We start from the raw sequence: 56,811 nt of genomic DNA, 5'->3' as shown, positions 1-56,811 counted from the left end.
CGGTGGACCGGGACGCGCTGTTGACCACGCCGTACCACGCGGCGGCCAATCGGGCCCGGGAGTCGGCGCGCGGGGCGGGGCGGCACGGGTCGTGCGGGATGGGGGTGGGCGAGACCGCGGCCTTCGCGCTCGCCCATCCGGACCTGGCGCCGCGGGTGGGGGACTGCGGCGCGCCCCGAGTGCTGCGTCGGCGACTGAGCGCGGTGCGGGAGGTGTCGAGCGCCGAATTCGGGACACCACTGGGACCCGACGTCGAGGCGTGCGTGGCGGCGTTCACCGCCTTCGGGCGGGCGGTGCGCGCGGTGGACGAGGGGTATACGGGCGAGCTGCTGCGGGCCGGGCCGGTGGTGTTCGAGGGGGCGCAGGGCGTACTCCTCGACGAGTGGCACGGGTTCCACCCGTACACGACGTGGTCGACCACGACGTTCGCGGGCGCGGAGGCGTTGGCCGCCGAGGCGGGGGAGGGGGTGTACCGGCTCGGCGTGCTGCGCACCTACACCACCCGGCACGGGCCCGGGCCGTTGCCGAGCGAGGACGCGGGGCTGACGGCCGCGCTGCCGGATCCGCACAACGGGACCGGGCGGTGGCAGGGGACGTTCCGGGTGGGCCACTTCGACGCGGTCGCGCACCGGTACGCGCTCGCGGTGTGCGGGGGTGTGGACGGGCTCGCGCTCACCCACGCGGACGTGCCCGGGCGGGTGCCGGGCCTGGGCGTGGTGCGCGCCTACGCGGGGCCCGAGCCGTGGGCGAGCCCCGTCCCGGACCTGGCCCACGCGGAGCGGCTGACCGCCTTGATGTCGGCCGCGCGGCCGGTGGTGGAGCCGGCCCCGTCGGCCGCCGAGTGGCCGGATTTCGCCGCCGCCGAGCTGGGTGCCCCGGTGACCTTGCTCTCGTTCGGTCCGCGCACCGGTGACAAGCGCGAGCGGGCGGTACTAGGCTCCTATTACTCTCCGGTAACATAGCGGTTTCGGGTCGATGGTCGGAGTCTTTTCCAAGACCGCGTACTCTCGGAACCAGAAGTTGACGGACCGTCAGAACTGAATGTGCCCTGTGTCACGCGTGTGCCTGCGCGCGGGCGTGGCATCGTGGCGCGAGATCGATGGATCTTGGGGCCGGAACCGTGGGCCCGTCGTGGACCCCGACGGCGGGCATGACACCCTCGGACCGGCACCTGGGTGACCGGACGACCACAGGAGAACTGTTGTGAAAATCGTTGTCTGCGTGAAGTACGTACCCGACGCGACCGGGGACCGGGGCTTCAACGACGATGGCACCACCGATCGCGAGTCGGTCGACTCCCTGCTGTCGGAGCTGGACGAATACGCGATCGAGCAGGCTCTCAAGATCGTGGAGTCCGGCGTCGAGGCCGAGATCACGTACCTGACGGTCGGTCCGGACGATGCCAAGGACGCGCTGCGCAAGGCGCTGGCGATGGGCGGCGACAACGCCATCCACGTCAACGACGACGACATCGCGGGCACCGACGCGCTGGGCACCTCGCTGATCCTGGCCAAGGCCATCGAGGACGCGGGCTTCGACTTGGTCGTGTGCGGCATGGCCTCCACCGACGCGTCGATGGGCGTCGTGCCGGCCATGCTCGCCGAGCGCCTGGGTGTTCCGCAGGTCACCTACCTGGACGAGATCACCGTCGAGGGTGCGGGCAAGGGCGGCGGTGTGGTCAAGGGCCGCCGCGAGGGCGACGTCGCCACCGAGCTGATCGAGGCCCCGCTGCCCGCCGTCGTGTCGGTCACCGACCGCACCGGCGAGGCGCGTTACCCCTCGTTCAAGGGCATCATGGCGGCCAAGAAGAAGACCGTCGTCTCGAAGGACCTGGACGACCTGGGCATCGAGTCGGACGAGGTCGGCCTGTCCGCAGCCTGGTCGATCGTGGACACCGCGACCAAGCGCCCGCCGCGCGCCAAGGGCGAGGTCGTCGAGGACGAGGGCGAGGGCGGCGTGCAGTTGGCCGCGTTCCTCGCCGCCAAGAAGTTCATCTGAGTCGGTCGGCAGAACCGGACTGTTTCGACACCTTTGACCGGCCGCCCCCCGGGGCGACCGAGCATCGCAACCCGGCCGGAGAGATCCGGGCTGTACCGGAGTAGGAGAGAACAACCATGGCCGAGATCCTCGTTCTCGTCGACCACGCCGACGGCGCGGTCCGCAAGCCGACCCTGGAGCTGCTGACCCTGGCCCGCCGCCTCGGCGAGCCGTCCGCGGTTTTCCTGGGCAAGGGCGCCGAGGGCGCCACCGAGACGCTGGGCAGGTACGGCGCGCAGAAGGTGTACGTCGTGGACGCCCCCGAGGTGGACGACTACCTCGTCGCGCCGGCCGTCGACGCGCTCGCGCAGATCGCCGGGGGCGGTGAGCCGGGCGCGATCCTGGTCGCGTCCTCGAACGACGGCCGCGAGATCGCGGCGCGCGTCGCGGTGCGGCTGGAGTCGGGCCTGATCACCGACGCCGTCGACGTCGAGGCGGGCCCCGACGGCCCGGTCACCGAGCAGTCGGTGTTCGCCGCGACCTACCAGGTCAAGGCGCACGTCACCAAGGGCACCCCGATCATCACGGTCAAGCCGAACGCGGCCACCCCCGAGGAGGCCCCGGCCACCCCGACGGTGGAGGCCGTGACGGTGGACTTCACCACCGCGGCAACCGGCACCAAGGTCGTCTCGCGCGCCCCGCGCGAGAAGTCCGACCGCCCCGAGCTGACCGAGGCCGACATCGTCGTCTCGGGTGGTCGCGGCGTGAACGGCGCGGACAACTTCCACGTGATCGAGTCGGTCGCGGACGCGCTCGGCGCGGCCGTGGGCGCCTCCCGCGCGGCGGTCGACGCCGGCTGGTACCCGCACAGCCACCAGGTCGGCCAGACCGGCACCCAGGTCTCCCCGCAGCTCTACATCGCGGTCGGCATCTCCGGCGCGATCCAGCACCGCGCGGGCATGCAGACCTCCAAGACGATCGTTGCGATCAACAAGGACGAGGACGCCCCGATCTTCGACCTGGTCGACTACGGCGTGGTCGGCGACCTGTTCAAGGTGATGCCGCAACTCGAAGCGGAAATCAACAAGCGCAAGTAGCCGCCGCCGGCGCCCCGCCGCACGCGCAACGACCCCGCACCGGAAACCCGGTCGCGGGGTCGTTCGGCGTTTCACCGGGCAACCGAATGACCGAATATCCGCACTGAAGGGGCTACTTGCCGGTCGGTGGGCCGTACCACTGGAGTGCCTGCCCGGTAACGGCCGCGATGCACTCGAAGTCCCGATCGCGATGCAGCAGCGTCAAGCCTTGGAGCTCCGCCGTGGCGGCGACAACCAGGTCCACCGGTCCGGCGCTGCGATGCTGCCCCCGATCGGTGAGCTCGTCCTGAACCTGCCAGGCGCGGTCGTAGGCACGATCGTCCACTGGGACCCAACTGAACAACAGCCGCACATCCCCGATGCTTCGGGCGCGGTCCGCGGCCGAGCGGGCACTGTAGAAGAATTCGAGCTCGGTGATGGGACAGGTTGCGATGAGCCCGGCCGCGGCGGCCTGATCCCAACCGTATTGTTCGCCTTCTCCGCGCATGAAGCGGCCGAGTGCGCTTGTGTCGATCAGGAACTGCGCTGCACTCACCGGCGGTAGTTCCGCTTGTCCTCGAAGATCTCCAAATCGAAGGCGCCGTCCTCGGCTGCCGCCCGCAGTCGGGTGAGTGCCAATGCCCGCCGCCGGTTGTCCAGGACTTCGCGGAGTGCGGTGTTGACCGTTTCCTTCTTGGTGCCGGTTCCCAATGCCTGGGCCACGGCGGCGACCAGGTCGTCGTCGAGGTCGATCACGGTCCGGGCCATCGAATGCACCTCCATTGATATCAGCCTGCGTTTCGAGTATATCCAGCATGGTATCAATGGCCTCGGCTTCTCGGCCCACGTTTTACGGGGGTTCTCGCCCTTCCGGGAGCGGCGGCGGCTTCGAGGCCGGGTGGGTCAGGGCCGGGTGGCCGGGATCGCGGCGGGGTGGACGGTGACCGCGGGGGTCGGGGGCGGTGTTCCGGTTTTGCTGGGCAGGCTTGCCAGGGCGATGCCGGTCAGGACGATCGCGGCGCCCACGGCCTCGATCCAGGTCGGGCGTTCGCCGAGGACGGCCCAGGCGGCGAGGATGCCGACGATCGGCACGAGCAGGCCGTACGGGGCGACCGCCGAGGCCGAGCGGCGGCCGAGCAGGGCGAACCACAGGCCGTAGCCGAGCCAGGACGACAGCACGACGGTGAAGGCCAGCCCGCCGACACCGGTCCAGGAGGCCGAGGTCAGCGCGTCGACGTCCCGGCTCGGGCCCTCGACGGTCAGGGACAGCGCGAGCAGCGGCAGCGGGGCGGCCAGCGCCGACCACACGACCAGGCCGAGCCCGCCGGGGATGCCGGCCTTGCGGGTCAATACGTTGCCGAAGCCCCACGACGCGGCGGCACCGACCACCAGCAGGAACGGCCACAACGACGCGCCCTGGCCACGACCGAACGCGATCACGCCCATCCCGACCGCGGCCACGCCCAGCGCGAGCACCCGGGTACGCCCGGGGATCTCGCGCAACATCACCACCGCGCACAACACGGTGAACATCGCCTGGCACTGGATCACCACCGAGGACAACCCGGCCGGCATGCCCGCGTGCATCGCGCTGAACAGGAACGCGAACTGCCCCATGTTGACCGTGAGTCCGACCCCGATGATCAGCTTCCAACTCGTCCGCGGCCGCTTGACGAACAGCACCGCGGGAAACGCGACGAGCGCGAAGCGCAGCGCGGCCAGCAGGAACGGGGGGAAGTCGTCGAGGCTCGCGTCGATCGCGACGAAGTTCACCCCCCAGATCACCGTGACGAGCACGGCCCACAGGGAATCGGTACGGGTCATGCCGAGAAGTGTGTGCTCGGGCCATCCATGGAGTCCAGCTACATTTTTCGGATCTCGATCGGTAGTTTTGCTACATGGAGATCAAGCGGCTGAACATCCTGCGCGCGCTCGACCAGCACGGCACCGTGGTCGCCGCCGCCCAGTCGCTGCACCTGACCCCGTCCGCGGTGTCGCAACAACTGGCGGTGCTCGCAAGGGAGGCCGACGCCGTACTCCTGGAGAAGCACGGGCGCGGCGTCCGGCTCACCCCGGCCGCGCATGTGCTGCTCGGCCATGCCGACGCCATCGCGACCCGGCTGGAACAGGCCCGCGCCGACCTCGCGGCGCAGCGCGACGGCCGCATCGGGCGGGCCCGGATCTCCGGCTTCCCGTCCGGCATCGCGGGCCTGATCGCGCCCGCGCTGGCCCGGCTCAAGCGGACCCACCCGGGATGGCGGTTCGAGGTCGTCCAGTACGAGACCGAGCTGGCGCTGCCGCTGCTGCCGGCGCGCGAGCTGGATCTCGCGGTGGTGATGACGCATCCGGACCTGCCCGCGCCGGACCACCCGCGGATCGAGCTGCACCCGCTGCTCGACGAGCCGTTCGAGATCGCGTTGCCGGCCGATCACCCGCTGGCGGGGCGCGCCGAGGTGGCCCTGGCCGCCGATCTCGTGGACGCCGACTGGATCATCACCGCGCCCGGGACGGCCTGCCACGACGTGCTCCTGACCGCCTGCCACCAGGCGGGCTTCCAACCGCGCCTGGTCCACACCTCGACCGACTTCGGCGCGCAGCTCGCCCTGGTGGCCGCCGGCCTGGGCGTGACGATCATTCCGCGCCTGGCCCAGCCCGAACTCCCCCGGGGCGTGGTGCTTCGCCCCATCACCGCCCCGGCCCCCCGCCGGCACCTGATGGCCGCCGTGCGCCGGGGTCAGGGCCCGACCCCCCTCCTCGACACCCTGCGCACGGTGGGCGCGGAACTCGCGGAGCGGGGCGCCCCCGGCTGACCCGCGCGAGCGCTTCGCAGCGCCCCCGCGGCTGCGGTCAGGTGCGTGATGGGGTGCTTTCGGGGCTCTTGTCCGGTGTGGCGGAAGGTTCCTGCGCGTCGTGCTTGCCGAAGTAGGCGACGGCTACCGCGCCGGACACGGCGAGGATGAAGCCCAGGACCGCCAGCCAGGCGAGGCCCGCGCGGGAGGTGTCGCCGAGCCACAACACGCCGACCGCGCCGGGGACCACCGTCTCGCCGACCACCAGGGCCGCCGTGGCGCCGTTCACCGAGCCGATCTGCAGCGCGATCGTGTGCAGGTACATGCCGCCGATGCCGCCGATCAGGACCGCGTACAGGGCCGGGTCGGCGGCCAGCTTGCCGAGGTCGAACGGGTCGACGCCGTCCAGGATGCGTACCCCGATGCCCAGGCCGCCGAAGCCGAGACCGGAGAGCAGACCCGCGACGATCGCGCCGTTGGCGCCGAGGAAGCGCACCAGTACGGTCCCGCCGACGATCACCACGAACGTGACGATCAGTACCCACCAGTGCGTGGCGCGCGGACTGTGCCCGTCGCCCTCGGGCCCGGCCGCGATGCCGAGCAGGACCAGCGCGCCGCAGACCACCCCGATCGAGGTCCAGTCGGCGCGATGCAGCTTGATGCCGAGCAGCTTGATGCCCAGTACGGCGGTGATCACCAGGTTGGCGCTGATGATCGTCTGGGACAGGAACAGCGGCAGCAGCCGCGCCGCCAGCGCGCCGAGCGCGAAGCCGACGAAGTCGAGCAGGGTGCCGACGATGAACTCCCACGTGACCGCGGCCTTGGCGGTCGAGGACAGGCTCGGGCCCCCGTACCCGGTCACCTGTGCGGTACCGCCGCCCCGCGCGGCCTGCTTGGCCGCCTCCTCGCGCGCGGATCGCCGCGACCCGACCGCTTGCAGTACCGACCCCACTCCGTAACAGGCGGAGGCCGCGACAGCGGTGCCCAGTCCGACGATCACAGAAGACTCCCTCTCACTCTCACCAGGATTCGTGCCTCGTCCGAGGACGACCGACGGCGCACGGCCGTGAATACCTCGCCGGTTCACGCGTGCCCGCCCGGGCCCGACCGTACCGGCACGGCTTCCCGCCCCGCCTCGCCCCGGCAACGATCACGTCGCGCGGGCGGTTTCCGATTCGGCGATGCCCTTCGTATCCCATACCTGCGACGTATGCGGGCCGTACGCATCTCGGTTGACGGTCGCGGGTGCGAATCCCCGGGAGAGGCATTCGGGGGAACCTTCCGCGCGCCTTATCCGCATTTGTCGTTTTATATCCCATGTTTCAGAAATGCACAGGAAACCGAACGCCCGGATCCGCGCGACGGGCCTCGCGCTATCCGGAGTCGTCACCCTCGGCGGCGTGATCCTCGTCTGCGTATTCGCCGTGATGGGCTTCGCCAAGCCGCTGCCCGGCGGTCTCGGCCCCTGCATCCCGGGCAGTTGTCCGGCTGTGGACCTGGAGCCCAACAATGGTCCGATCCAGGGCCGGGACAACGGCATCAACATGTTCGTCGGCGGCAACTGGACCGTGAGCGGGTCCGCCGCCGAAGCCGAGGGCAAGCTGGTCACCCTCGGCAACTTCGACATGAACAAGACCTCCGGCTCCAGCATCTACAACGTGGGCATCGTCGGGGTCGGCTCCCGTGTGCCCCCCGACAACGGCACCGACTTCCTCACCGTCGGCGGCAACCTGACCGTGGCGGAGGGGCAGACCCTGATCGCCGAGGAGGGTGCGGTCAGCGGCGTCGTCCGCTACGCCGGCACGCTCAGCGGCACGGTGACGCCGGATCCGGTCAAGGACGGATCCGCCGCGGCGCCGTACACGGCGCTGCGCCCGCAGCTGACCGACTCGTCGAGTTGTTACGCGTTCCCGGACGGCCGGCTCCGGCAGGCCACCGGTACGGCGGTCAACGTCGGTTTCGAGACGTTGTTCACCGGGGACGGCACGTCCGCGCTCCAGGTGTTCAACGTCGACTTCGACATGGTGAGCGTGAACGGCGGGGACCAGGGCCTGAGCTTCCTCGGCATCCCGAACGGCGCCACGGTCCTGGTCAACCTGACCGGGACGGACCGGACGATCGCCAGCTTCATCGGCAACACCGCGATCCCGACCGGGCTGCGCGAGCGGCTGCTGTGGAACTTCCCGGAAGCCACGACGGTGACCATCAGGGGCAGCGCCCAGTTTCAGGGGAGCATGCTGATCGGCAACCCGGCGAGCACCACGACGGTGTCCGTGCCGGGGATGAACGGCCGGTTCTTCACGGCCGGGTCGCTGATCCACCAGTCGTCGTCCGGGTCGGAGTTCCACCGGTACCCGTTCAACGGTGACCTGCCGGACTGCGGCGGTACGTCGCCGTCGCCGTCGACCTCGCCGTCCGCGTCGCCGTCGGCTTCGCCCTCGACGTCCCCTTCGGCCTCGCCTTCGACGTCCCCGTCCGCGTCGCCTTCGGTTTCGCCGTCCATGTCGCCGTCCGCGTCGCCCTCGGTCTCGCCGTCCATGTCCCCGTCGGCGTCGCCCTCGGTCTCGCCGTCCGCGTCGCCGTCGATGTCGCCTTCGGCCTCCCCGTCGACTTCCCCGTCGGCGTCGCCCTCGGTGTCGCCATCGAGGAGCCACTCGGCCTCGCCGTCCGCGTCGCCTTCGAGGAGCCACTCGGCGTCGCCGTCCGCGTCGCCTTCGAGGAGCCACTCGGCGTCGCCGTCCGCGTCGCCTTCGGTGTCCCCGTCGGCCTCGCCCTCGGCGTCGCCGTCCCGTTCCTCCTCGGCCTCGCCGTCCGCGAGCCACTCGGCCGTGCCCTCCGGTGCGCACACCAAACCGCACGGCGGTGGGCACGGCGGCCACGGCGACGGCGGTAACGGCGGCAACGGCGGAGGTCACGGCGGTGGGATCGGTGGATCCAACGGATCCGACCAACTCGCCCACAGCGGTATGCCGGGCAGCGTGGCCTTCCTCCTCGCCGGCAGCGCGTGCGCCATCGGCTTCGGACTGGTCCTGATGTTCCTCTACCGCGCGCGCGGACGTAACCGCGCGTAGTCCCCATCCGACCCGAATGGCCCACGAACTCCCCGGAGTTCGTGGGCCATTCCTACGTCCGCAGCCCCCCGTCAGCAACACCGACTGTGTCGTTCTCCGACTTGTCAAAAAACTCCAAGCGTGTTGCCGACACCGTCGAACAGGTTCGGCGCCTCCACGTCACGCGCCGGGATGGTGAGGACCTGTATCTCACCACCGAGCGGCACGACCGTGAGCGCGAGGAGACCGCCGACGTCACCGCGCGACTGTTCGCTGCCCTGATGGGCAGCGATGAAGGCGCGCGAGCCATTTTTCTGGCGTTGCCCTCGGTGTTCCCGTGGACGCGGCACCTCTCGGCCCGGGAGGTGCGAGAGTTCGCGGTCGACCTCGTGGACGCGACCCGCGATGTCGTGGAGTTGGACATACACGCCAACCGTCACCGCGTGATCGTCGAGTGGCGGGCCACCGCCCGGATCCTCGCCGACCCGACCCTGGCCGAAGCCCTCACGCGGCCCCTGCCGGGCGAGAACCACGGTGAGGTCCGGGCTCTGGGTGGCGACGAGTTTCCGCAATGGGAGTACGAGGTGACCGCAGGCGGGCGGGTGCGCTACCTCGTCGACGAGCCCCGGCGGATCGTGCATCTCGTATATGCGAGTACCCGGCATCCGAAGGACACCGATACCTGGGTGACCGAGGCCCTGCCGCCGGCCGCGCCCGGGGGAGTGGGGGCGGCCGGCGGGGGTGGGTCTACTTGGTGATGCCGAAGCGGGTGAGGCCGAAGGCCTTGATGGCGTTGGTGCGGAAGAGTTTGTCGCATTCGGCCTGGGTGAGGCCCGCCTTGGTGGCGATGTCGAGGGCGACCTTGTGGGTGTTGGGGAAGGTCGAGTCGGCGTGCGGGTAGTCGACCTCGAAGCAGATCTGGTCGATGCCGATCACGTCGCGGTTACGCAGGCCGATCTCGTCGTCGAAGATGCAGCCGTAGATCCGGTCCTTGATGTACGAGCTGGGCTTTTGGGTGAGCGAGGAGCCGAACGCGTTGTCGTCGCGCTCCTCCCACAGCTTGTCCGCGCGCTCCATGACGTAGGGCATCCAGCCGACCTGGCCCTCGGCGTAGGCGATCCTCAGCTTGGGGAAGCGGTCGAAGACGCCGGAGAAGATGTAGTCGACCATCGAGCCCATGGCGTTTTGGAACGTGAGCACCGAGGAGACGATGAACGGCGCGTCGGGGGAGGTCGAGGGCATCTTCGAGGACGAGCCGATGTGCATGCACACGATCGTGTCCGTCTCCTCGCAGGCCCTGAAGAACGGGTCCCAGAACCGGTCCTTCGAGTGCACCGACGGCAGGCCGAGCGGGACCGGGTTCTCCGAGAAGGCGACCGCGAAGGAGCCCTTGGCGGCGCAGCGGCGCACCTCGGCGGCGGCCAGGTTCGCGTCCCACAGCGGGATGATCGTCATCGGCAGCAGGCGGCCCTTGCCGTCGCCCGCGCACCACTCGTCGATCATCCAGTCGTTGTACGCCTGCACGCACAGCAGCGCGAGTTCCTTGTCCTCACGCTCGTAGAACGCCTGGCCGCAAAAGCGCGGCAGGATGTTCGGGAAGCACAGCGAGGCGTCGACGTGGTTGGCGTCCATGTCCTTGAGGCGCTCGGACTGGATCCACGCGCCCGGCCGGATGTCGTCGAAGGTGACCGGCGTCACGTCGAGGGTGTCGAAGCCGACCGCGGCGGAGAGCTTGGGGAACGGGTAGACCAGGTCGTCGTACAGCCACCAGTCGCACCACTCGCCGTCCTCGACACCGCGCTCGTACGAGAAGACGCCGCCGATGAAGTTGAACTTCGCCTTGTCGCGCACCACGCGCGGACCGCGATCCTTGTACTTGGCGGGCAGCCGCGAGGTCCACAGGTCCGGCGGCTCCACCACGTGGTCGTCCACGGAGATGATGCGCGGGATCTCGAGCGTCATGACCTGCTCCTTAGTGCGGCTTCGGTGCGGCTTCGGTGCGATTGCGGTGCTCCCAAGGAAACCTGCTGACGGGGCGTCAGCCAAGCCCCTGTTGTTGCTAACGTTATGCCGACACGGCATAGGTGGGTTTCCATGGAACTGCGCGACCTGAGATGTTTCCTGGCGGTCGCCGAGGAGCGGCACTTCGGCCGGGCCGCCGCCCGGCTGTATCTGTCCCAACCGATGGTGAGCAAGGCCGTCCGCCGGCTGGAGCAGCAGCTCGGCACCCGGCTCGTGGACCGCTCGTCGCTGCCGGTGGCGCTCACCCCGCTCGGCGAGGTGTTCCGCAGTCGGCTCGACGAGTCGTTGCGGGTGCTCGACGACGCGTGCGCGGAGGTACGACGGCGGGCCACCTGGGACGCCGGGCAGGTGCGTGTGGGGTATACCTCCGGCCTGGGCCCCTCGCTCGTGTCGGCTGCGATCTCCGCGCTGCACATCCGCCACCCGGCGCTGCGCGTGCAGTGGACCAGCGAGCCGACCGCGCGCCAGGTGGCCGACGTGCGCGAGGGTGTACTCGACGCGGGCCTGGGCTGGCTGCCGGACCTGGGCTCCGGCTTCGAGTCGGCCCGGGTCGGCACGTTCGCCTTCGTCGCGCTGTTCCCGCAGGAGCACCCCTTCGCCGAACGGCGCTCGGTGGACCTGACCGAGCTGGTCGGCCGCGGCGAGCCGATCGTGGTGTGGCCGCGCCAACCGCATCCCCGGCTGTACACGCGCGTCACCGAGGCGCTGCGGCGCTCGGGCGCGACCGACATCGTCGAGGCGTACGGCAGCGTGGACGACGTGATCGCGCGCGTCGTGGACCGCCAGGGGGTCGGCCTGTCGCCGCGCGGCTGGGCCCGACAGCGGCCGGTGCGCGGGGTGGTCCAAGTCCCGCTGACGGGGGCGCCGGACGTCGCGGTGACCGCCTTCTGGCGCGCCGACACCGACCACGAGGGCGTCGACGTCCTGGTGGAACTCCTGCGCGAGGTCGCGGCCGACAGCGACCTGGCCGACCAGCTGTAGGCCGGGGCACGAGCCGGCCGACCGGCCGAGGCATTGGCGAGGCCCTCCACCGTCCCCAGTGAAGGGCCTCGCCAGGTCAACGGCCCGAGCCCGCCGTCGGTTCCCGCTACTGCAACAACCGACCCAACCGCCCCGGCAGATTCGGCAGCCCCGGGATGTTCTGTGCCCCCGGCGGCTGGTTCTGCTGCGCGGTCTGCGCCGGGATCAGATTCGGGTCGATGGAGATCTCCGAGGACTGCATCAGCACCGTCCCGGTCCCGACGAAGTCGTACTGGTGCTCCTCGCCCGACGCGCCGCCGATCCCGGTCAGCCGCCGGGCCATGCCGAGCGCGCCGCGCATGTACTTGGTGTCGAAGTGGTGGCACGGCGTCGGACAGTCGGCCCAACCCAGCAGCGCCTCCGGGTCCACCCGGATCGGCGGTTCGACGAAGTGCACCGCGCCGTTGGACGCGGCGACGAACTTGCCGGTCCCGATCAGCGTGACGAACCCGGGCACGATCGACTGCTTGAGGTCCAGACCCGGCTGGAACGCGAGCAGGTTGGCCGCCCGGATGGTCAGGTTGCCCACCTCCAAGTCGTACGAGTTGACGTCGAACCCGCGGTCGGCGAGCAGCAGTTGGCCCTTGCCCTGGGCGACGATCCAGTCCTGGATGTACAGCGGCGAGTTGAAGTTGGCGGTGACCAGCCGGTCCAGCGCGCCCACGCCCAGCGCCTCGAACTTGATCCGCCCGTAGTAGGCGATCATCTTGCCCTTCTGCACGAACCACTCGCCGTCGAGCGCCACGCAGAAGGAGTAGGGATTGACGTTGTCGTCCTGCGGCAGCGAGCGTGCGTCGTACACGGTCGTGCCGGAACCCGGGCCGCTCACAGCTTCTCCTCGCTCGCCTGGACGTAGACCGTGCCGGTGCCGGACAGTTCCAACTGGAACGCCTCGCCCGAACCGCGCCCGATCACGTCGCGCCAGCCGACGTTGGCGCCGATCCGGTTGTCGAGTTGCCCCCGGTGCGCGATGTACGCCTGCGGGTCGACGTGGATCGACCGGCCCGGCTGGACCGGCAGTTCGATCACCCCGCCGTGCGCGAGCACCGCGCACCAGCCGCGCCCGGTCAGCGTGGTGGTGAACAGGCCCTGGCCGGTCACCTGGCCGCGGATCATCCCGCGTACGCCGCCCTGCGAGCCCATGAACATCGTGCCCTGCTGGAGGCTGTCCTCGAACACCATCAGCCGGTCGGCCTCGATGTGCAGGGTGTCGCCGGTGATCTCGATCAGGTGCACGTGCCGGCCCGCGTAGCCGAACATCACCCGGCCGTCACCCTCGGCCTTCATCAACGGCACCGATTCGCCGGCCAGACGCCGACCGATCATCCCGCCGACGCCCTGCGCCCCGGTGCTGGTCGGGGTGAAGGAGACCTCGCCCCGGTAGGCCAACATCGCGCCGCGCAGGCAGTACAGCGTCTGCCCGGGCCGCACGGTGGCCTCGATCATCTTGGAGTTGAGCTGGTCGAACGTCACGTCTGCCCCCCGATGGTCTGCCGCTCGGTGGGCTGTACGTACACCAACCCGTCACCCTCGAAGCGCAACTGCACGCTCTCGCCGGATCCCTCGCCGATGAACGTGCGCCAGTTCACGTCCTTGACGAACTCCTTGCGGAGCTGCCCGGTGTGCGCGACGTACGCCCCCGGGTCGACGGACAGCGGTTCGCCCTGCGACACCCGCAGTACGATCGCCGGCCCGTCGGAGGTCACCGCGACCGTGCCCTGACCCGAGACGGTCGTGGTGAACAGGCCCTGCCCGCTGGTCGCGCCGTGCAGCCCGGTGAACTCGGTACCGGTACGCAGGCTCTGCTCGACCGCGAGCAGGTTGCTCGACTCCACGTGCAACGTCTCGCCGCTCAGGTGCACGAGATTGATCTCGGTGGCCCGGTCCGCGAACCAGCACGTGCCCTCGCCGCTCACCTCCATGAGGGTCATGCCCTCGCCGGTGAGCCGCCGGGTCACCATCCCGCGCAGCCCCTCACCCCCACCGGACAATCGTTTGAAGGTCATTCGTCCGTCATAGGCGATCATCGTCCCGTTCCGGGCCTTGACCGCCTCTCCGCCCAAGCCCACCGCGAGAACTCGCGTGCCCTGCATCACAAAGGTCGCCACGGTGGGGAAGTTAGCAGCGGGTCAGCCGTGGTCGGAGGGTGGAAACCCCTCATCTTGCCGGGGCTTTACCGGCGGCGCGGCGGGCGGCACGATCGGCGGCGCGGCGGGCACCGGCGGAACCCGGGGCGCGGGCGGCATCGGCGGTACGGCCGGCACCACCGCCGTCACCGGTCGACCCTCATCCGCCGGCGCCGAGGCCGAGGCCGCGACCGCCGCGGCGCGCTCGTCCGCGGACCCTTCCCCGCCCCTGCTCTCGTCCCGCTCCTCGCCCCCGTCCGCGACCCGCGCCGCGGCCTGCGCGACCGCCTTCACCGCGGCCCGCGCCACCGCCGGATCGCGCGGCTCCGGCCCGCCCCCGCCGTTCGGGAAGTTCTCGAAGAAGCGCAACATCTCCACCGGGAAGGGCATCACCAGCGTCGAGTTCTTCTCCGCGGCCACCTCGACCACCGTCTGCAGCAGCCGCAGTTGCAGCGCGGCCGGCGACTGGGACATCTCGTCGGCCGCCGCCGCGAGTTTCTTGGACGCCTGGAACTCGCCGTCGGCGGTGATGATCCGCGAGCGCCGCTCGCGCTCCGCCTCGGCCTGGCGCGACATCGAGCGCTTCATCGACTCGGGCAGCTGTACATCCTTGAGCTCGACCCGGTCGATCTCCACACCCCAGCCCACCGCCGGGCTGTCGATCATCAGGGCGAGGCCCCGGTGCAGTTCCTCGCGGTTGGAGAGCAGGTCGTCCAGGTCGCTCTTGCCGATGATCGAGCGCAGCGAGGTCTGCGCCACCTGCTCGATCGCGAACACGTGGTTCTGCACCTCGACGATGGCCCGCGCGGGGTCGTGCACCCGGAAGTAGACGACCGCGTCCACCCGCACCGTCACGTTGTCCCGGGTGATGCCCTCCTGCGCCGGGATGGGCATCGTGATGATCTGGATGTTGACCTTCCGCATCCGGTCGAAGAACGGCACGATCACGTGGAATCCGGGCTGGCGGACCCGCTGCCTGACCCGGCCGAGCCGGAACACCACCCCGCGTTCGTACTGCTGTACCACTCGTGCGCCCTTGGCCACCACGATGAGCATGGCGACCACGATCCCGATGACGAAACCCACCGCGATGTCCATGCTTCGATGCTAGGAACCCGAGGTCGGAAAGGGACCGGGGAACTCCCTACGCACGGTGTGATCGGCGTCAAGAATCGGTCATGTGACGCCACGTCAGTCACGTCGGAGGGCGTGGCGGAGCCCACCGGGCCCCGCTCGTATCCCGCCGACCGGCCCCTCTTGTAACTTGAGGGGGCGGCCGGCGCCGGACCCGGCACACCGGCCGGCCGCGATCGCCCGCGAGGAGTGCACCACGATGACGATGTTCGCCTCGCCCGAGGACGCCCGTACCCGGCTCGGCGCGGTCGACTACCTGACCGACCCCGGCATCGCCACCGCCGTTTTCCTGGCCGACGCGCTGGGCAAACCGCTGCTGATCGAGGGACCGGCGGGGGTGGGCAAGACCGAGTTGGCCAAGGCGGTCGCGGCGGCCACCTCCTCGGCGCTGATCCGACTCCAGTGCTACGAGGGCCTGGACGAGTCCCGGGCGCTGTACGAGTGGGACTACCGCAAACAACTCCTGCGCATCCAGGCCGGAGTGGACGGCTGGGACGAGGCGCGCGCCGGCATCTTCGCCGAGGAGTTCCTGCTCGCCCGCCCGCTGCTCACCGCGATCCGCCGGGACGAGCCCACCGTGCTGCTGATCGACGAGACCGACAAAGCCGACGTCGAGGTCGAGGGGCTGCTCCTGGAGGTGCTGTCCGACTTCCAGGTCACCATCCCCGAACTGGGCACCATCACCGCCTCGCAGCGCCCGTTCGTGGTGCTCACCTCCAACGCCACCCGCGAGCTGAGCGAGGCGCTCAAGCGCCGCTGCCTCTACCTCTACATCGACTACCCGACGCCGGAGCGCGAGCGCGACATCGTGCTCACCCGGGTGCCCGGGATCCGCGCGCACCTGGCCGAACAGGTGGTCCGCACCGTCGCCTCGCTGCGTGCCCTCGAACTCAAGAAGGCGCCGTCCATCGCGGAGAGCCTGGACTGGGCCCACACGCTGCTCGCCCTCGAAGCCGACGACCTGGACGAGGAGACCATCGCGCGCACCCTCGGCGTCGTGCTCAAGCACGTCGCCGACCACACGCGGGCCGCGAAGGAACTCGGCCTGCCCGGCCTCGGCGGCTGACCGCCGATGTCGCTGCTGGATCGACACACCGGGTTCGTCCGGGCGCTGCGGTACGGCGGGTTGCCGGTGTCGCTCGCCGAAGGGCTCGACGCCGCACGCGCGTTGACCGTGCTCGACCTCGCCGACCGCGAGACGCTGCGCGCCGCCTACGCCGCGTCGCTGGTCAAACGCCACACCCATCGGCCGGTCTTCGACACCCTCTTCGAGCTGTGGTTCCCGCTCGGGGAGAGCCCGAAGAGCCCGGAGCAGATGCCGCAACCACCGGCGGCGGCGCCGGCCGACAGCGCCCCCGCCCCGGATGCCCCCGCCCCGGACACCGACGCCGCCGATGCCGAGGCATTCCGCGACCGGCTGCGCGAACTCCTGCTCACCGACGACGAGATCGCGCTGCGCGCGCTGGCCCGCGAGGCGGTCGGCCGGTTCGCCGGCTTCCAGGGCGCATCGGGATCCTCGTGGTCCGCACAGCTGGTCGGCCGGGCGCTCGACCCCAAGACGCTGATGGCCGGCCTGCTGCGCGCGGTACTGGGCGGGCAACTCCCCGGCGGGGTCGCCGAACGCAACGCCCGGCGGATGATCCAGGCCCGGGTGGATCGGCTGAACGCGCACATCCTGGCCGACGTACGCCGTCGCCTCGCCGAGGAACGCGGCATCGAACGGGTCGCCGAGACGGCGGTGCGGCCGGCCGTGGAGAACCTTGACATCCTGCGCGCGAGCCGGGCCGACCTGGTGGCGCTGCGCCGCGAGGTGCAACCCCTCGCGCAGCGCCTGGCCACCCGACTGACCGTCCGACAACGTGCGGGCCGCAGCGGCCGATTGGACTTCCGCCGGACGGTGCGCGCGTCGTTGTCCACCGGTGGCGTGCCGCTGACCACCCGACACCGGCCGCGCCGACCGCACAAGCCCGAGTTGGTGGTGCTGTGCGACGCCAGCGAATCGGTCGCCTCGTTCGCCCACTTCACCCTGCTGCTCGCCTACGCACTGCGTGAGCAGTTCGCCCGAGTGCGGGTGTTCGCGTTCATCGACACGCTGGACGAGGTGACCCGCTTCTTCGAACGGCCCGGCGGCGACGTGGGCGAGGCGATGCGCCGGCTGACCGCCGAGGCGAACCTGGTGCGGCTGAGCGGACACAGCGACTACGGACACGCCTTCAAGGTCTTCGTCGAGCACTACGGCGACGTGATCGGCCCCAAGACCTCCCTCCTGATCCTGGGCGACGCCCGCAACAACTACCAGGACCCGGCCCTGTCCGCCCTGGAGGCGATGGTCGCCCCGGCGCGGCACGCCTGGTGGCTCAACCCGGAGCCCGAGCGCGACTGGGACACCGGAGACTCGATCGCCGGCGTGTACGCCCGCCACATCGCCCTGATCGAGTGTCGCAACCTGACCCAACTGGGCAGATTCGTAGGGGAGTTGGCCTGACCACATGGACGCGCACCGGATCGCCGTGGAGTTTTGGGACGACGCCTACGCGGACGGGATGTACGCCGACGCCGAGCCCGACGCGTTCACGGCGCGGATCCTGGAGGTGGCGGTGCCGGGGGTCTCGGGGGTGGAGATCGGGTGCGGCAACGGGCGGAACCTGATTCCGCTGCGGCGCGGTGGGCTGGATCTGGTCGGGGTCGATCCGTCCCGGATCGCGCTGGAGCAACTGGCGCTGCGGGAGCCGGGGGTGCCGTTGGTGCACGGCACCCAGGACGATCTGCCGCCGGGGCGGCGATACGACCTCGTGGTCGGCATTCAGGTGCACCAGCACGGCACCCGCGCCGCCGCCCGGGACATGGTGCGCGGTTCGCTGGAACGGGTGGCCCCCGGCGGGCTGTTCGCGCTGCGCACCGCCTCCGCCGAGACCGAGGCGGTCGACGCGCACGAGGTCTTGGACGAACACCCCGACGGGGGGCGGACCTTCCGCTACCTGGAGGGCTTCAAGGCGGGACTCGTCGTGCACTACTACGGCCGGGCCGAACTGGAGGCGCTGTTGGCCGACTTCGAGCCGGTCCTGCCCCTGCGCGCCGAATACAGCCCGCGACTGGACCCGCCGGCAGGCCGCTGGGCCCACTGGGAGACGATCGTGCGCCGGCCGCGCTGATCACGCCTCGACGTCCGCCGCCTGCCCACCCGTCATCCGCAGCAACTCCGCGTACGTCGTCGGATACATGTGGTTGTGGTCGCCCGCACCGGCCCAGACCACCTCGTGCTTGTCCAACCACGTGTCGATCAGCGTGCGGATCGGCTGCGGATGACCCACCGGGGCCACCCCGCCGACCTCCTGGCCGGTCGCGGCGAGGACGAACTCCGGGTCGGCGCGCCGTACCTTGCGCACGCCCAGCAGCCGGGCCACCACGCGGGTGTCGACCCGGTGCGCCCCGCTGGTGACCACCAGGAGCGGTCGCCCGTCGGCGGAAAAGATCAGGCTGTTGGCGATCGCGCCCACCTCGCAGCCCAGTACCTCCGCGGCCGCCGCCGCGGTCGGCACCGTCTCGGCGAAGGCGCGGATCCCACCCGTGGCACCGAGCGCGCGCAGCGCCTCGGCGACGTTCTCGACCGGCGTGTTCATGGGGTGAGGTTAATACCGGCGCACCGCGGCCACGGCACCGATGCCGCCGACCTGCGGCGTCGGGCGAGCAAAGTCCGCGCGGTGCTACCTTGACCGGCCATGACAGCGAATCGTCGGGTGCTCGTGATCAGTGGGTCGCTTCGTGCGGAGTCCACCAACTCCGCGGTGGTGCGGACTGCTTCCGTGGTCGCGCCGGAAGGGGTCGACGCCGTCGTCTTTCCCGGCCTCGCCGAGCTGCCGCACTTCAACCCCGACGACGACCACGAGCCGTTGCCGCCGGCCGTCCTCGCGCTGCGCGCCGCGATCGAGGGCGCCGACGCGGTGTTGTTCTCCACGCCCGAGTACGCCGGCGCGCTGCCCGGCTCGTTCAAGAACCTGCTCGACTGGACCGTCGGCGGCGTCGAGACCAGCGACAAGCCGGTCGGCTGGATCAACGCCTCGACCAACCCCGGCGGCGCGGCCAAGGCGCACGAGTCGCTGCGCACAGTGCTCGGGTACACCGGGGCCGACGTGGTCGACGCGGCCTGCGTACGCCTGGGCGTGGCCCGCGACGGGATCGACCCCGACGGCCTGATCGCCGACCCCGAGGTGCGCGAGGGCATCGCCGCCGTGCTGACCGTACTCGCCGAGGCGGCCCGACTCACCCGGGCCTGAACGCGCCGTCGACGGATCGTCGAGAGTCCCCTCCCGGGCGCAATTCGCCGCTCTATGCTGACCCCGCCATCGAGACGGGGGTTGCGCGTGCCGATGATCGTGATCGCTCTGGGAATCGTCTTTACGGTCGACATCCTGCGGGTGTGGCTACCGTCGCTGATCACCGTGTACGGGGACGCCGGGTCGACCTCCGCGGCCCAATTGGGCCTGTTCGCCATCGCCTGGTTCGTGGCCGCCTTCGCGGTGGTGCCGCTGTGTCGCCGGGTCGGCGGTCGGCCGGTCGCGGTCGTGGCCGGCGTCGCCATGGTGATGGTGCGGCTGTGGACGCAGTTCACCGACGGCGGCGACCGGCAGCTCTACCTGGCCTGCCTGGCCCTGGTCGCCGCGCTGTGCTGGCTGGTCGCGGTCGCGCACACCGGGTGGGACGCCGGCGTCGCGGTGCCGGCCGGCCTCGCTGCGGCGGTGGCGCTGCACGCCGGGCTGGGCACGCTCGACCCGATGTGGCTGGAGGTCTGGCGCGGCTGGGCCGTACTGGGCGTCCTGGCCGTGTTGTTCGTGGCCGGCCAGGTGTGGATCCAGGCGCCCACCACCCCCGCGCCCGCGCCGGTGTTGTGGGCCGTGTTCGGTCCCGTGTTGTTCCTGACCGGCGTGTTGTTCGGCAACGTCGGCGTCGGGCACGCGGCGGCCGGCGAACCCCGGTGGGGCGTACCGGTCCTGGTCGCCGCCTGGGCGCTCGCGGTGCCCGTGTCGCGGCTGCGCGGCGTCCGGGTGCTGCCCGTCGGCCTGGCGCTGGTCGTCGCGGGCGTGATCGGCGCGGGCTACCTGGAGACGAGCGCGCACGACGGGATCGTCGGCCTGGCCCCGACCGGCGCGGCGGCGTGGCAGGCGGTGGGCGTGCTGGGCCTGGGCCTGGTCCTGGGCGACGCCGCCGGGCGAATACGCGCCGAGGTGCGGTGGGCGCCGGCCTGGAGCATGGTCGGCTTCTTCGCGCTGACCTTCCTGCACTACGCCCGCTACGACATCGAGATCGGCGTCCTGGCCCGCGGCCGGGTGCTGCTCCTGGGCGTGGTGGCGATCGTGGTCGTCGCGGGCACGGCGGCGATCCGCGACCTGCGCGCGCCCACGCGGGCCGAGCCGGATACCCCGGCCGCCCCGGCCCGTGCCCAAGCCCAAGCCCAAAGCCAAACACAAACCCAACCCCACACCCGAGCCCGTGGGCGCACCGTCGCACACGCCGCCGGCTCCAACGGCCCCCGATCCGACGTCCCGCTCGGCGCCCGCACCCGCGCCGGCCGCTCGCCGCAACGCCCCGGCCGCAAACCCGGCACCCGCCCCGGCGCCAAGCCCACCCCCAAGCCCTCCGCCGGCCGCCCGGGGGCGCCCACCCCACCCGGCACGCCCACCCGCAAGACGGACCGCGTCGCGCCCCCGCCCTCCCTGTCCGAGCGGGCCGAACGCCTGCACCTCCCGCTCGCCTTCGCCACCGTGTTCCCGGTCCTGCTCGCGTTGGCCGCCTTCGGCCTGCGCCCGGGCCCCGGCTCGGCGCCGGTGCCGGACGCGGCGGCCGGGACGCTGCGGGTCGTCACGTACAACATCCGGATGGGCTACGGCCTCGACGGACGGTTCGACCCGGATCGCACGGCCGACACGATCCGGGCGCTGCACCCCGACGTGCTGCTGCTCAACGAGGTGGACCGGGCCTGGTTCCTCAACGGCGGCCACGACGTCCTGACCCTGCTCGCCCGGCGGCTCGACCTGCCCTACCGGTTCGCGCCCGCCGCCGACCCGCAGTGGGGCGACGCGGTACTCACCCGCAAGCCGATCCGGCACCTGGAGTCGATCGCGCTCCCGGCCGGCGGCGCGCCCACCGGCGCGCAGGCGCTGGGCGTGGTGGTCGAGGCGGCACCCGGCAAACGGCTCGGGTTCGTGGCCACCCACCTCCAGGACGCGGACGACGAGGTGCCGCAGCGGCAGGCGGACCGCGCCGCCGCGTTCGCGACCGGCCTGGCCGAGCGCGAGGCGGTGCCGGTGACCGTGCTCGGCGACCTGAACGCGGCCGTGGACAGCCCGCAGGTGCGGGCGTTCACCGCGCGCGGGCTGGTGGACGGCCTGGCCCGGGTACGGCCGGTGCGCACCTATCCCGCGGATCGGCCCCGGCGCGAGATCGACCAGGTGCTCGTCGACCCGAGGTTGCGGGTGCTCGCCGTGGAGGCACCGCCGTCGAAGGCCTCCGATCACCTGCCCGTCGCGGTGACGCTGGGCTACTGACCCGCGCCCTGGCGATGGGGTCACCCGGGCGGGCGCCTTGGCCCCGGGGGATGTGGGCATCGTCCCTCGGATGGTCGCCGACGGGGTGGCCGTGCGGGAGCGGCCGAGAAGGGGCGTGGGAGCGTGACGCACGATGCGCCCGACCCGCATCGGTGGCAGGCGCTCGGGGTCTGTCTGATCGCGGGGTTCATCACCCTCCTCGACGTGTCGATCGTCAACGTCGCGCTGCCGTCGATCCGGGCGGGCCTGGGCGCGTCGGAGAGCGACGTGCAGTGGGTGCTGTCCGGCTACGCGCTGACCTTCGGCCTGGTCCTGGTGCCGGCCGGCCGGATCGGCGACGCGCGCGGGCGCCGGATGATGTTCATGACCGGCCTGGCCCTGTTCACCGCCGCGAGCGCGCTGTGCGGCGCCGCGCAGACGTCGTTGTGGCTGGTGCTGGCCCGACTGCTCCAGGGCATCGCGGGCGGCATCCTCACCCCGCAGGTGTCCGCGCTCATCCAGAAGATGTTCGCCGGCCACGAACGTGGCCGTGCGTTCGGCATGTTCGGCACCGTGATCGGCATCTCCACCGCGGTCGGCCCGCTCCTGGGCGGCCTGATCATCAAGGCGGCCGGCGCCGAGGAGGGCTGGCGCTGGGTGTTCTACGTCAACCTCCCGATCGGCGTGCTGGCCCTCGTCCTGGCCCGGCGGCTGCTGCCGGGACCGGACCACGAGAACCGTGCCTGTCTGCGCGACCTCGATCCGGTCGGGGTGCTCCTGCTCGGCTGCGGCGTGCTGCTGTTGCTGCTGCCGCTGGTCGAGGAACGCCAGTGGCAGGGCTCGACCAAGTGGCTCCTGATCCCGATCGCGGCGGTGTTCCTGGCGGTCTTCGTGCGCTGGGAGATCCACCAGACCCGGGTCGGCCGCAATCCGGTGGTCGACCTGGCCCTGTTCCGGGTCCGGTCGTACACGCTCGGGTTGTTGGTGATGTTGTTCTACTTCGCCGGATTCACCTCGATCTTCTTTGTTTTCACCCTCTATCTCCAGTCCGGCCTCGGCTACAGCGCGCTGCTCGCCGGACTTGCGATCACCCCGTTCGCGGTCGGCTCCGCGGTCGGCGCATCGATCGGCGGACACCTGGTGAACCGGTACGGGCTCGCGCTGGTGACCGGCGGGCTGCTGATGGTTGCGGTCGGCCTCGGCGGGGCGATCGTGGGGGTGTACGAGGTACCCGGGCGCGATATCGGTTGGGTCCTGGTGGCGCCGTTGGCGTTCGCGGGGGTGGGCAGCGGGCTGGTGATCTCGCCCAACCAGACGCTGACCCTGGCCCGGGTGCCGCCGGCGCAGGGCGGCAGCGCGGGCGGGGTGTTGCAGACCGGGCAGCGGATCGGCTCGGCGATGGGCATCGCGGCGGTCGGCTCGATCTTCTTCTCCCGACTGGCCGCCGACCAGGGCCGGGACTGGGCCGGGCCGCTGCGGCACGGCCTGGTGGTGTCGGTGGCGTTCGTGCTCGCCGCGTTCGTCGTCGCGGTGGTGGATCTGCACCGGGGACGGGTGCCCGGGACGCGGTAGCGTCCGGCCATGACCTTCGACATCCACGCGGCACTGCCCGCCGCGCTCGCCGATCGGGCCGGCGCCTGGGAGTTCGTTCGCGCCTTCGCCGCCGACCGGGGCCGGGCGATCGGGCCCGCCGACGGGTACACCCCGGCGGAACTGGACGCGAGCGCGGCGCGACTGGGCGTCCCGCTGCCGGCCGCGCTCCGCGAGCTGTACGAACTCCTGGGTCGGCGGGCGGACCTGACGAGCAATCACGACGTGCTGCTGCCGCCCGACAAGCTCTACGTGGAGGACGGCCTGCTGGTCTTTCGCGAGGAGAACCAGGGCGTGGCGTGGTGGGGCGTGCGGCCGGACGGCGACGACCCCGAGGTGTTGGTGAGTTTCAGCATGGCCGAGCCGGTCGAGGAGCCGTGGAGCCCCTGGCTGCACCGGTTCTCGCTCGCGGCCGTGGAGATCGTGCTGTCCGAGACGCTGCTGTTCGACGACGACCTGGTCGAGGCGGTCGAGCTCGACGCGGACGACCTCGACCTGCTCCCCGAGACGATGCGGGAGTTGGCCTTCCCGGGCTACCCCGAGGGGGAGCCGGCCGGCAACCGGGTCCGCTGGTTCGCCGGTCCCGACCTGCTCGGCCGGCACGACGGCACGATGATCGTCTTCCGCGCCCGCACCGAGGACGACCAGGAGGCGTTCTTCGACGCGGTCTGCGGCCCGGACCAGGACGACGAGGACGAGCCCGACGCCCGCACCGGGTGAGCCGGGCCGGCCGCTCGGCGTCCCGAGCGGACGCCGAGCGGCCGAACCCGTCGCTCAGGAAACGCTGTTGCGGAACGGCTCCTTCGGCCGGCCCAGGTTCGGCTTGCCCAGCACGTCCTTCGCGGACAGCGCGTAGATGCCGTGATTGGTCAGCACCCACACCACGTTGCGGTCCCACTCGACGTAGACGCCGTGCGTCTGATTGCCCATCGCCCACTCCGGGAACGTGCCGTCCTCGGTCGGCCAGTCCCGGGTCTTGGTGCCGAACGCCTTGGGCACGAAGTACGCCTCGATCTCCGGCCGGGCCGGGTTCTTCACGTCGAAGACCTGGGCGCCCGCGTTGTAGAAGCCGTAGACGAGCGTGCCGTCGTCGTGCCGGCCCGGGTTGGTGTAGTAGCCGGTGCGCTTGGGCCCGAAGCTGCCCCGGCGCTGGCAATAGTCGGTGATCCCGGCCGACTTCGGCGGGGTCGGACGCGGCAGTTGCCCGACGATCCGGGGGCTGGCCGGGTCGCGCGCGTCGATCTGGTAGATCGGCTTGTAGGGCTCGTAGCAGTCCTCGGTCAGCGGATAGCCGGAGACGTAGATCATCCCGGTGCGCCGGAACTGCGACACGTCGATGTTGTCGCCCTCGGTACCCGCCACCGACGGCGGCAGGTCCACGTGCCCCACCTGGCGCATCCGGGCCGGGTCGGAGATGTCCAGGACGGTCATGCCCAGGCCGCCCTGCACGGCGAAGCCGTACCGACCGCCGTGCTCCACCGGCGTGGGCACGAACAGCGACATCCGCGCGCCCAGCCAGCTGGTCCGGTTCCCGCAGCGCGGATTGCGCGCGTACGCCTCGTCCTCGCCGGTGACCTGTCCGGGCAGGTGCCAGGTGTCCAAAAGCTTCGGCGTGCTCGGGTCGGACATGTCGTAGGACTGGTAGCCGGCCGAGTGCAGGTTGGTCGGGTATTCGGTGTTGGCGTACGTGTCGTTCGGCGCGACCGCGATGAACATGTACCTGCCGCCGTCCCAGTACGGCACGTCCAGCGAACCGGAGCCCTGCTGCGGCCGGTTCGGGTCGCTGTGCAGCGCATCCGGCTGGGTCGAGTCGGTGCTGACGGTCGAGATCAGCTGCCAATCGGCCTTGCGGGGACCGTTCAGGCGATACACCTTGAAACCCTTGAGTCCGGGCTTGGCGCGCAACTTTGCCACGCCCTCGGGGTTGCCGTACTTGTCCTTGCCCGGCTCGTCGCCGAGTTCGGTGATCTGGCGCTTGTCCTCGAAGGACTGCACCATCACGTAGGAGCGCAGCCGCTCGTTCCACTGGATCGTGGACGCGCCCCAGTAATCCCCGGCCGCCCAGGTCCCGTTGGCCTTCGACTCGTCGCCGCCGACGTCCTCCCGGGACATCTTCTCCACCACCGTGACGTGCTTGACGTCGGTGATGTCGTAGACGCGGCCCTCGGAGCGGTCGTACTGGAACATGTAGCGGCGGCCGTCGAAGTCGACGATGTTCTGCCAGGTGTGGAAGAAGTCCGGGGTGAAGTCGTAGCCCTCGTAGGCGGCTTCGACGGTCATGTTCTTCACGTACTGCCGGCCGTCGTAGTCGGCGCGCCGGCCCGGGAAGGGGTGCGGGTTCTCCTCGTCGAGCGGGGTGGACGCCGGGGCCAGGAACGAGCCGTCGAGCTGCATGCCGTACGCGTTCGGATCCGCCGCCCGCGGGCGACGCTCCTGGCAGACCGACGGGATGTTCGGATCGGTGCCGGCGGCGCCCGCGGCGGTCGCGGTGCGGTGCGGGGAGCCGGCGGCGGGGGAGCCGGCGCGTGGGGCGCCCGCGTAGGTACCGGCGGTGAGCGCCACCAGGGCGGCCACCGCCAGTGCGCTCGATCTGCCGTATCTGCCGGTGCCGTTGCGGAGGAGGGGAGTGCGGCGCATCTGACGAACCTTCCGACCGGGACGATGACGGGGAAGTACACGACCGGCGGCGACGGCGCCGGGCGGGGACGCGGCACGCGCCTTCGCGGGGCACGACACGAACGGAATCCCCGATCGCGCCGTCGACCCGTGACCGCCTCGCCGGCGACTCGTACATCCGGCGAGGGGCACATTCGGCGAGTGGCCCGACCCGGCGGCTCCGGAAGCTCCGATGCCACCGCGCGTCGATCCGCCCGGGGCCGCTCGCGCGCTCGTGCGGCCACGGCGGCGGCTCGTCAAGAAGCCGTCGCCACGTGCATGATGGCTGCGCCGGTGCATGTCCATCCAATGCCGATCCGGCGCCATGGCATCACCAAACAGGTATGCGTCCTGTCGGGGGGACGCAGCACCGAATCGGTACGGGAGCCCGCGTGGACCTGCTCGACGGACGGCTGAAGTTTCGCCACCTGACCCTGATCACGGCGATCGCCGAGCACGGGGGAGTCAGCCGCGCGGCCGAGGCGTTGCACCTGACCCAGCCCGCCGCCACCCGCACGCTGCGCGAGCTGGAGACGATGGTCGGCGTGCCGCTGTTCGAGCGCGGCCCGCACGGGATGAGCGCGACCCTGTACGGCACCGCCCTGGTCGCACACGCACGGGCGATCCTGGCCGAGGTGCGGCGCGCCGGCGACCACCTCGCGAGCCTGCGCGAGGGCCAGACCGGCACGGTCGTCGTCGGCACCCTGCTCGCCGGGACCAGCGTGCTGCTGCCGCGTGCGGTGTCCGCGCTCAAGCGGGAGCGGCCCGGGATCACCGTGATCGTCCGCGAGGCCACCCACGACGTGCTGCACCCGCAGCTGCTTGCCGGCGAGATCGATGTCGTGGTGGGCCGGTTGGGACCGGCCGCGGACGGCGGGCGGGTCCGGCGGACCGCGCTGTACCGCGAGCCGATCCGGCTGGTCGTGCGCCGCGGCCACCCGCTCCTGGACAGCGCGCGCGAGCTGGCCGACACGATCGCGCATCCGTGGATCCTGCCGCTCGAACAGACGGCGCTGCGCAGCGAGTTGGCCCAGCTGTTCCTGCGCAACGGGCTGGCCCTGCCGGCCGACCGGGTGGAGTGCACCTCGATCCTGACGGTACGTGCGCTGCTGCTCGGCACCGACATGATCGCGGCGCTGCCCGAACTCGTGGTCACCGGTGACGACCGCCTCGCGGTATTGCCGGTGCCGCTGGAGTCGGTGCGCCGCACGGTGGGCACCACGCTCCTCGCGGACCGGCCGCCGACCCCCGCCATGGGCGCCTTCCTCGCCTGCATCGGCGAGGAGGCGGCGGCGTTGCGGGCCGCGCTGGGCGAGGAGGCGGCGCTCGATCCGGACTGACGCGCCCGCGGGGGTGTACCGGGCCGGCGTCCGCAACACCCCGCTCCGAGTCGAGCCGCACCCCGGACGGCCGACGCCGCAAGGCATAACCCGCGCAGCCCCACCACCGGAGACAGCCCCCACCCCCACGCCCGGCAGCGACCCGCCCGCCATACCCGATCACACCCCGGTTGTCCATGGGGTGTGACCCCCGGATGGGGGAGGTGGAGATGCCCCTGCATCCGGGGGCCGACCGGCTCGTTCCCCGCGCGGGTGATCAATAGCGTCGAGTTACGCCCGGTCGGCGTGCTCGACCGATCATCCGCAACCTGAATTCGGGGACGCCCCATGACCATGACCGCACCGATCCTGGATACCCCGGAGGCCGCCGCCCCGCGCCGGGGCAGCGACTTCGCGCCGCTGCTCGCCGACCTCAAGGCCGCCGGCCTGCTGGAGCGGCGCACCGCCTGGTACGCCCGCTCGATCGGCCTGAACCTGCTGCTCCTGCTCGGCTCCTGGGCCGCGGTCGTCCGGGTCGGCGACTCGTGGTGGCAGCTCGCCCTCGCGATACCCGTCGCGCTGTTCACCACCCGCGCGTCCTTCGTCGGCCACGACGCGGGCCACCAGCAGATCGCCCGCAGCGCCCGCACCCACCGCGTGCTCTCCCTGCTGCACGGCAACCTGCTGATGGGGATGAGCTGCGGCTGGTGGAACGCGAAGCACAACAAGCACCACGCCAACCCGAACCACCGGGAAAAGGACCCGGACGTCGCGGTCGGCGTGCTGGTCTGGGACGCCGACCAGACGGGCGGCCGGACCGGCCTGATGGGGTGGCTGACCCGCAACCAGGCGCGGCTGTTCTTCCCGCTGCTGCTGCTCGAAGGGCTCAACCTCAAGGTCAACGGCCTGATGGCGCTCAAGGAGCGCACCCCGCGCGAGCGCCGGGTCGAGGGTTCGGTGCTGGCCCTGCACTACGCCCTGTACATATCGGTCCTGGCGATCTCGATGTCGCCGGTCAAGGCCCTGGTCTTCGTGCTGCTCACCCACGCGCTGCTCGGCCTGCACCTGGGCATGGCGTTCGCGCCCAACCACAAGGGCATGCCGATGCCCGAGCCGGGCGTCAAGTGGGACCACCTGCGCCGCCAGGTGCTGACCTCGCGCAACGTCACCGGCGGTCCGGTCACCGACTGGCTGCTCGGCGGGCTGAACTACCAGATCGAACACCACCTGGTGCCGAACATGCCGCGCGTGAACCTGCGCCGCGCACAGCCGATCGTGCGCGCGCACTGCGCCCGGCTCGGGGTGCCCTACCTGGAGACGAGCGCGATCACCTCGTATCGGCAGGCGCTCGGCCACATGCACCGGGTGGGCGCGCCGCTGCGCAAGGAGCGGGCAAAGGTGTCCGCAAACGATTGATGTGTCGTACATCTATCCCTAGGGTGGGGCCGACCTTCCGCCCTCTCCCACCCGGAGCGTTCGTGACCGGCCCCGCCTCGACCCCGCACGACGCGCGACGGCGCTTCCTCGTACCGGTCCTCGGCTCCTGCGGCATCGTCGCCGCGCTGATGCAGACCGTCGTCGTCCCGCTCCTGCCGGACCTGCCCGCGCTGACCGGCAGTTCGGCCTCGACGGTGAGCTGGACCCTGACCGCCACGCTGCTCAGCGGCGCGGTCTGCACCCCGCTGCTCGGCCGGGCGGGCGACATGTTCGGCAAGAAGCGCATGCTGGTCCTGGCCATGGTCGTGCTGTCGATCGGCTCGCTGATGTGCGCGCTCACCTCGGACATCGGCGTGCTGATCGTCGGCCGCACCCTCCAGGGCATGGCCACCGCGGTGGTCCCGCTGGGGATCAGCATCCTGCGCGACGAACTGCCGCCGGCCAAGGTCGGCGGCGGCATCGCGATGATGAGCTCGACGCTCGGCATCGGCGCCGCCGTCGGCCTCCCGCTGGCCGGCCTCGTGGTCGACCACGCCGACTGGCACGTGATGTTCTGGGCCGCCACGGCGCTGGCCCTGGTGGTGCTGACCCTGGTCGTGCTCGTGGTCCGCGAGTCGCCGGTCCGCACCCCCGGCCGCTTCGACGTGATCGGCTCGCTCGGCCTGGCCGCGTTTCTGGTCTGCCTGCTGCTCGCGGTCTCCAAGGGCGCCGCGTGGGGCTGGGGCAGCGCCCGGACGGCCGGCCTGATCGGCGCCGCCGCGGTGATCCTGCTCGGCTGGTGCCGGCACCAGTGGCGGGCCCGCACCCCGCTCGTGGACCTGCGGGTGACCACCCGCCCGGCGGTGCTGCTGCCCAACATCGCCGCGCTGTTCATCGGCTTCTCGTTCTACGCGAACAGCCTGTCCACGGCCCAGCTGGTCCAGACACCCGAGGCGAGCGGCTACGGCCTCGGCCTCTCGGTCGCCGCCGGCGGCCTGTGCCTGCTCCCCGGCGGGGTGATGATGGTCGTGCTCTCCCCCCTCTCCACCCGGCTGACCGCCACCCGGGGACCACGCTTCTGCCTCGGCCTCGGCGCCGTCCTGCTCGGCCTGGGCTACGTCGTGCGCATCTTCACCAGCCACGACCTGTGGACCGTCATCGCCGGCGCCACGGTCGTCGCCTCCGGCACCGCCATGTGCTACTCGGCGCTGCCGATGCTGGTCATCCGGGCCGTGCCCGCCGCGCAGACCGCCGCCGCCAACGGGATCAACGCGCTGATGCGCACCATCGGCCAGGCGGTGTGCAGCGCGGTGGTGGCGGCCGTGCTCACGTCGTACACGATCTCCGCCGCCGGTCGCGAACTGCCCGCGCTGCACGCCTACATGGTGATATTCGTGATCGCCGGCGCGGTGGCCGGCTGCGCGCTGATCGCCTGCCTGTGCATCCCCGAACCCGGCGGCCCCACGGCCGTGCCGATCCCCGCCCCGGCCGCCCCCGTCGCCGAGTCGCGCCCGCTCGCGATCAGGCCAGACCCAACCGGTCGAACATGATCAACCCGTCCTCGAACACGGTCAGGTCGACCACCTTGGCGTTCTTCGCCCGGATCGCCGCGGTGAACGCCTGCTCGTAGGCGAACATCGGCACATCCTCCGCCAGCGCCCGCTGCACCTCGGCATAGGCGGCCCGCCGGACCTCCGGATCGGTGGTGGCCCGGGCCCGCTCCAGCGCCCCGTCCACCGCCGGGTTCTTCCACTGCATGTGGTTGTCCTGCCCCTTGGAGTGCAGGAAGTTGTACAACACCGGTTCCGGGTCGTCGAAGGACAACACGAACTCGCCCGCGTCGAACTGCCGCTGGATCTGCACCTTCTGGAGGTACTGGGTGCCCTCCAGGAACTCGGTTTTCATGCTGATGTTCTTCATCGTGGCGAGCTGGGCCAGCCAGTATTCGGCGGTCACGTGCGAGCCCGGGCTGTTGTACGTGCTGTAGGTGAAGCTCAGCGGCTTGCCCTCGGCGGCGAGCGCGTCGAGCAGGCGCTGCGCCTCGACCCGGTTGTTCGCGGGCAGCGGCGCGTCGGAGGCGACGAAGTCCGAACCCGGGCGCAGGAACGTGCTCAGCGGCTTGCCGGCGTCGTCGGTGACCACCTTCGTCCGCGCGGCCGGATCCATGATCAACGCGAACGCGCGCCGCGCCCGGGGATCGTCGAAGGGCGGTCGGGCCGTGTTGAACAGCGTCATGAAACCGCCGCTCTTGCCCTCGGTGACCACCGGCAGCCCGGCCTTGCGCGCGTCGCCCATCAACTTGGCCTGCGCCGTGGTCAACACCTGGGCCTGATCGGCACCCAGCATCGCCAGCCGCTGCGACTGGTCGACCACCGGCTTGAGGATCAGTTCCTTGAGCGGCGGCCGGGAGCCCACCTGCCAGTACTTCGGGTTGCGCTTGAACACCATCTGCTGGTCGCGCACCCAGCTCTCCAGCCGATACGGCCCGGCCCCCACCGGCTTGGCGCCGAACCCCTTCGGATCGGCCTTGATCGCCGTCGGCGAGCCGATGAACGCCAGGTTGTGCGCGATCACCTTGTCGAAGTGCGCGTTCGGGGCCGGCAGCGTGACCCGGACGGTCCGGCTGTCGGCCACGGATATGCCGATCCCGGCGACCACCCGCGCCTGGAGCGACTTGTTCGCCGGATCCGCGTGCCGCTCCCAGTTGAACTTCACCGCCTCCGCGTCCAGCGGGGTGCCGTCGGAGAACCTCAGGTCCGGCCGCAACCGCAACGTCCAGACCCGACCGCCCTCCGCCGCCGTCGCGCTCTCCGCCAACTGCGGCTGGGCCCGGCCGGTCTTGGGATCGATCCACAACAGCACGTCGAAGACCGCCGCGGCCTGCGTACCGCCGGTGATCTGGGACAGGCTCGCCACGATCGGGTCGAGACTGCGCGCCTCCTGCGTGACCAGCACGGTCATCGCGTCGCGGGACGAACCGCCGGCGGCGGAGTCGTCGCCGCACGCGGCGGTGGTCAGGGTCGACCCGAGCAGCGCGGCCACGAGGGCTGGCCGCCGGGAGAGCACGGATCGCACGTGGTCGCTCCTCGCACGGGCCCACCCCGGTCCGGGCGGACCACGGTCTCCGGGCAGGCCGGATCCCCATGGACGGTGAGGGCTCAACCTAAAGTCACTCCTGACTCACGGTCAACAAGCGTTTCCGGATCGGTGACCATCCGGGGCTGCGAGCCGGTCGGGTGATTCGCGCGATTTTCCTGCCGAAGCGGGCATAGGACGGTGTGTTTGCCGATGCCGTGAGGCCTGAACGCACGCCAGGAGACCGCATGACCACCGCCGCCCTGACGCCGGACCTGCTCGCCGAGCTGCGCCGTCCCCGCGCGTACCCGCTGGTGTCCCTGACGCTGCCCACGCACCGGCACCGCCCGGAGAACCAGCAGGACCACATCCGGCTGCGGAACGTGCTCACCGAGGCGGAGAAGCGGCTGGCGGCAGACCCGGAGGTGACCCGGGAGGTGCGGATCAAGACGGCGGAACGGCTCCGGGCCGCGGCGGCCGAACTGGATCCGGAGAGCTTCCTCGACGGTCTGGTGCTCTACGCGTCGGCGGACGAGCACTACGCCTTCAGGATCGAGGCGCCGGTGAGCGAGCGGATCGTCTTCGCGACCACCTACCTCACCCGCAACCTGGTCTCCGCGGCGGAACGGCTCACCCCGTACTGGGCGCTGGTGCTCAGCGAGCAGGAGGCACGGTTGTGGCGCGGCCGGGGCGAGCACGTGTACGAGGCGCGCGTCGACGGGTTCCCGGTCACCACACCCGCGCCCGAGCCCGACGGCCAACTCCGGCGCGAGGGCGGCGGCATGGGGGTGAGCGAGGAATTTCGCCGACTGCTGAACGAGGCCGACGAACACCTGGCCCACGCGCTCGTCGGGCCCAACCGCGACGGCAAGGTCGTCCTGGTCGGCCTGCGCCCGCAGGTCAAGGCGTTCCGCGAGGGCAGCCGCAACGCCGGGCACCTGGCCGAGCGCGATCTGGAGGTCGGCGGCCTGGTCGACGCCACGGCCGCGCAGCTCGCCGAGATCCTGGCCCCGGCGCGGGCCGCGCTGGCCGAGGAGGCGACCGCCGCCGCACTGCGGGCGCTCGACGACGCGCGCAGCGCCAAGCGGTACGCGGGCGGCATCCAGGAGGTGTGGACGCCGGTCCGGGCCGGGCGCGGCGCGCTGCTCGTGGTCGAGGAGGGCCTGCGGGTCACCGGCCGCCTGGTCATCGTCGAGGCGACCGGGGAGATCGCGCTCCAGGTGCTCACCGGCCCGCACGCGGAGGACGCGGTACTGGCCGGTCGAGCCGAGGACGACATCGTCGACACGGTGGTCGAGGCGGCCCTCGAAGGCGACGGCAAGGTGGTCTTCGTCCCCGACGGCACGCTCGCGGACGCGGGCGGCATCGCCCTGGCGCTGCGCTACTGAGCCGGCATCACGCACATCCGGGTGCGGGGGCGGCCTCCGGAAAGGCCGCCCCCGCACCCGGACGACCCGTGCGTCGGTCGGTGCCTCGATCAGTGCAGATCGCGTTCCAGGGCTTCCAGGTCGTCCTCGTACGCGGTGCTCGTCTCGAACCGGTAGATGATGCTGCGCGGATCCGCGTCCTCGAAGGGGGCGTCGAGCCATTCGCCCGGTTCGGTCGGCTCGATCGCGGACACCCACAGGGTCGAGTCGCCCGGTTCCAGGCCCAGTTCGTCGGCGCGCTGGGCGATCTCGTCCGGATCGTAGACGTCGAAGAGCACCGCGACCGCGCTGGACGCGCTGTCGGCGCCGGTATCGCGCGGCGAAACGGCCGGTTCGTTCTCGCCGGCCTCCGCGTCGGCCCGGCGGGCGTGGTCGACGAGCGTGATCAGATCCTTGATCACGTAGTCGCGACGGATCAGCACGGTCACCGCCTCGGGGTTGGTCGGCCCCTCGTATTCGGCTTCCTCGCCGCTGCTCGGCACCTCGAACGGAGTGACCTCGTCATAGGCGTCGTACAACAACTCGTCGTAGGCCTCCGCGGCGGCCGCGAGCGCGTCGTACGCGGCGAAGACGGCCGGGTCGCTCTCGCCCTGGCGGGCTTCGACGGCGGCCAGATGGTCGTCGATCGCCGATTTGAGAACATCCGCGGCGGCACGGACCTGCTCTGGCGTGGGCTGCGCAACACCGGTCATGGGGTGACGTTATCCGCAAGAGCCCCACGCGCGCACAATGGTTCACTGATGGCGGAGTCGTTGGCCTACCAAAAGGCCGGTCACCGCGCCGGCGGCGCGGGCGCCGGGGAATGGAAACATGGCGGACTACGAGTTTCGGCAACTGGATATTCCGCGCGGCACGTCCCGAGGGGACGCGTGTCGGATCCTGACCGAGCAGGCGGAATACGGATATTGGGAGCTGGACCGGTTGCTCCTGCGCGGCGACGGCAGCCGCCGGGTGGTGCTCCGGCGCCGGATCATCCGACAGGTGCGCACCATGTGAGCGATGCGCACCATGTGAGCGAGGCGAAACGCGGACTGCCCGCCCCTGTCCTCCCAGGGGCGAGCGGTCCATCCGGGCGTGCGTCGGGGTGCGTCGTGCGCCCGGTCGATGTGGGTCGGTCCCGTGGGTCGGGATCAGTCCCGGGCGGGCCGCGCGCGACGGTACAGGACGAAGCCGCCGAGCAGCAGTGCGGCGCCGATCGGGGCCACGGTCAGCGCGTCGGAACCGGTCTGGGCGAGGGCTCCGCCGCCGTGCGAGGAACCGCCGGTCGAGCCGCCGGTGCTGCCCGCCGAGCTACCGCCGGTCGTACCGCCCGTGGTGCCGCCGGTGGTCCCACCCGTGGTTCCGCCGGTCGTACCGCCGGTGTTGCCGCCCGTCGACCCGCCGGTGTTGTGGCCGGTCGAGCCGCCGCTGGTGCCGCCGGTGGTGGGCGGGGACGTGGTCGGCGGCTTGGTGGTCGGGGGCTTGGTGCTCGGCGGGCACGTGGTCGGCGGCTTGCTGGTCGGCGGGTGCGTCGTCGGGGGCTTCGTGTGCGGCGGCTGGTTGGTCGACACGTTGGCGCAGTGGTTGCCGAAGGCCGGGTTCAGCGCACCGATGACGTTCACGGTGTTGCCGCAGATGTTCACCGGGACGTGGATCGGCACCTGGATGTTGTTGCCCGACGCCACGCCGGGCGAGCCGACGGCCGCTCCGTCGGCCCCACTGCCGGCGTTGGCTACGCCGACGGCCGCGGACGCGAGTGCGCCCGCGGTGGCGACGACGACCAACAGCCCCTTCTTGGCGAGCTGGTGCATGTAGGTACCCCTGTGTCTCTCTTGCGAGGGGCGGGGGACGTTGACCCCGCACGGTCGTCCAACGAGAGTCGACACCGGAGGTCACCGGGGTGACGGCGATTCGCTCGTATGGCTGAGTTTCGGCCTTCCTTGCAACCGTGTTCCGATTGTTTTCGCCCGCGCTTCGGCCCGGACGGGCGCTCGGCTGAACGAAGACGACCGTCGATGCGCCGACGCCGCCGGGCCCGGGTGGGAGTGGGCGGCACAGCGGGACGGCCCCGAGACCGTGGCGGTCCCGGGGCCGTCCACACGCCATCGAGGGCGTGGGCCTGGATCAGGCGTTGATGCAGGTGTTGCCGAACGTGGGGTTCAGGATCCCGACGATGTCGATGCTGTTGCCGCACAGGTTGATCGGCACGTGGATCGGCACCTGGATGTTGTTGCCCGACAGCACACCGGGGGAGCCGACGGCGGCACCGTCCGCCTCGGCGTCGGCCATGGCACCGCTGGCACCGGCGAGCACGAGACCACTGCCGGCCGCGACGATGAACGCGGCCTTGCCCATCTTCTTCATGATTCTTCCGTCCTCCTTGTAGACACCACGACGCGCATGCGCGCCGCACAAGAAGAAACGACCGGATCAGTCGCAGGCTACGTGCTCCACGAGGTATTCACTCGTTCGGGCCCGATGGCCGGGAAACCCCGGGCCGGCGGTGCCGACGGGCGCGCGACGCGACCTCGGGATCCCCTCCCGGGCCCGGCCGCGCGCCCCCGCTCGGCGATGTCTCACGCGTTGTCGAGCAGGTGATCCAGCACCCGGACACCGAACTTCAGCCCGTCCACCGGGACCCGCTCGTCCACGCCGTGGAACATGCCCGCGAAGTCGAGGTCGGCCGGCAGCTTGAGCGGCGCGAACCCGAAGCAGCGGATGCCCAGATCGGCGAAGGACTTCGCGTCGGTGCCACCCGACAGGCAATACGGCACGGCGCGCGCGGCCGGGTCGTGCGCGCGCAGTGCGGCCGACATGGCCTCGACCAGGGCGCCGTCGAAGCCGGTCTCCAGGGCCTGGTCGGTGTGGATCGTCTCGCGGCGTACGCGCGGGCCCAGGACCGCGTCCAACTCGGCGTGGAACTCGTCCTCGAAGCCCGGCAGGAACCGGCCGTCCAGGTGGGCGGTGGCCTGCCCGGGGATCACGTTGACCTTGTACCCGGCGTTCAGCATGGTCGGCTGCGCGGTGTTGCGGATGGTCGCGCCGATGATGCTCGCGATCGGGCCGAGCCGCTCGATGGTGGACTCTATGTCGTCCGGGTCGAGTTCGATGCCCAGCGCGTCGGAGACCTCGTCCAGGAACGCGCGCACGGTCTTGGTGACCCGGACCGGGAACTTGTGCCGCCCCACCCGGGCGACCGCCTCGGCCAGTTCGGTGATCGCGTTGTCCTTGGCGATCATCGAGCCGTGGCCGGCGGTGCCGTCCACGATCAGCCGCATCCAGTCCATGCCCTTCTGGGCGGTCTCGACCAGGTAGAGCCGCAGGTCCTCGTTGACCGTGAAGGAGAAGCCGCCGACCTCGCCGATCGCCTCGGTGACGCCCTCGAACAGGTCGGCGTGGTTGTTCACCAGGTGCCGGGCGCCGAACAGCCCGCCGGCCTCCTCGTCGGCGACGAAGGCGAGTACGACGTCGCGCGCGGGCGGCCGGCCGGACCGTACCCGGTCGCGCAGCACCGCGAGCACCATCGCGTCCATGTCCTTCATGTCGACCGCGCCCCGACCCCACACGCAGCCGTCGGCGATCTCACCCGAGAACGGGTCGTGGGTCCAGTCGGCGGCGTTCGCCGGGACCACGTCGGTGTGGCCGTGGATCAGCAGGCCCGGCCGGGACCGGTCGGTGCCCTCGATCCGGACCACCGTGCTGGCCCGGCCGCGCTCGGATTCGTAGATCTTCGGCTCCAGGCCGACCTCGGCCAGCTTTTCGGCGACGTATTCCGCGGCGGCCCGTTCACCCGGCCCCGATCCGTCGCCGTAGTTGCTCGTGTCGATGCGAATCAGGTCGCGACACAGGTCGACGACCTCGTCTTCCGCGCGGGTGGTGGGCTGGGGACGGACAGCCTCCGTCATGACGGCTCCTCGGGGAAGGCGGAACGGCACGTGTGTACGGGTGTACCACCATCCTGCACCCGCGAGCGGATCCGACCGAGCCCGGGCACCGTTCTGACGATCAGTCAGTCGAGTGGGGTCGGTCGCGGGGTCGGTACGGGGCCGCCGGGCGAGCGCGCGGCGACCGCTCGGCGACGGTCCCCGGAACGTAGGGAGATGCCTCTGACCGGGGGGATCGGGCCACTGCTACCTTCCGGATCAGGGTGAACAAGCCGCACACACCCGCGAGTCGGACCATCGGGAGGAGACGTCACATGAACGGCACGGCGTGGGGTCTGACGGGTCCCGAGTTTCTCCGCCTCTACGGCGGGATCGCCCTCGGACTCGTGGTCCTGGCGATCGTGTTGCGGATCGTGCTCGCCTGGGCGGTCCGCGGCCAGGCGCGCAGCGGGCCGCTGGGCGCGTACGACGCGGCCTACCTGGCGGGCGGCCCGATGCGGGTCGCCGACACCGCCCTGGCGTCCCTGATCACCGAGGGCTACGTACACGTCCAGCGGGTCGGTCGGGTCACCGCCGCGACCGGATCGCGTCCGCCGGAGCCGGTGGCCGCGGCGATGCTGGACGTCGTCCGCACCACGCGCGGCACCCGACTCGCCCTGCTGCGAGGCTGGTCGCGCACTCCCATGCGGGAGGAGATCGAGCGCAGTCTGGTCGAACGCGGACTGCTGCACTCGCCGCTCGCGCGTCGGATCGCCAAGACGCCCTCCCGGCTGCTGTTCGTGCTCGGACTGGTGGGCATCGCCCGCTTCGTCAACGGCCTGGCGCACAGCCGGCCGATCGGCTTCCTGGTCCCGATGATCGTGCTCACCTTCGTCTTCGCGGGGCTGACCGCGGCGGGCTTTCGGACCACCGCGGCGGGCCGCCGGCAGCTGCGCGAGCTGACCACACAGTTGCGGGCCGACCGCCGCTCCGGTGCCCTGGTCGGCGCGGGCGCGCTGTCCGGCCTGTTCGTGGTGGCCTGCCTGGGCCTGGCCGCACACCCCGACCCGGACGCCCGGCTCGCGCTGGTCGCGTACGGCGGCTCCGGCGGCAGCGGCGGGGGCGGGGGCGACGGCGGCAGCAGCTGCGGTGGCGGGAGCAGTTGCGGCGGAGGCGGGGGCTGTGGCGGTGGCGGCTGCGGGGGCTGAGCCCCGAGTCCGGTGATCCGCCCGCTCGACGATCGAAGAAGACCGGCTCCGCATCCTCGACTCCGGGATGCGGAGCCGACGCACGTCGGGCCGCCGCCGCGCGCCGCGCACGACGCTCCGCCGCGGCCGTCGGCACGGGTTCTCCCGGCCCACGGCTGTCGCCGCCCGTTCCGGGAAGAGTGGGACTCGAATGGGAGTTCTACGAGTCGCCGTTCCTCCCGAGGCGGGCAGCCGTCGATCGGGTCGGCCCAACCGGAGGGAGGCGCGGCGCGGACGGTCACGTCGCACCAACCGGGTGCGCGGCCGCGCGGCGTACCCGTGGTGCGGGCACGGGACTGGAGGGAGTCTGCGTTGAGTGTGATCGAGGTTGCCCCGACCCGGGTCGATCCGGTGCGCTGGCCCGATGTGGCGGAGGTGCCGCGTCGACCGCTGCGCGCCGCCGCGGCCCGCTTCCTGTTCGAACGAGCGGTGGCCCGGCTGCCGTTGCGGGTGTGGATCGACGGCGCGCTGCGCGGCGACGGGGACGCGAAGGCGCCGGTGATGCGGATCGTGCGGCCGGACGCGTTCTTTCGTCGGGTGGGCACGGGTGGGCTGATCGGCTTCGGCGAGGCGTATCAGGCGGGCGACTGGGAGGCGGACGACCTGACCGCGGTGCTCACCGTGTTCGCCTCCCGGGTGAGCACGCTGATTCCCCCGGCACTTCAGCGACTTCGCCCCCTGGTGATACCGCGCCTGCCGCGTGCCCAGCGCAATACCGTGGCCGGCGCCAAGCGCAACATCCACCGGCACTACGACCTGTCGAACGAGCTGTTCGCCACCTTCCTGGACGAGACGATGTCCTACTCGTCGGCGGTCTTCGAACAGGGCCCCGACGGCGGACCGCGCGCCGACGAGGACGGGTTGCCCGAGGCCCAGCGGCGCAAGATCGACCGGCTGCTCGACCTGGCGGACGTCGGCCCCGGTACCCGGCTGCTGGAAATCGGCACCGGATGGGGCGAGTTGGCGCTGCGCGCGGCCGAACGCGGGGCGGACGTACACACCATCACCATCTCGGCCGAACAGCGCGACCTGGCGGTGGCGCGGATCGCGAACGCCGGCCTGGCCGATCGGGTCCGGGTCGAGTTGCGCGACTACCGCCACGTGAGCGGCAGTTACGATGCGATCGTCAGCGTGGAGATGATCGAGGCGGTGGGGGAGGAGTACTGGCCCACCTACTTCGCAGTGCTGGACCGACTGCTCGCGCCCGGCGGCCGGGTCGCGTTGCAGTCGATCACGATGCCGCACGACCGGATGCTGGCCGGTCGGGACACGTACACGTGGATCCACAAGTACATCTTCCCGGGCGGTCTGATCCCCTCCGACGACGCGGTGCGCAAGGCCGCCGCCGCGACCCGGCTGCGGGTCGCGGACAGCAGGTCGTACGGCCTGCACTACGCCGAGACGTTGCGGCTGTGGCGGGAGCGGTTCGACCGGCGGGCCGACGACGTCGAGGCGTTGGGCTTCGACCACGTGTTCCGGCGCATGTGGGACCTGTACCTGTCCTGGTCGGAGGCGGGCTTCCGGTCCGGCTACCTGGACGTGCGGCAGTACCTGCTGATGGAGGCGTGAGCGCGAGAGCGGCGGGATCCGAGGGAGATCCGCCTCGCGGAGCCCGGTTCGGGGGCAATGTCGGGGAATCGGGTCGGCGACTCCCTCGAAGTTTCCGCCGAAGATGAGGGCTTCCCCTGAAGTGCCGAGGGATTCCCGCGTGATCTGCTTATGACGCGGGCGAGGGGTCCGCCCCGATCGGCCGTCGCGGGGGTGTGGCCGGGCGGAGCGGGCACCGACCCCGGGCCGGTGCCGGGCAGGTGCCGGTGATCCACGAAGGCCCCGAACGGCGAGTGCCGTTCGGGGCCTTCGTGGTGGTCCGGGCCGATGCGGCCGTCGCGGCCGGTCGCCGTCGTCGGGTCGCGGTTACAGGGCCACGCCGAGGATCGCGTCCAGCGCCCGCGAGGCCACGCCCGGGGCGGACATGTCCTCGCCGCCGTCGGCGAGTTGCCGCGCCGCCCAGGCGTCCATGGCGGCCAGTGCGCCCGGGGCGTCCAGGTCGTCGGCCATCCGTTCGCGGATCGCGGCGAGCAGTTCGGTGGTGTCCGGCCCGTCGGGACGACCGACCGCCGCGCGCCACGTGGCCAGCCGTGCCTCGGCCTCGGCGAGGACCGTGTCGGTCCACTCCCAGTCGCTGCGGTAGTGATGGGCCAGCAGGGCCAGGCGGATTGCCATCGGGTCCACGCCCTCGCGGCGCAGCTTGGAGACGAACACCAGGTTGCCGCGCGACTTGGACATTTTCTCGCCGTCCAGCGCGACCATGCCCGCGTGCACGTACGCCTTCGCGTACGGCACCTCGCCGGTGACCACGTGCGCGTGCGAGGCGCCCATCTCGTGATGCGGGAAGACCAGGTCGCTGCCGCCGCCCTGGACGTCGAAGCCCATGCCGAGGTACTTCAGCGCGATCGCCACACACTCGATGTGCCAACCGGGGCGCCCCGCGCCGAACGACGCGTCCCAGGACGGCTCGCCCGGCCGCGCCGCACGCCAGAGCAGCGGGTCGAGCGGGTCCTTCTTGCCGCTCCGCTCGGGGTCGCCGCCGCGCTCGCCGAAGATCTCCAGCATCCGGGCGGCGGTGTATCCGGACACGCCGCCGAAGCGCTCGTCCGACACGATCGAGAAGTAGATGTCGCCGTCGACCGAGTAGGCCGCCTCCTTGGCGAGCAGGTCCTCGATCAGCGGCACGATCAGCGGGATCGCCTCGACCACGCCGATGTAGTTCGCCGGCGGGAGCACCCGCAGCGACGCCATGTCCTCGCGGAACAGCGCGGTCTCGCGCTCCGCCAACTCGACCCAGTCGACGCCGTCGCGCACGGCCCGCTCCAGGAGGGGGTCGTCCACGTCGGTGACGTTCTGCACGTAGTCCACGGTGTGGCCGGCATCCCGCCAGACCCGCTGGAGCAGGTCGAAGGCGACATACGTGGCCGCGTGGCCCATGTGGGTCGCGTCGTACGGCGTGATGCCGCACACGTACAACCGCGCGACCGGTCCCGGGGTGACCGTCACCAGCTCGTGCACGGAACTGTCGTGCACGCGCAGGGACGCACCCTGACCAGGGAGAACGGGGAGCTCGGGTGCAGGCCAGGCATACATACGTATGAGCCTAACGTCCGCGGGGGGTGAAGATCTTCCAGGGTTGGCAGACGAATTTCCGCGTCTTTACCCGCACCCGGGGTGCGCCGGCCGGCGCCGTCGGCCGGGAACGCCCGGTCGACTCGTGAATTTCGTCTCGAGTCAGATCGGCGGCCACGGAATCACGTGCCGGCGGCCGTCCGGCTTCGGCAGCCGGCCCTCGGCGAGCAGAACTCTCACCCGTTCGCGGGTGGCCTCGACCTCGTCCGGCGTAATCAGCTCGCCCAGACGCACACCCAGCGCGCCGTGCAACTCCCCGGCCAGCGAGGTCAGCGCGGCGCGCGCGGAGGCCGGCAGCGGCTCGCCCGCCCAACCCCACAGGAGGGTGCGGAGTTTGTCCTCGACGTGGAAGCAGATGCCGTGATCGATCCCGTACACGTGGCCGGCCGGGCCGGGCAGGAGGTGGCCGCCCTTGCGGTCGGCGTTGTTGATCACCGCGTCGAACACGGCGATGCGCTGCAGTACGTCACCGGCGGCGTGCACGAGCAGGGCGGGCTGCTCCTTGCCCTGTTCGTCGGGGACGACCACGTGTGCGATCGGCTTCCAGGCCGGTCCGGGGTCGACCGCCGGCAGGATCGCGACCGGCTCGGGCTCGTCGTCCGCCCGCTTGTGGTCGATCCACAACTGGCACATGCCCGCGCCGTACGGGCCCTCCCGGAACACCGTGGTCGGCACGATGTCCCAGCCCAGCGCCTCGGACACCTCGTACGCCGCCACCTCGCGCCCCGCGAGCGTGCCGTCGGGGAAGTCCCACAGCGGACGCTCGCCCGCGACCGGCTTCCACACGCACGGCAGCGACACGCCGTCGAGCGTCGCGACGCAGTACAGCGTGGCGTTGGAGGCGTCCTCCAGGCGCGCCTGCACCGTCAGCTCACCCCGGCGCAACAGCTCCGGGACGGCGGCGGCGTCGAGGACCGTGTCGGTCAACGCCGGTACCCGTTGGCGCGCGGGCAGATGTGGCCCTCGGCGTCCATCGGCAGCCCGCAGAAGGGACACGCCGGCCGCCCGGCCGCGACCACGAGCAGCGCGCGCTTCGCGAACGCCCGGGCCTGACCGCCGGTGAGCCGCACGCGGAGCAGCGGCGGGCCGTCCTCGTCGTCGTCATCGCCGAGCAGGGTGTCCTCGGGGGAGTCGTCGTCGGGGACCTGGGCCTGCGCCTCGACCACGAGGCGTTCGTCGTCGGCGTCCCACGCGAGGGCCATCGTGCCGACCCGGAACTCCTCCAGGATCGGCGGCAACAGCGGTCCGGAGTCCTCAAGTTCGGCGGGCGTCACGGCCGGTACGGCGGTCTCGCCCCCGGTGCGGCGCACCAACTCGTCGAGGAGTTCGTCGACACGTTCGGCCAGGACGGACACCTGGGTCTTCTCCAGCGCGACGCTCGTCACGCGGCCGGCGGCGGAGGCCTGGAGGAAGAAGGTTCGCTGGCCGGGTTCACCCACGGTGCCGGCGACGAAACGGTCCGGGGGGTCGTACAGGAAGACCTGGCGGGGCACGATCTGCTCCGTGTTTCTGTCGAGAGCTGGACGGGTGGTCGATCGGGTCGGTCGGCCGGGGCGCGCGGGGGGAGCACGCCCTCCGAAGAACCCTACGGCGCGCCGGCTCCGCCGCCCACCACCGCGTCGCCGGACGCCGGCCCGTGCCGTCCGTCGGGCGGCGGCAGCAGGCCGGCCACCGAGCCGCCGGTGTCGTTGAGGCGGCCGACGGTCGGCCGGTGAGTACCGTACGTGATCACCGTGAGCGAGCACGGATCCACCTGGATCCGCTGGAACAGGTCCAGGTGCATCCCGAGCGCGTCCGCGACCAGCGCCTTGATCACGTCGCCGTGCGAGCAGACCAGGTACATCGCGTCGGGTCCGTGCTCGGCGGCGATGCGCTCGTTCCAGTCGCGGACCGCGTCCACCGCGCGGGCCTGGGTGGTCCGCAGCGCCTCGCCGCCCGGGCCGGGGAAGGTGACCGCGCTCGGGTGCGTTTGCACGGTCTGCCACAGCGGGTCCTCGGCAAGCTTCTTCAGCTCCTGCCCGGTCCAGTCGCCGTAGCGGCACTCGCCGACCCGCTCGTCGACCTGCGCGCCCGCGTCGAGCGCGAACTTGGTCCCGAGCCGGGCCGTCAGCACCGCCTCCGAGGTCTGCCGGCAGCGCTCCAGCGGGCTGGTCACCACCGCCGCGAGCGGCACCTCCGCGATCCGCGCCGCCAGCGCGGCGGCCTGTTCCTCGCCCCGATCGTCCAGGAACACCTCCGGCGTCCAACCGGCGAGGACTCCGGAGGAGTTGGCCGTGGTCCGTCCGTGCCGAACAAAGAGCACCGTCGTCATGGGGTCAAGCCTATGTCGGGGTGGTGCGGGCGCCGTGCGCGAGGCGTGCGTGAGGGGTGGGTGGAGCGTGGGAGGGGTGTGAGTGGGGGCGGCCGGGGTGTGGGTGGGGGTGGGGCAGTGGTGGGTCGAGCCGAGTCGGTCGGGCGCGTGAGCCGGCAAACTGGCCGGGTGATCGTCGACTGCGCCATCTATACGAACGGCCGCCGGACCGAAGGACCCGCCGACTTCTCCGACGCGCTGGACGAGGCTCGGCGGGTCGGTGACTCGTTCCTGTGGATCGGGCTGCACGAGCCGACACCGAGCGAGTTCGACCTGGTCACGAGCGAGTTCGGGCTGCACCCGCTGGCGGTCGAGGACGCGTTGCACGCGCACCAGCGGCCCAAGCTGGAGACCTACGACGACTCGATCTTCCTGGTCCTGAAGACGCTGCACTACTACGACGAGACGTCGTCCGTGGAGACCGGCGAACTGATGATGTTCGTCGGCGACTCGTTCGTGGTGACCGTCCGGCACGGTCCGGGCGCGGAGCTGAAGTCCGTGCGCCGCCGGGTGGAGAAGCAGCCCAAGCTGCTCAAACACGGTCCCGGCGCGGTGATGTACGCGGTCGCCGACGCGGTCGTGGACGCCTATCTCGCCATCGCCGGGGAGCTGGAGACCGACCTGGAGGAGCTGGAGGCGCGGGTCTTCTCGCCGAGCCGGGAGAACGACGCCGAGCGGATCTACCTACTCAAGCGCGAGGTCCTGGAGTGCCGGCGCGCCGCGCTGCCGCTGATCGAGCCGATACGGCGGCTGGCCACGTCCGAGGTCGCCTTCGTCCCGGCCGACACCCGGCCGTTCTTTCGGGATGTTGCCGACCACGTGACCAGGGTCACCGAACAGATCGAATCGTTCGACCGGTTGTTGTCCGACGTCCTGGGCGCGCACCTCGCGCAGGTGGGTGTGCGGCAGAACGAGGACATGCGCAAGATCTCCGCGTGGGCGGCGATCTTCGCGGTGCCGACGATGATCGCGGGCGTGTACGGGATGAACTTCGAGCACATGCCGGAGCTGAAGTCGGTGTGGGGGTACCCGGGGGCGGTGGCGCTGATGGTGCTGTCGTGTGTGGGGTTGCATCGCATGTTCCGGCGGAGCGGGTGGTTGTAGGGGGCGGGGTGGGCTCCGTGTTCGGTCACCGCCGTACCGGTTTCGGTGGCCGGCGCGTCCGGGGCTCCGGTTCCCCCGGCGTGTCCTTTGTCGGGTGTGGTCGTTGAACTCGGTACCGGCCGTGGCGGGGATGCACTGGACTCCCCCGCCGCGGCCTGATTTCGTTCCGTGAGCGATCAAGCGGTGGACGCCGGCACCGCCCACGCCGGACTCTCGTAGGCTTCTGCTTGTACAGACGCGGCGGAAGCAGGTGGGGATGTTCGGCAAGTCGGGCAGGCAGCGCACATCGGGGACGCGCCCGGCCCAGGTTCCGGGGGCCGGAGCCGCCGGGGCCGACTGGTCCGCGCACACCCAGCTGGAGGACGCGGTGCGGTCCTACCTGCTGCACCCGGACGTGGCGATGGAGGCCCTGGGCTCGGTGCTGGGCCGCCGTCCCGTGCGCGGCTTCACGCTCGAACGGGTCGTGGACATCAACGCGAACGGCACCTCGGTCTGGCAGGAGGCGGCGGTCTGCGACGACCGGCGCCTGGTGCTGTGGCACAGCGAGGACATGACCGACCCGTCCGCGCCCGGCGGCACGGTGCTGGATTCCTCCGTGCAGGTGATTCCGCTCGGCTCGGTGTCGCACGTCGGGATACGCACCCTGGTGGGCACCGACAACGACGGGCGGCGGCAACTGCGCGGCGCGTTCGTGTTCCTGGCCACGCCGACGCTGCAGGAGGTGGCGACGGTGCGCGGGGAGGACGGCGCGTCGACGGGGCGCTTCCGGCAGGAGGCGTACCGGTTCAGCAAGTCGTTGGAGGACGGCGGGCCGGGGCAGATTCGCCGGCTGTTGGAGTTCGCCGAGGTGATCGCGGCGCGGGTGCCGGGGCCGCGCTGAGGGTGTCGGTGCGGGTGGGTGCTTCGGGCGCTGCGGGTGCGGCGTGGATGATCGTGCGGCGGGCCCTGGCGCGTGTCTTCAAACCCTCGCCGAGCTCCGCGGCGTGAGCGCAGCGAGGAGCCCGAAGGGCGGATGCCGTGCATCGGCGTGCCGGAGAAGCAGGTGCACAGTGGTTCCATTCGCCTGTTTCTCCGGGGCGGCGAGGTGCGGTGCCGGGCGTCGCGGAGCCCGACGGGGGTTTGAAGACACGCGCCAGGTCTGTCGGGCCCGCCGTCGGGTCAGGAGCCGGTGCCGGAGAGGTCCAGCGCCTCGGCGGCCAGGCGCAGCGCCGCCACCCGTTCGTCGAGGGTGCTGCCGTTGGGCGCGATGGTCAGGGTGGTCACGCCGGTGTCGGCGTAGGCCTGCATACGCTCCGCGATCCGCTCCCGGCCGCCGAGCAGGCTGGTCTTGTCGATGAAGTCGTACGGGACGGCCGCGCCCGCGCCCGCGTAGTCCTTCGCCAGGAACCTGTCCTGGATCTCCTTGGCCTCGGCCTCGTAGCCCATGCGGACCGCGAGCCGGTTGTAGAAGTTCTGGTCCCGGCTGCCCATCCCGCCGACGTACAACGCGGCGTAGCCGCGCACCTGTTCGGCCGCCTGCCGAGGGTCGTCGCCGACCACGAGCGGGACGGTCGGCACGACGTCGAAGTCGGTCATCGCCAGTCCGGCCTTCTCCCGGCCGGCGCGGATGTGTACGAGCGATTCCTCGGCGTGCTCCGGGGCGTAGAAGACACCCAGCCAGCCGTCGGCGATCTCGCCGGTCAACTCCAGGTTCTTCGGGCCCACGGCGGCGATGTAGAGCGGGATGTGCTCGCGTACCGGGTGCACGGTGAGCTTGAGCGGCTTGCCCGGGCCGCCGGGCAGCGGCAGCGTCCAGTTGGCGCCCTCGTGGGCGACCCGCTCGCGGCGCATCGCCTTGCGGATCACCTCGACGTACTCGCGGGTGCGGGCGAGCGGCTTGTCGAACTTGACCCCGTACCAGCCCTCGGACACCTGCGGCCCGGACACGCCCAGGCCGAGCCGGAACCGGCCGCCGGAGAGCACGTCGAGCGTCGCGGCGGTCATCGCGGTCATGGTCGGCGTCCGGGCCGGGATCTGGAAGATCGCCGAGCCGACGTCGATCCGGGTGGTCTGCGCCGCGACCCAGGACAGCACGGTGGCCGCGTCCGAGCCGTAGGCCTCCGCGGCCCAGCAGACCGCGTAGCCGAGCCGGTCGGCCTCCTGGGCGACGGCCAGATTGTCGGCGTCGTTGCCGGCGCCGAAGTAGCCGAGGTTGATTCCGAGTCGCATCTCCGCGGACCCCCTGTTCGACGTCTGTCCGACGTCCGTCTCACGCCGGGACGGCGTTCGTCCGGCTGGTTGGCGCTGCCTGTTGCCTGGCGCGTGTCTTCAGCCCGTCGGGCTCCACGACGCCCGGCACCGCACCTCGCCGCCCCGGAGGAACAGGCGAATAGAAACCACTATGCACCTGCCTCTCCGGCACGCCGATGCACGGCACCGGATGCCGCGGAGCCCGACGGGGGTCTGAAGACACGCGCCAGGCCGACCATACCGCGTGACCTACCCGTCGGTAACCTGTCTCGCCGGCATACCGCCGAACGGCCCCGCCAACGGCGGCGCGGGGGAGGGAACGGCTAGTCTCCGGTGCCATGGAGCAGCGACATCTCGGCCGCACCGGCCTGCGGGTCTCCCGCATGGGGCTGGGCACCATGACATGGGGACGAGACACCGACGAGCACGACGCGGCCGACCAGATGAAGGCATATCTGGATGCCGGCGGGAACCTCGTGGACACCGCCGACGTATACGCCGACGGTGAGGCCGAGTACATGATCGGCCGCCTCCTCGACGGGTACATCCCGCGCTCGGAGGTGGTGATCGCGACCAAGGCCGCGAGCGTGCCGTACAGCGAGCGCCGCTTCGACGGCTCGCGCGGCCACCTGCTCCAGGCGCTCGACCACTCGCTGGCCCGCCTCGGCACGGACCATGTCGACCTGTGGCAGTTGCACGCGTACGACCCGTCGACGCCGCTCGAGGAGACCCTGCACGCGCTCGACCTGGCGGTCACCAGCGGGCGGGCCAGGTACGTCGGGGTGTCCAACTTCTCCGGCTGGCAACTGGCGAAGGCGGCCACGTGGCAGTCGGCGGCCCCCGGCCGGGTGGTGGTGGCCAGTACGCAGGTGGAGTACTCGCTGCTGCAACGCGGCATCGAACGCGAGGTCCTGCCTGCGGCCCTCGACCTGGGCGTCGGCCTGCTCCCGTGGTCGCCGCTGGGACGCGGGGTGCTGACGGGGAAGTATCGCCACGCCATGCCGGCCGACTCCCGGGGCGCATCCGCCCACATGGGCCCCTTCGTCGCCCCGTACCTGGACGACCACTCCCGCCGCATCGTCGACGCCCTGGCCACCGCCGCCGACGGCCTGGGCGCGGCTCCGATCGAGGTGGCCCTGGCCTGGGTCCGCGACCGGCCGGGCGTGGTCGCGCCGATCGTGGGCGCCCGCAACGCCGGCCAGCTCCGCGCGTCGTTGGCGGCGGAGTCCGTGACGCTTCCGACCGAGATCCGGAACGCGTTGGAGGACGTCTCCCAGCCGATGACGGGCTACCCGGACGATTCGTGGAGCCAGGCTTAGGCGGGGGCGTCGGTGGTCCGATGGGGTGCGGCGGGCGCGGCGGACTCATACCCGGGTTTCGAGCACTTGGCCCGGCCAGAACGACCCGTCCGCGCGCAGCATCTCGAACTCCAGGGTCGGGGTGAAGCCGAGCTTCTCGTAGTCGTGCGCGAGCCAACCGTCCTCGCCGGTCCGACAGTGCGTGCGGAGCAGTCGGATGCCGCGCCGGGCGGCTTCGGCTCGGGCGTCGGCGACCAGGGCCGCGATGTCGAGATCCCAGTGCCTCGCATCGCTGACCAGGAGGTACAGGTATAGCTCGGGCTCGTCGGCCGGCGGGACGAACTCCGGGGCCTCGTCGGTCAGTACGGAGCCGCCGGTGATGCGGTCCGACGGGTGCCGGCAGATTCGCGTTCGGCCGGCGCGGGTGTGGCGTATTACGTGTTTGACGATCGGCGGGGGTTCCTCCCACTCCAGGGTTTCGGGCAGGTCGACGTAGCGCGTCGGGAGCAGCCAGGTGGTGTGCTCGTAGAGCATCGAGACGAAGTCCGCTACGTCGTCGAGGCTGCCTTGGGTGACCTTGATGTCGATCACGGTGTCCTCCCCGAGCGCCGGTGGCTTGGCGGGCGGTGGGCACGGTATTGCCGGGGACCGACAGCGGCGGGGGCTGTGGGGCCGTGGGGCTGCCGAGTGTCGGTCGGTCCTGGTTGGTTGGGTGTAGGGAGCGTGCGGTTGGCGGGTCGTCGGGACGGATGTCGGGTCGGCGTTGGTCGCCTCTGGTCGGGGTGAGGTCGGTGTTCGGGGGCGCGCCCGTCGGGGGTTTCGCTGGATCGGGTGGGTCGAGAGGGGCGGCTTCGGTGCGGCGGAAGGTGTCGGGCGGCCGGGTACGGCAGTTTGGGACCATCGATTCCGGCGAGGGTCGGTGACACCGGCGTGGCCGGTTGTGTGTCGGGGTGTTCGAGCGGACGAGTGTGGGTCGGGTGTGGCTGACGTGAGTGTGGGCGGTGCGGGCGGCGTGAACGGCGACGGTGCGGAAGCCGATTCGGAGGATGTGACCGAGCGTCGGGCCGGGGCCGGCCCCGGAGCCACGCCGACCCGGGCCGGCTCCGAGCACGCGCCGTCGGATCCGGAGCCCGAACCGTCGCACGCCCGGGACAACCGGCCGAAGGCCGACCCGGTGGCCCTCCTTCGCGACCAACTCGCGAGGTTGGCTCGCGGCGAGGCCCCCGAGGTCGTCGGCGGCGTGGCGCACATCGAGACCGCCGACCCGAACCACGCCGAGCGCGCCCGCCGTCGCACGACGGTGGCCGCGGAAGCCGCCGAGGCCGAGGCCGCCGCGATTGCCGCCGCCGAGGCCGAAGCGCAGGCCGCAGCCGAGGCTGCGGCGGCCGAGAAGGCCCGTGGCGAGGGGGCTTCGGACGACCTGGCCGCTGCGGAGGATCCGGTGTCTGCTCCCTCGTCGACGGACGAACAGGCCCACCGAGAGGTCGAGGACGGCGATGATGCGCCGTCCCGTCGAGAGGTCGAGGTCGGTGACGAGGCAGCGCCTCGTCAAGAGCCGGAAGCGGGTGAAGGGGCACGGTCCCACCGAGAGCCCGGGGCCGGTGAGGAAGCGCCGCCCCGTCCGGAGCCGGAGGCCGGTGACGAAGCGTCGTCCCATCGAGAGACCGAGGCCGGTGACGAAGCGTTGCCCGATCGGGGCACCCGGCGTGTCCCTCGGCGCATCCGCGACCTGGATCTCCCGCCGGAGCCGGACAACGAGGGCGCCGCTGTCGAATCGGACGGCCCGGCCTCTGCCGACGCTTCGCCAAGCCCGGCCACCGGCGACGCGGCCACGACCTCGCCGGTTGACGAGGGCACGGAGACCGGGACCCCCGACAGCGCCGCTCTCGCCCCTCAGCCGTCGGAGCCGGTGGGCGGTCCGACGAACCCGGCCGGCGGCGTCGACGCCCGACTCGCGGCCGATGAGAGCGCAGTCCGACCGCCGAACGCCGCCGACGCGACGGCCGCGACGCCGGAGCCCGCCGACGAGGGCTCCGCGCGCGCCGACCGGGATCGGGCAGCGGAGGCGAGGTCACTTCACCCGAAGGCTGCGCGCGGCGCCGACGCCGTGGAGGCCGTCGACGCCGGTACCGAGGACGCTTCCCCCGGCTCGGACGCCGAGAGCGATGTTGTCGCTGCTCCGGATGGCGACGGCGATGGGTCGGGCTTCGGGAGGGGCGGTGGTGCCCTTGCTTTTGGGGGTGACGGCGGCAGGTCCCCGATGGTGGGCGAGAGCGGTACGCCTCGGGGGTCGGGCGTTGGCGAGGGCGGTGGGCGCGAGCGTGGGGCCTGGGGGCGGCCCGGTGGTGGTGGCGGTGCCTCCGATCCGGGGGTGGGGGAGGTGGAGCGGCGGCCGTTCGGTGTCGTGGTTGCCGATGTTGCTCGGCTGCTGGGGGCTGCCGGGGCTCCCGAGGGGATGGCTCCCCGGGTGGTTGCCGCGCTGGGGAGCGAGGCGGCGGAGCTGTTGGCGGGTGATCCGTGGGCATTGCTCGGCGTGGCGGGGATCGCGCCGCAGCAGGCCGACCTCTTCGCGCGTGGGGCGTTGGGTGCCGCGTGGGCCGCCGACGATCCTCGGCGGGTGGGGGCGATTGTGCTGTGGCTGCTTCGCCGGGCCGCTCGCCGGGGGGATACCGCGATCGAGGCCGATGCCGTTCGGGCGGCGCTCGGGCACTTCGAGGTGGGTGAGCCCGATACGGCGTTGCGCGCCATATTGGCCGAGGGTCGGGTGATGGCCTTCGCCGCCGTACCTGCCGCCTCCGCCGAGGCGGAGGGCGAGGAGGACGGCGACTTCGACGAAACGGACGACGGCGACGGGGACTTCGAGGCCGACTTCGAGGAGCCCGACGAACTCGCCGCCGTCGGTGGTGTGCTGCTCGCCCTGGACGACTACGCCCTTGCCGAGGAGGCCATCGCCGAGGCAGTCGTGCGGCTGATGTCGACGGTCGAGCCCTGGCCGGAGTTCGGCGACGGCAAGCTGGATCGGGCGCTGGCTTCGACCGGCGTCGTGCTCTACGCCGCGGGCCCCGGTGAGGAGCCGCCCGCAGCGATTTCGGCCGTCGTCGCGAAGGTTCGGGCGGCCCGGCTTCGGGCGGTCGTGGTCGCCCCGACCACCGACGGCCGGGATCGCCTCGGCGCCGGTGCGGTCGGTCTGCGCGAGTTGGCCGCGATGGAACGTGGCCCGGACGGCACCCTCGAACTCGACCTTCTCGTCGTCACGGACGCGACCCTGCTCGACGTCACGGCCGCGGCGGCGATTTTCGAGGCGGTTCCCGACGGCGCCAGGCTCCTGCTGGCCGGCGACCCGGCCGGCCTCGAATCGACCGGTCCGGGACGGGTGTTCACCGATTTGGCCGCCACCGGCGCGATCCGTGCGCTGGTCGCGCCGAACGTCCCGGACGGACCCCTCGAAGCGCTCGCGGACGGCATCCGGGACGGCCGGCTGCCACCGATTCGGGATCCCGAGCGCCGTGTCGTGCTGATCCCCGCCCGCACCGGCGAGGAAGCCGCCCATCGCTGCGCCCAGTTGGTGGCCGACTCGATTCCGAGGGCGATCGGCATTGCGGCGCGGGACGTGCTGGTCGTCGCTCCCCTGGCCACGGGGCCCGCCGGCGCGAACGCGCTCAACGCCGCCCTGAAGGCGCGGCTCAACCCGGGTCCGGGCGGCGGGAGTTCGCCGACGCCGGGCGCCATCGACGTCGGCGACCGGGTGATCCGGGCCACGACCGACCCGAGTTGTGGGGTGGTCCAGGGGACGGTGCGCGAACTCCTGCCCGACGGGCGGGCGGTCGTGCTCTTCGGGACGGCCGCGCCGGAGGCGGTACCCCCGACGGAGCTTCGCCACGGTTGGGCCTTGACGGCCCGTCAATCCCTGGGCGTGCGGCGTCCGGCCGCGGTGGTCGTACTGCCCGCCGAGGGCGCCGACGCCTACACCAGGGCCCTCATGTACACGCTCGTCACGCGAGGCGAACGCCACGTCTCGATCGTGCACGCGGCCGGTCCGGCCCTCGCCGCCGCGGTGGCCGCCGACCCGACCCGGCAGCGAACCACCCACCTGCGGCAGGCGTTCGGGGAGGCGGCCGGCTGAGGGACCCTCGGCGCCCGGGCGCGGTGAGCCCGGGCGTGTGCGTGGGCGCGTGCGTGTGCGTGAACTTCAGTCGGCGAGGCGTTCGCCGGTGGACTTCGAAAACTTGTGGATCTCGTCGATGCGGGGGGTCACCCGCAGCGTCTCGCCCTTGTGCGGCACCCGATTGCCGGGCACCCGGACGACCAGGGGCGCGGGCGAGTCGTCGACCCGGGCGGTGCCGTATACGTAGGCGTCGGAGCCCAGTTCCTCGACCACGTCCACCGTGACGGGCAGGCCGCCGGCGTCCGCGTCGGAGGTGACCTCCAGGTGCTCCGGACGGATGCCGACCGTGATCCGCTCGGCCTTCTCGGCGCGGGCCGTTTCCAGCGCCTCGCGGGTGAGCGGGATCGGGGCGTCGCCGAACCGGAAGCCGTCCTCGGTCAGTTCGGTGTCGATCAGGTTCATCGACGGCGAGCCGATGAAGCCGGCCACGAACACGTTGTTCGGGTGCTCGTACATCCGACGTGGGGTGTCGACCTGTTGGAGGATGCCGTCGCGGAGTACGGCGACGCGGTCGCCCATGGTCATCGCCTCGACCTGGTCGTGCGTCACGTAGACCGTGGTGGTGCCCAACCGCCGTTGCAGGCCCGCGATTTGGATGCGGGTCTGGACGCGGAGCTGGGCGTCGAGGTTGGACAGCGGCTCGTCCATCAGGAATACGCGCGGTTCGCGGACGATCGCGCGGCCCATCGCGACGCGTTGGCGCTGACCGCCGGAGAGCGCCTTCGGCTTGCGGTCGAGGTATTCGGTGAGGTCGAGGATCTTCGCGGCCTCGGTGACGCGTCGGGCGATCTCGTCCTTCGGCCGATGTGCGATCTTGAGTGCGAAGGCCATGTTCTCGGCCACCGACATGTGCGGGTAGAGCGCGTAGTTCTGGAACACCATCGCGATGTCGCGGTCCTTGGGTTCGAGGTTGGTGACATCGCGGTCGCCGATGCGGATCGCGCCCGAGTTCACGTCCTCCAGGCCCGCGAGCATCCGCAGGGCAGTGCTCTTCCCGGAGCCGGACGGGCCGACCAGGACGAGGAATTCGCTGTCGCCGATCTCCAGCGAGAGCTGGTCGACGGCGGGCCTGTCGCCCTTGGTGTACCGGCGGGTGGCCCGGTCGAACGTGACGGTAGCCATGGAGTCGCGCCCCTCACCCGGCAGGAACGTGCCGGACGGTCCTAGGTAGTGGGGGTATCAGCGTGTCGGGGGACCGGGGGCGTGGGGTCGGGGCGCGCGGAGGATGTCACCCACGTGAGTGACGCCGGTGCGCCGGGTGGCGGGGCGGGGCGGTGTGGCGCGGTGCGCGCGGGGCCGGCCGCGCCGTGGTCCGGTCAGTCTGTTTCGAGGACTTCGAATCAGTCCGCTTCGAGGACTTCGAAGGTGTCGCCCACGTGGAGGATGCCGGTGGTGTGGGCGGGGAGTTCGGGGACCAGGTTCTGGCCGAAGACCAGCTTGGTACCGAAGCGGCGGTGTCTGCCCAGGGCCCGGAGCGGTTCGGGGCCGCGTTCGCCGGTCCACTGGTCGGTGGTGGTGATGACGCAGCGCGAACACGGCTTGACCACGCGGAAGACGACATCGCCGATCCGAATCCGACGCCAGCGGTCCTCGGCCCAGGCCTCGGGCTCGTCGATGACCACGTTGGGGCGGAAACGGTTCATCGGCAGTGGGGATTCGACGAGACCGTTCAGCGCTTCGAGTGAACCCGTCGTGGTCAGGAGCAGCGGAAAGCCGTCCGCGAAGCTCACTCGATCGGATGAGTCGGCGAACCTCTGATCGGGCAACCGCCGGGTCGGGTCGTCCAGGTAGACGAGCCGCACGTCGATGCCCAGCAACTTCCCGAACCACGTATGCGCGTCGTCCGGGCCCACGGCGGCCTCGACCTCGTCGTTCCAGACCGTCACCGGCACGAGCCGGACCTCGGCGGGCGGCTCGATCCGGAGTTCGTCCATCGAGGGCGCGCGGACGACCAGTCGTCCGCCGTCCTCCTGACGTACCGCCACGGTCGCGAGCAGGGGCTGCTTGCGTTGGCTGAGAAACCGTCCGGTGGTGTCCACCAACATCCAACGCCGGTCCCCGGCAAGGCCCCACGGCTCGACCACGGCCTCGGAGAGGTCGATGCCACGGGTGGACTTGATCGGGTACAGGTGCAGGGAGGCGAGGTGGCGCATGGCTTCACTGTTTCACGCCGGCCCGTGAGGGCCGACGGCGGCTCCGCGCGACGCCTCGGCTCGGGGACGGCCACGCGGGACGTACGGGTATGACGACTCTCGGTACTCGACCTCGCTCGGGCGTGCGCTCGGCGGCGTTCGCTCAGTAACGGGGCGGGAATTGGCCAGGCTCGCCCATGTTCGGCACACGCGGCGCGGGAACCTGCGGCGGCTGGACGTACTGCGCGGCGTACTGCCCGGCACCCGGCTGCGACTGGTGCACGGCCGGCTGCGGAGCCTGCGGCGCGGCCGGGGCCATCGACGCATAGCCCGACATGGGCGCGTTGTTGTACTGACCGCCCCCGTACTGCGGAGCGCCACCGTACTGCGCGGGCACCGGCAGCGGCGCGGGCAGCGCGGGCATCGGCGCGGGCGCGTTGTAGCCGTAGCCCGGGGTCGACGAGCCGTACGCGGGCGCGGGCGACGAGTACGAGGAGGGCAGCGCCGGGAGGGCGGGGAGCGCCGGTCGTTCGCCGAAGAGCGGGTGCATGGCGAAGTCCGGGAGGGGCACGTTGAAGGGGCCGATCTCCGGCCGGCCCCGTTCGGCCACCAGCCGGTCGTAGATCGGGGTCTCCGAATACGGCGAGTAGATGCCGCCGTCATAGGCGCGAGCCGAGGTCATGGCCGATAAGGTACGCGATTCGCGGCGCTTGCGAACCCCCTGGGTCGTGACGAATTTCAGCGGGTTGCGTCTGAACTTCGTCAAGGCTTGCCAATAGCCCGTGCCGGGGTGCTTCCGCCGCCTGCGCAGGCGATGTGATAGGGCGTCACATTTAGGTCGTTTCCGCAACTCCCGACACCCGGGGTCAACCAAACCGACGGGCGTGTCGGGAGGGGGCGGGTTGGGGGCCGGGGCGGCGGGGCGGGGGCGCGACGGGAGGCATTCGGCCTTGCTTGCGGGGGCGGCTGCCGGGGTCGGCGGGGCTCGACCCCGACGGGCGGGTGCCGGCCTCGCCGACGGGGGCGGGTTGCGGGGCGTGGCGGCCGGACCTGGCGGGGCCGATTCTTGATGGCAGAGCGCGGGGCCGCGCCCGGGGATGGAGGCTGTGGGGCGCAGCCGCGTGATCCGACGGGGTCAACCTCGACGGCAGACATGTGGCTCCGTCCGGGGATGCCGGCCGAGATGCGCCTCCGGGTGCCCTGGCGGGCTCCCACCTCGACGGCGGGCCACGCGTCGGCCGCGGACGCCGACTGCGGGGCACGGCTGCCCGACCTGGCGGGGCCCAACCTCGACGGCAGGGGCGCGGATCGCGCCCTTGGACGCCCGCCGCGATGCACCACCGACCCCGCCGGTTCTCAAGCCGACTGCAAGGCACGGGACTTGCTTTCGGCCACCCGGCGCGCCGCAGCCCGACCCGGCGGGCTGTCGCGTCGAACGCAGGGCTTGGGTTCGGTCGGTTTTTCGGAGGCTCTCGCGAGTGGGTCGGGGTGTTCCGACGGACGTTGTGCTTTGGTTCGCGGACCGAACGCTCGCCCTGGGCGCGCCGGTCGGTGCCCGCCGCGGCCCGGGCGGGGTTTCGGAGCAGTGGAGAGCGGCCGTTCGCGTGACGGTGACGAGGCACGTGACAGTTGCGGCGGCCGGTCGATTACCGTGCCCCTCGGGGCCGACCGCGTACCGGCCCCGGCCGCGCCGGGGGCTCGGCGGGCACCGACTGGAACTGCGTCGGGTCGGCTCGAACGTCTACCTCGAAGCCCCGGACGAATACTGGAAGGCGGCCCTGAGGCCGGCCGACGCGAACGCCGCGGCCGGGCTCCGCGACAAGCACGTCCGGATCGACGCGGACGACTCGCGCTTCGAGGACATCACATCACCCGGATCGCGGAGTACGGCAACGTCGCAACGGTCGTCACGGACTGGCGATCCCCGGCCAAGGAACGCTCCGAGGAGATCGTCGACGGCACGCGAACGATCGTGCCGGGGCTGCGCGGCGGCCCACGGTTGCACGTGCCCGCCACGGGGAACCCGGTGCCGATCCGGCTGGAACTCCCGGAGAACGGCACCGTCGA

51 protein-coding genes (2 of these 51 running past the window's edge) are annotated in these 56,811 nt (G+C 71.7%); 26 read left to right on the top strand and 25 right to left on the bottom strand.

The genetic code is table 11. From position 1 onward, the window contains the following. From ACWGR4_RS09825 to ACWGR4_RS09815, 3 genes are all read left to right on the top strand, one after another. Positions 1–962 carry the 3' portion of an adenylosuccinate synthetase gene (locus ACWGR4_RS09825; protein WP_452130723.1) on the top strand. 325 nt of this gene lie to the left of the window's left edge, so the window shows 962 of its 1,287 coding nt (coding positions 326–1,287); its start codon lies beyond the left edge, outside the window; the stop codon is at positions 960–962. Between the two features lie 241 nt (positions 963–1,203). Beyond that, positions 1,204–1,998, top strand: coding sequence for an electron transfer flavoprotein subunit beta/FixA family protein (locus tag ACWGR4_RS09820; RefSeq protein WP_379998507.1), 795 nt, complete (start codon positions 1,204–1,206; stop codon positions 1,996–1,998). Between the two features lie 116 nt (positions 1,999–2,114). Further along, a complete protein-coding gene (locus ACWGR4_RS09815; RefSeq protein ID WP_379998505.1) occupies positions 2,115–3,074 on the top strand; it encodes an electron transfer flavoprotein subunit alpha/FixB family protein in 960 nt (319 codons plus the stop codon). Positions 3,075–3,186: 112 nt separating this feature from the next. On the opposite strand, the gene ACWGR4_RS09810 is transcribed toward ACWGR4_RS09815, so the two are convergent. The 3 genes from ACWGR4_RS09810 to ACWGR4_RS09800 all read right to left on the bottom strand — a co-directional run bounded on the left by ACWGR4_RS09810 (position 3,187) and on the right by ACWGR4_RS09800 (position 4,877). Continuing rightward, positions 3,187–3,609, bottom strand: coding sequence for a PIN domain nuclease (locus tag ACWGR4_RS09810; protein ID WP_439674398.1), 423 nt, complete (start codon positions 3,607–3,609; stop codon positions 3,187–3,189). Further along, positions 3,606–3,821 (bottom strand): type II toxin-antitoxin system VapB family antitoxin, encoded by a 216-nt coding sequence (locus ACWGR4_RS09805; RefSeq protein ID WP_078978004.1) that lies wholly within the window; start codon positions 3,819–3,821, stop codon positions 3,606–3,608. Before ACWGR4_RS09805 ends, ACWGR4_RS09810 begins: the two co-directional genes overlap by 4 nt. A 135-nt stretch (positions 3,822–3,956) precedes the next feature. Then, positions 3,957–4,877 (bottom strand): EamA family transporter, encoded by a 921-nt coding sequence (locus tag ACWGR4_RS09800; protein WP_452130724.1) that lies wholly within the window; start codon positions 4,875–4,877, stop codon positions 3,957–3,959. A gap of 74 nt (positions 4,878–4,951) precedes the next feature. Here ACWGR4_RS09800 and ACWGR4_RS09795 point away from each other — a divergent pair, with 74 nt between their 5' ends. Continuing rightward, positions 4,952–5,863, top strand: coding sequence for a LysR substrate-binding domain-containing protein (locus ACWGR4_RS09795; RefSeq protein WP_439674396.1), 912 nt, complete (start codon positions 4,952–4,954; stop codon positions 5,861–5,863). 37 nt (positions 5,864–5,900) lie between these two features. Here the strand turns inward: ACWGR4_RS09795 and ACWGR4_RS09790 are convergent, their stop codons facing one another. Continuing rightward, a complete protein-coding gene (locus ACWGR4_RS09790; RefSeq protein WP_379998496.1) occupies positions 5,901–6,842 on the bottom strand; it encodes a hypothetical protein in 942 nt (313 codons plus the stop codon). Between the two features lie 232 nt (positions 6,843–7,074). On the opposite strand from ACWGR4_RS09790, the gene ACWGR4_RS09785 reads away from it, so the two are divergent. Next, entirely contained in the window at positions 7,075–8,913 is a 1,839-nt protein-coding gene (locus ACWGR4_RS09785) for a choice-of-anchor A family protein (RefSeq protein WP_452134194.1), read from the top strand. A gap of 101 nt (positions 8,914–9,014) precedes the next feature. Continuing rightward, positions 9,015–9,650 (top strand): hypothetical protein, encoded by a 636-nt coding sequence (locus ACWGR4_RS09780; RefSeq protein WP_452130726.1) that lies wholly within the window; start codon positions 9,015–9,017, stop codon positions 9,648–9,650. On the opposite strand, the gene ACWGR4_RS09775 is transcribed toward ACWGR4_RS09780, so the two are convergent. Continuing rightward, the gene (locus ACWGR4_RS09775; RefSeq protein WP_379998489.1) at positions 9,640–10,854 is read right to left on the bottom strand and encodes an amidohydrolase family protein; all 1,215 of its coding nucleotides are present in this window, start codon (positions 10,852–10,854) and stop codon (positions 9,640–9,642) included. The two genes, ACWGR4_RS09780 and ACWGR4_RS09775, sit on opposite strands and share 11 nt — an antisense overlap. Positions 10,855–10,986: 132 nt before the next feature. On the opposite strand from ACWGR4_RS09775, the gene ACWGR4_RS09770 reads away from it, so the two are divergent. Then, positions 10,987–11,895: a LysR family transcriptional regulator gene (locus ACWGR4_RS09770; protein ID WP_452130727.1), complete on the top strand. Its 909-nt coding sequence runs from the start codon at positions 10,987–10,989 to the stop codon at positions 11,893–11,895. 106 nt (positions 11,896–12,001) lie between these two features. Here the strand turns inward: ACWGR4_RS09770 and ACWGR4_RS09765 are convergent, their stop codons facing one another. Genes ACWGR4_RS09765 through ACWGR4_RS09750 form a run of 4 tightly spaced genes read right to left on the bottom strand, consistent with a single transcriptional unit; the run spans position 12,002 to position 15,158 of the window. Beyond that, positions 12,002–12,763 (bottom strand): AIM24 family protein, encoded by a 762-nt coding sequence (locus ACWGR4_RS09765; RefSeq protein ID WP_078978011.1) that lies wholly within the window; start codon positions 12,761–12,763, stop codon positions 12,002–12,004. Beyond that, the gene (locus ACWGR4_RS09760; RefSeq protein ID WP_126635649.1) at positions 12,760–13,407 is read right to left on the bottom strand and encodes an AIM24 family protein; all 648 of its coding nucleotides are present in this window, start codon (positions 13,405–13,407) and stop codon (positions 12,760–12,762) included. The genes ACWGR4_RS09765 and ACWGR4_RS09760 overlap by 4 nt, the downstream gene beginning before the upstream one ends. Next, entirely contained in the window at positions 13,404–14,027 is a 624-nt protein-coding gene (locus ACWGR4_RS09755) for an AIM24 family protein (protein ID WP_380038845.1), read from the bottom strand. The genes ACWGR4_RS09760 and ACWGR4_RS09755 overlap by 4 nt, the downstream gene beginning before the upstream one ends. Before the next feature lie 36 nt (positions 14,028–14,063). Continuing rightward, positions 14,064–15,158, bottom strand: coding sequence for a slipin family protein (locus tag ACWGR4_RS09750; protein ID WP_452130728.1), 1,095 nt, complete (start codon positions 15,156–15,158; stop codon positions 14,064–14,066). 241 nt (positions 15,159–15,399) lie between these two features. On the opposite strand from ACWGR4_RS09750, the gene ACWGR4_RS09745 reads away from it, so the two are divergent. Genes ACWGR4_RS09745 through ACWGR4_RS09735 form a run of 3 tightly spaced genes read left to right on the top strand, consistent with a single transcriptional unit; the run spans position 15,400 to position 18,346 of the window. Beyond that, complete coding sequence (locus ACWGR4_RS09745; protein ID WP_201261004.1) at positions 15,400–16,260, top strand: AAA family ATPase; 861 nt, start codon at positions 15,400–15,402, stop codon at positions 16,258–16,260. A 6-nt stretch (positions 16,261–16,266) separates the two neighbouring features. Beyond that, positions 16,267–17,679, top strand: coding sequence for a vWA domain-containing protein (locus ACWGR4_RS09740; protein ID WP_452130729.1), 1,413 nt, complete (start codon positions 16,267–16,269; stop codon positions 17,677–17,679). Positions 17,680–17,683: 4 nt separating this feature from the next. After that, positions 17,684–18,346, top strand: a complete 663-nt coding sequence (locus ACWGR4_RS09735; protein WP_452130730.1) for a class I SAM-dependent methyltransferase — start codon at positions 17,684–17,686, stop codon at positions 18,344–18,346. On the opposite strand, the gene ACWGR4_RS09730 is transcribed toward ACWGR4_RS09735, so the two are convergent. Continuing rightward, positions 18,347–18,814, bottom strand: coding sequence for a YbaK/EbsC family protein (locus ACWGR4_RS09730; protein ID WP_379998478.1), 468 nt, complete (start codon positions 18,812–18,814; stop codon positions 18,347–18,349). A 99-nt stretch (positions 18,815–18,913) separates the two neighbouring features. Here ACWGR4_RS09730 and ACWGR4_RS09725 point away from each other — a divergent pair, with 99 nt between their 5' ends. The 4 genes from ACWGR4_RS09725 (at position 18,914) to ACWGR4_RS09710 (ending at position 24,025) form a co-directional block, all read left to right on the top strand. Beyond that, complete coding sequence (locus ACWGR4_RS09725; RefSeq protein ID WP_452130731.1) at positions 18,914–19,468, top strand: NADPH-dependent FMN reductase; 555 nt, start codon at positions 18,914–18,916, stop codon at positions 19,466–19,468. A 93-nt stretch (positions 19,469–19,561) separates the two neighbouring features. Beyond that, the gene (locus ACWGR4_RS09720; RefSeq protein WP_452130732.1) at positions 19,562–21,736 is read left to right on the top strand and encodes an endonuclease/exonuclease/phosphatase family protein; all 2,175 of its coding nucleotides are present in this window, start codon (positions 19,562–19,564) and stop codon (positions 21,734–21,736) included. A 123-nt stretch (positions 21,737–21,859) separates the two neighbouring features. Then, the gene (locus ACWGR4_RS09715; protein WP_452130733.1) at positions 21,860–23,287 is read left to right on the top strand and encodes an MFS transporter; all 1,428 of its coding nucleotides are present in this window, start codon (positions 21,860–21,862) and stop codon (positions 23,285–23,287) included. A gap of 9 nt (positions 23,288–23,296) precedes the next feature. Beyond that, positions 23,297–24,025: an SMI1/KNR4 family protein gene (locus ACWGR4_RS09710; RefSeq protein ID WP_452130734.1), complete on the top strand. Its 729-nt coding sequence runs from the start codon at positions 23,297–23,299 to the stop codon at positions 24,023–24,025. A gap of 54 nt (positions 24,026–24,079) precedes the next feature. On the opposite strand, the gene ACWGR4_RS09705 is transcribed toward ACWGR4_RS09710, so the two are convergent. Beyond that, positions 24,080–25,942 (bottom strand): LVIVD repeat-containing protein, encoded by a 1,863-nt coding sequence (locus ACWGR4_RS09705; protein ID WP_452133873.1) that lies wholly within the window; start codon positions 25,940–25,942, stop codon positions 24,080–24,082. A gap of 410 nt (positions 25,943–26,352) precedes the next feature. Between ACWGR4_RS09705 and ACWGR4_RS09700 the strand changes: the two genes are divergently transcribed. The 3 genes from ACWGR4_RS09700 to ACWGR4_RS09690 all read left to right on the top strand — a co-directional run bounded on the left by ACWGR4_RS09700 (position 26,353) and on the right by ACWGR4_RS09690 (position 30,245). Continuing rightward, positions 26,353–27,300 carry a LysR substrate-binding domain-containing protein gene (locus tag ACWGR4_RS09700; protein ID WP_379998466.1) on the top strand — a complete coding sequence of 316 codons (948 nt, stop codon included), beginning with the start codon at positions 26,353–26,355 and terminating at the stop codon, positions 27,298–27,300. A gap of 327 nt (positions 27,301–27,627) precedes the next feature. Beyond that, complete coding sequence (locus ACWGR4_RS09695) at positions 27,628–28,695, top strand: fatty acid desaturase family protein (RefSeq protein ID WP_452133874.1); 1,068 nt, start codon at positions 27,628–27,630, stop codon at positions 28,693–28,695. Continuing rightward, a complete protein-coding gene (locus ACWGR4_RS09690) occupies positions 28,695–30,245 on the top strand; it encodes an MFS transporter (RefSeq protein ID WP_452133875.1) in 1,551 nt (516 codons plus the stop codon). Before ACWGR4_RS09695 ends, ACWGR4_RS09690 begins: the two co-directional genes overlap by 1 nt. Here ACWGR4_RS09690 and ACWGR4_RS09685 read toward each other — a convergent pair. Beyond that, the gene (locus ACWGR4_RS09685; protein WP_379998460.1) at positions 30,217–31,770 is read right to left on the bottom strand and encodes an ABC transporter substrate-binding protein; all 1,554 of its coding nucleotides are present in this window, start codon (positions 31,768–31,770) and stop codon (positions 30,217–30,219) included. The two genes, ACWGR4_RS09690 and ACWGR4_RS09685, sit on opposite strands and share 29 nt — an antisense overlap. 248 nt (positions 31,771–32,018) lie before the next feature. Here ACWGR4_RS09685 and ACWGR4_RS09680 point away from each other — a divergent pair, with 248 nt between their 5' ends. Continuing rightward, a complete protein-coding gene (locus ACWGR4_RS09680; RefSeq protein ID WP_379998458.1) occupies positions 32,019–33,158 on the top strand; it encodes a baeRF3 domain-containing protein in 1,140 nt (379 codons plus the stop codon). An 89-nt stretch (positions 33,159–33,247) separates the two neighbouring features. Here ACWGR4_RS09680 and ACWGR4_RS09675 read toward each other — a convergent pair whose 3' ends face one another. Then, positions 33,248–33,889 (bottom strand): hypothetical protein, encoded by a 642-nt coding sequence (locus ACWGR4_RS09675; protein ID WP_078978026.1) that lies wholly within the window; start codon positions 33,887–33,889, stop codon positions 33,248–33,250. 118 nt (positions 33,890–34,007) lie between these two features. On the opposite strand from ACWGR4_RS09675, the gene ACWGR4_RS09670 reads away from it, so the two are divergent. Next, entirely contained in the window at positions 34,008–34,193 is a 186-nt protein-coding gene (locus ACWGR4_RS09670) for a DUF5703 family protein (RefSeq protein WP_078978027.1), read from the top strand. 134 nt (positions 34,194–34,327) lie between these two features. Here ACWGR4_RS09670 and ACWGR4_RS09665 read toward each other — a convergent pair whose 3' ends face one another. The 3 genes from ACWGR4_RS09665 to ACWGR4_RS09655 form a co-directional block, all read right to left on the bottom strand. Next, positions 34,328–34,987, bottom strand: a complete 660-nt coding sequence (locus ACWGR4_RS09665) for a chaplin (protein WP_379998454.1) — start codon at positions 34,985–34,987, stop codon at positions 34,328–34,330. 313 nt (positions 34,988–35,300) lie between these two features. Next, positions 35,301–35,540, bottom strand: coding sequence for a chaplin (locus ACWGR4_RS09660; protein ID WP_379998452.1), 240 nt, complete (start codon positions 35,538–35,540; stop codon positions 35,301–35,303). Between the two features lie 212 nt (positions 35,541–35,752). After that, positions 35,753–37,081: a M20/M25/M40 family metallo-hydrolase gene (locus ACWGR4_RS09655; protein WP_452133965.1), complete on the bottom strand. Its 1,329-nt coding sequence runs from the start codon at positions 37,079–37,081 to the stop codon at positions 35,753–35,755. Between the two features lie 293 nt (positions 37,082–37,374). Here ACWGR4_RS09655 and ACWGR4_RS09650 point away from each other — a divergent pair, with 293 nt between their 5' ends. Further along, positions 37,375–38,247, top strand: a complete 873-nt coding sequence (locus ACWGR4_RS09650; protein WP_379998448.1) for a TIGR04222 domain-containing membrane protein — start codon at positions 37,375–37,377, stop codon at positions 38,245–38,247. A 357-nt stretch (positions 38,248–38,604) separates the two neighbouring features. Continuing rightward, positions 38,605–39,855, top strand: a complete 1,251-nt coding sequence (locus ACWGR4_RS09645; RefSeq protein ID WP_452133966.1) for a class I SAM-dependent methyltransferase — start codon at positions 38,605–38,607, stop codon at positions 39,853–39,855. 345 nt (positions 39,856–40,200) lie between these two features. Here ACWGR4_RS09645 and mshC read toward each other — a convergent pair whose 3' ends face one another. From mshC to ACWGR4_RS09625, 4 genes are all read right to left on the bottom strand, one after another. Further along, entirely contained in the window at positions 40,201–41,427 is a 1,227-nt protein-coding gene (mshC, locus tag ACWGR4_RS09640) for a cysteine--1-D-myo-inosityl 2-amino-2-deoxy-alpha-D-glucopyranoside ligase (protein ID WP_379998446.1), read from the bottom strand. Between the two features lie 141 nt (positions 41,428–41,568). Beyond that, the gene (locus tag ACWGR4_RS09635; protein ID WP_452128782.1) at positions 41,569–42,393 is read right to left on the bottom strand and encodes an SCO1664 family protein; all 825 of its coding nucleotides are present in this window, start codon (positions 42,391–42,393) and stop codon (positions 41,569–41,571) included. Then, complete coding sequence (locus ACWGR4_RS09630) at positions 42,390–42,959, bottom strand: DUF3090 domain-containing protein (RefSeq protein WP_078978035.1); 570 nt, start codon at positions 42,957–42,959, stop codon at positions 42,390–42,392. The genes ACWGR4_RS09635 and ACWGR4_RS09630 overlap by 4 nt, the downstream gene beginning before the upstream one ends. Positions 42,960–43,051: 92 nt before the next feature. Then, positions 43,052–43,777 carry an MSMEG_4193 family putative phosphomutase gene (locus tag ACWGR4_RS09625; protein WP_379998442.1) on the bottom strand — a complete coding sequence of 242 codons (726 nt, stop codon included), beginning with the start codon at positions 43,775–43,777 and terminating at the stop codon, positions 43,052–43,054. Between the two features lie 168 nt (positions 43,778–43,945). On the opposite strand from ACWGR4_RS09625, the gene corA reads away from it, so the two are divergent. After that, positions 43,946–44,920: a magnesium/cobalt transporter CorA gene (gene corA / locus ACWGR4_RS09620; protein WP_379998440.1), complete on the top strand. Its 975-nt coding sequence runs from the start codon at positions 43,946–43,948 to the stop codon at positions 44,918–44,920. 256 nt (positions 44,921–45,176) lie between these two features. Further along, positions 45,177–45,800 (top strand): hypothetical protein, encoded by a 624-nt coding sequence (locus ACWGR4_RS09615; protein WP_379998438.1) that lies wholly within the window; start codon positions 45,177–45,179, stop codon positions 45,798–45,800. Between the two features lie 278 nt (positions 45,801–46,078). On the opposite strand, the gene ACWGR4_RS09610 is transcribed toward ACWGR4_RS09615, so the two are convergent. Continuing rightward, positions 46,079–47,128 (bottom strand): LLM class F420-dependent oxidoreductase, encoded by a 1,050-nt coding sequence (locus ACWGR4_RS09610; RefSeq protein WP_379998437.1) that lies wholly within the window; start codon positions 47,126–47,128, stop codon positions 46,079–46,081. A 359-nt stretch (positions 47,129–47,487) separates the two neighbouring features. Here ACWGR4_RS09610 and ACWGR4_RS09605 point away from each other — a divergent pair, with 359 nt between their 5' ends. Beyond that, positions 47,488–48,468 carry an aldo/keto reductase gene (locus ACWGR4_RS09605; RefSeq protein WP_379998435.1) on the top strand — a complete coding sequence of 327 codons (981 nt, stop codon included), beginning with the start codon at positions 47,488–47,490 and terminating at the stop codon, positions 48,466–48,468. Between the two features lie 45 nt (positions 48,469–48,513). On the opposite strand, the gene ACWGR4_RS09600 is transcribed toward ACWGR4_RS09605, so the two are convergent. Continuing rightward, positions 48,514–49,038 carry a GNAT family N-acetyltransferase gene (locus ACWGR4_RS09600; protein WP_452128783.1) on the bottom strand — a complete coding sequence of 175 codons (525 nt, stop codon included), beginning with the start codon at positions 49,036–49,038 and terminating at the stop codon, positions 48,514–48,516. 1,780 nt (positions 49,039–50,818) lie between these two features. Here ACWGR4_RS09600 and ACWGR4_RS09595 point away from each other — a divergent pair. Beyond that, entirely contained in the window at positions 50,819–52,570 is a 1,752-nt protein-coding gene (locus ACWGR4_RS09595; RefSeq protein WP_452128784.1) for a helix-hairpin-helix domain-containing protein, read from the top strand. A 66-nt stretch (positions 52,571–52,636) separates the two neighbouring features. Here ACWGR4_RS09595 and ACWGR4_RS09590 read toward each other — a convergent pair whose 3' ends face one another. The 3 genes from ACWGR4_RS09590 to ACWGR4_RS09580 form a co-directional block, all read right to left on the bottom strand. Further along, positions 52,637–53,734, bottom strand: coding sequence for an ABC transporter ATP-binding protein (locus ACWGR4_RS09590; RefSeq protein WP_452128785.1), 1,098 nt, complete (start codon positions 53,732–53,734; stop codon positions 52,637–52,639). A 218-nt stretch (positions 53,735–53,952) separates the two neighbouring features. Further along, positions 53,953–54,765 carry an MOSC domain-containing protein gene (locus tag ACWGR4_RS09585; RefSeq protein WP_452128786.1) on the bottom strand — a complete coding sequence of 271 codons (813 nt, stop codon included), beginning with the start codon at positions 54,763–54,765 and terminating at the stop codon, positions 53,953–53,955. Between the two features lie 142 nt (positions 54,766–54,907). After that, positions 54,908–55,426 carry a DUF6643 family protein gene (locus tag ACWGR4_RS09580; RefSeq protein WP_201260900.1) on the bottom strand — a complete coding sequence of 173 codons (519 nt, stop codon included), beginning with the start codon at positions 55,424–55,426 and terminating at the stop codon, positions 54,908–54,910. A 1,323-nt stretch (positions 55,427–56,749) separates the two neighbouring features. On the opposite strand from ACWGR4_RS09580, the gene ACWGR4_RS09575 reads away from it, so the two are divergent. Further along, on the top strand, positions 56,750–56,811 hold the start of the coding sequence (locus ACWGR4_RS09575) for a hypothetical protein (protein WP_452128787.1). It continues 94 nt past the right edge of the window; only the first 62 of its 156 coding nucleotides appear in the window; the start codon lies at positions 56,750–56,752; its stop codon lies off the right edge, out of view.

Source organism: Embleya sp. NPDC055664 (genome assembly GCF_053618075.1).
The sequence above is the reverse complement of the archived record's forward strand: the minus strand, read 5'-3'. Positions and strand labels throughout refer to the sequence as shown.

Coding starts and splice junctions, on each gene's coding strand:
- ACWGR4_RS09660 (WP_379998452.1), bottom strand. CDS start 35,540: ATGAAGAAGATGGGCAAGGCCGCGTTCATCGTCGCGGCCGGCAGTGGT.
- ACWGR4_RS09615 (WP_379998438.1), top strand. CDS start 45,177: ATGTTCGGCAAGTCGGGCAGGCAGCGCACATCGGGGACGCGCCCGGCC.
- ACWGR4_RS09720 (WP_452130732.1), top strand. CDS start 19,562: ATGATCGTGATCGCTCTGGGAATCGTCTTTACGGTCGACATCCTGCGG.
- ACWGR4_RS09795 (WP_439674396.1), top strand. CDS start 4,952: ATGGAGATCAAGCGGCTGAACATCCTGCGCGCGCTCGACCAGCACGGC.
- ACWGR4_RS09770 (WP_452130727.1), top strand. CDS start 10,987: ATGGAACTGCGCGACCTGAGATGTTTCCTGGCGGTCGCCGAGGAGCGG.
- mshC (WP_379998446.1), bottom strand. CDS start 41,427: ATGTATGCCTGGCCTGCACCCGAGCTCCCCGTTCTCCCTGGTCAGGGT.
- ACWGR4_RS09775 (WP_379998489.1), bottom strand. CDS start 10,854: ATGACGCTCGAGATCCCGCGCATCATCTCCGTGGACGACCACGTGGTG.
- ACWGR4_RS09695 (WP_452133874.1), top strand. CDS start 27,628: ATGACCATGACCGCACCGATCCTGGATACCCCGGAGGCCGCCGCCCCG.
- ACWGR4_RS09605 (WP_379998435.1), top strand. CDS start 47,488: ATGGAGCAGCGACATCTCGGCCGCACCGGCCTGCGGGTCTCCCGCATG.
- ACWGR4_RS09680 (WP_379998458.1), top strand. CDS start 32,019: ATGACCACCGCCGCCCTGACGCCGGACCTGCTCGCCGAGCTGCGCCGT.
- ACWGR4_RS09815 (WP_379998505.1), top strand. CDS start 2,115: ATGGCCGAGATCCTCGTTCTCGTCGACCACGCCGACGGCGCGGTCCGC.
- ACWGR4_RS09730 (WP_379998478.1), bottom strand. CDS start 18,814: ATGAACACGCCGGTCGAGAACGTCGCCGAGGCGCTGCGCGCGCTCGGT.
- ACWGR4_RS09580 (WP_201260900.1), bottom strand. CDS start 55,426: ATGACCTCGGCTCGCGCCTATGACGGCGGCATCTACTCGCCGTATTCG.
- ACWGR4_RS09705 (WP_452133873.1), bottom strand. CDS start 25,942: ATGCGCCGCACTCCCCTCCTCCGCAACGGCACCGGCAGATACGGCAGA.
- ACWGR4_RS09710 (WP_452130734.1), top strand. CDS start 23,297: ATGACCTTCGACATCCACGCGGCACTGCCCGCCGCGCTCGCCGATCGG.
- ACWGR4_RS09805 (WP_078978004.1), bottom strand. CDS start 3,821: ATGGCCCGGACCGTGATCGACCTCGACGACGACCTGGTCGCCGCCGTG.
- ACWGR4_RS09755 (WP_380038845.1), bottom strand. CDS start 14,027: ATGCAGGGCACGCGAGTTCTCGCGGTGGGCTTGGGCGGAGAGGCGGTC.
- ACWGR4_RS09740 (WP_452130729.1), top strand. CDS start 16,267: ATGTCGCTGCTGGATCGACACACCGGGTTCGTCCGGGCGCTGCGGTAC.
- ACWGR4_RS09585 (WP_452128786.1), bottom strand. CDS start 54,765: ATGCGCCACCTCGCCTCCCTGCACCTGTACCCGATCAAGTCCACCCGT.
- ACWGR4_RS09625 (WP_379998442.1), bottom strand. CDS start 43,777: ATGACGACGGTGCTCTTTGTTCGGCACGGACGGACCACGGCCAACTCC.
- ACWGR4_RS09725 (WP_452130731.1), top strand. CDS start 18,914: ATGACAGCGAATCGTCGGGTGCTCGTGATCAGTGGGTCGCTTCGTGCG.
- ACWGR4_RS09655 (WP_452133965.1), bottom strand. CDS start 37,081: ATGACGGAGGCTGTCCGTCCCCAGCCCACCACCCGCGCGGAAGACGAG.
- ACWGR4_RS09665 (WP_379998454.1), bottom strand. CDS start 34,987: ATGCACCAGCTCGCCAAGAAGGGGCTGTTGGTCGTCGTCGCCACCGCG.
- ACWGR4_RS09735 (WP_452130730.1), top strand. CDS start 17,684: ATGGACGCGCACCGGATCGCCGTGGAGTTTTGGGACGACGCCTACGCG.
- ACWGR4_RS09750 (WP_452130728.1), bottom strand. CDS start 15,158: ATGGACATCGCGGTGGGTTTCGTCATCGGGATCGTGGTCGCCATGCTC.
- ACWGR4_RS09745 (WP_201261004.1), top strand. CDS start 15,400: ATGTTCGCCTCGCCCGAGGACGCCCGTACCCGGCTCGGCGCGGTCGAC.
- ACWGR4_RS09800 (WP_452130724.1), bottom strand. CDS start 4,877: ATGACCCGTACCGATTCCCTGTGGGCCGTGCTCGTCACGGTGATCTGG.
- ACWGR4_RS09670 (WP_078978027.1), top strand. CDS start 34,008: ATGGCGGACTACGAGTTTCGGCAACTGGATATTCCGCGCGGCACGTCC.
- ACWGR4_RS09675 (WP_078978026.1), bottom strand. CDS start 33,889: ATGACCGGTGTTGCGCAGCCCACGCCAGAGCAGGTCCGTGCCGCCGCG.
- ACWGR4_RS09650 (WP_379998448.1), top strand. CDS start 37,375: ATGAACGGCACGGCGTGGGGTCTGACGGGTCCCGAGTTTCTCCGCCTC.
- ACWGR4_RS09590 (WP_452128785.1), bottom strand. CDS start 53,734: ATGGCTACCGTCACGTTCGACCGGGCCACCCGCCGGTACACCAAGGGC.
- ACWGR4_RS09690 (WP_452133875.1), top strand. CDS start 28,695: ATGTGTCGTACATCTATCCCTAGGGTGGGGCCGACCTTCCGCCCTCTC.
- ACWGR4_RS09610 (WP_379998437.1), bottom strand. CDS start 47,128: ATGCGACTCGGAATCAACCTCGGCTACTTCGGCGCCGGCAACGACGCC.